The sequence below is a fragment of the Prosthecobacter sp. genome, from assembly GCF_020439865.1.
In the GTDB taxonomy this organism is placed as follows: Bacteria; Verrucomicrobiota; Verrucomicrobiia; order Verrucomicrobiales; family Verrucomicrobiaceae; genus Prosthecobacter.
In genome coordinates this window covers 1-48,603 of sequence record NZ_JAGRPF010000123.1, presented here as the reverse complement: position 1 = coordinate 48,603, position 48,603 = coordinate 1, and the positions used below count along the sequence as shown (strand labels likewise).

The window sequence follows — 48,603 nt, the reverse complement described above, 5'->3', positions numbered from 1 at the left end:
CCACCACGACCACCGCCAGCGGCTTGTTCAGCGCCTTGGACAGGCGCTCCACCGTGTCCAGCGTCGGGTAGCGCTGCTGGGTCTCGATGAAGTGCAGGCCCATGGGCGAGATGCCCGCCGCCCTCGCGGTCTCCTCCTGGGAACGGCCCTGCTCCTCACGGAGTTTGCGCAGCACTTTGCCAATCCGGCTGGTCACCGGCATTGGCCCGTTGTCAGGGAGATGATTGGATCCCATGCTTAGAATCATGCCACACCCGGCTAGGGTTTGGGAGCCAAACAATTGTATAATTTTGCTTACTCACATCCTCCCAACCGGCTCCGTGAGCGGAAATAATTCACCAAATAATCGGCTCGAAGCTGCCGCCTCCCTTCTCCCCGCCCACCGGCCTCCCGGAATCCAGAACCGGAGATCCTTCCGGAACCAGCCACTGGAGCGCCCTATTGGACCCATGGAATAGTCACACATGAAATTTACCCTCCTATGCCGTTGCAAAGCCACATTTTTGTTGCCCATCCACGGCATAGGAGGGAAAAACAACATCCATGAGCACCCTAGGCCGTACTTTTCCGACAAAATCGTTGGCGATAAAGCTGCTGACAAACCTCACGATCTGTTAACCATCCACACTGTTAGCCCAAGAAAATGAAGCTCGGTATCAGCATCGCATCGCGAGATCGCTTCTTCGGGAAGGCGATGCGACGAATCCGTCCAGCGTTCACTGAACTGGAGTGCGCGATTGAGGCACTCGATCTATCGGATCCCGGCTTCGAGAACTTCCTCATCGGGTTGACTGACGATCCCGCAGCAGATGGAGCTGAAGTTGTTTTCACTGACGCCGATACGCGGCAGGTCATGATCGGGCTGGGCGAGTATTCTCGAACCGAGACGGATGAGTCCCTCCTGGCGCGAAGCATTGCTGGTATGGTCGAAGGATTGCGCCTCACCGATGTTGAGGATGAGGGCGATTTTCGTATGCTCTTAGCAACCTTAGAAGCCAGCAACAAATCCAAGGGCTAACAAGGCGTCGATCCTAACGCCTGACCCGCCGCGAGTTCAATTTCTCATGACCATTCCACCATCAACCCCGCAGTCGGAGCGCGCCCTCGGTCAGGCGTAGGATGACTTCGACGTTAGGCGACTTTCGCACCTCATGTCCGAGTTCGCATCCATACAGCAGCTTTGGAAAGAGCATCTGAGTAGACCTTTTCCACCCGGATTGGCTGGCGAGGAGTTCGACGGCGGGTGTTTGGGTTTACTCGACTCATCGGCGGCAGGTTGCATTGACACGTTTCTTAGTGATTCGGCGCGCTCGCTTGATTCGCAGCGGCTAGAGGTTCTCAGTGATTGCGCACAGAGTCTTTCGCGCATCGTTCCGCAGTTGCCGGATGGAGGTAGAGTTTACTTTGACACGTTACGTGAGATTTCGGAGCGTGTTGTCAGGTTTTGTCGGAGAGGTTCAGATGAGACACACAACGTCGCCTAACCATGCGCTGCAGCGAACCCGGCTTGAGCGTCGCGGTTGCAATCATGGCGTCCCGCGGGCCGGGTCGCTGAGCTTTAGTCGTTCGGATCCAGCCGGTTGAAACGAAGGGGCAACGACCGAGCGCACGACTCGCCGGAACCTCCTCACTCAACCCGAACGCTGAAGCATCCGCCATTCTCGTCAGTGATGACGCCGTCCGGATGCACCGTCACAGGAACGACGAATTCCTCGGTGGTGATGGCGTCCTCAAAGTCTCGTTCGCCCTCAAGGAATTGCCTGAGTCGCGTCATCAGGTGATCAGCGATTTCTTTCTGCGCCTCCAATTCGGTTTCAAACACGGTGTAACGCTCGCCATCACTGACCGCAGGCACCGCGCCTTGGCAGAGCGTGTCGATGTAGATGCAAAATCCCGATCGAAGATGGGTCGTGTCCATACCGGAGGCGTTGACGCCGGCTCGGGGTTCACGTTCATCGAATTCAGGAGTCATGACTTTCCCACAACGACCGGCCGCTTTAGTTTCCTGGCATGGCCGCACGAAAAAACTGGACCCGTCACGAGCTGCTCATCGTGTTGAATGTTTATCACAAGCTGCGGTTCGGACTGATGCACAAAGCCAATCCGACCATCATCAAGCTGGCCGAGAAACTGGAGCGAACGGCGAGCAGCGTGGCGATGAAGCTTTGCAATCTGGCCTCGCTTGATCCGGCTTTGAAGCTCCGTGGCATCAAAGGTCTGTCGGGAGCCAGCAGGCTCGATGAAGACATGTGGAAGGAGTTTCATGCCAATCTTGTAGAAGCGGTTCCTTCAAGCGAGGAAGCCCTGCGCAAGCTGATGAAAGCGGGGCCGGAGTCTGAAATCGAAGTGCTTCCCAAGCAGGGCATCCGCATCACCAAACCTCCGCCCTCCGGCCCCACCACGACCACGGGTTCGGTCAACATCCGGCTGGGTCAGGATTATTTTCGCAACGCGGTTCTGAACAACTTTGGCGGATGCTGCAGTGTGACTTCGTTGAGCGTCCGCGAACTTCTCATCGCATCCCACATCCTGCCTTGGAGCACCCATGCGAATGAACGACTGAATGTGCGCAACGGCCTCTGCCTCTCCCGCCTTCATGATGCGGCGTTTGACCGTTATCTGATCTCCTTCGATGACAACCTGTGCCTGCTACTTTCCAAACGGCTTCGCGATGAGATGTCACAGCGTGCCGTGAAGGAAAACTTCGCAGCCTATGAAGGCCAAGCCTTGGAACTGCCAGACGACTCCGTGCTTCCCGATCCCGCATTCCTCGCAGCACATCGGGCGAAGTTCCTGAAGCAGTGAGCGGCCTGTCACACACCAGTGTGGTCTGCTCGTCGCCCGCCCCCTGCTACTCCCGCAGCACCCGAAAATAGCTCCGGCTCGGACGGCCGAAGGTGAAGCGGTAGCAGAGGTAGATGAACAGCAGCACCAGAAGGCTTTCCATGCACTTCCCAAAAGGATCGACACGGAAAAGACCGGGCCAGCCGCGCAGGAGCTGTCCACGGTGGTCGACGCTTCCAGTTCCGGACCGGCTAAAGCCGGTACTACAGAACTCGGAAACAGCGGCCTGCGGAACGTACGGAATACACGGAAGGATTCCCAACCAACCCCGAACGAAGAACCAAGAACAAGGAACTGATTACCGCGACGGAGTCGCGGACTCTACGCTGAACTACAGCCGGCGCTCCTTCACCTCATCGGTGATCTCCGCGATGAAGTCGGCGATCGGCTTGACGCCAAGGTCGCCTTTCTTGCTGTGGCGGACGGCGACGCTTTGCACGGCGGCTTCCTTCTCGCCGACGACGAGCATGTAGGGGACCTTGTCGAGCTGGGCGTTGCGGATCTTGGCGCCGATCTTGTCGGCGGCGTTGTCGAAGGTGGCGCGCAGGCCGGCGGCCTTGAGCTGGGCGAAGACGTCGCTGGCGAAGGCGTCCGCCTTCTCGCTGATGGTGAGCACGCGCACCTGCTCCGGCGCGAGCCAGGCCGGGAAGTGACCGGCGAAATGCTCGATGAGCACGCCGCAGAAACGCTCCATGCTGCCGAAGGGCGCGCGATGGATCATGACGGGACGGTGCGGCTTGTTGTCCGGACCAATGTAGCTCAGATCAAAGCGCACGGGCAGGACGTAGTCGACCTGCACGGTGCCGAGCTGCCATTCGCGGCCGATGACGTCCTTGATGACGAAGTCGATCTTCGGACCGTAGAACGCGGCCTCGCCGGGCTCTTCGGTGAAGGGCACGCCGAGCGTCGCGGCGGCTTTGCGGCAGGCCTCTTCGGCGGCATCCCACTTGGCGGGATCGCCGGTGAACTTGCTGCTGTCAGGATCACGCAGACCGACGCGCACGCGGTAGTCGTGCATGCCGAGCGTGTTGAGCACAATCTTCACGAGCGAGAGGCAGCCGAGCACTTCGTCGGCGACCTGTTCTTCGGTGCAGAAGAGATGCGCGTCATCCTGCGTGAAGCCGCGGACACGGGTCATGCCATTGAGCTCGCCGCTTTGTTCCCAGCGATACACCGTGCCGAATTCGGCGAGGCGCACGGGCAGGTCGCGATAGCTGCGCGGCTGGCTGTCGAAGATCTTGATGTGATGCGGGCAGTTCATCGGCTTCAGCAGGAAGCCGTCGAGCAATTTGTCGTCCGGCAGCACGCGGTCTTCGGTCACGACTTCGGTGCCGACGCGCTCGTTGAGCTGGCTGCGCAGCTTCGCGGACACAGCGCCGAGGCGCTCCATCATCTCGCAGCAGCCGCAGCCTTCCTTGATGATCTTGGTGAGATCGTCGTTCTCGATCACGGGCGAGAACTGGCTGTCCTTGTAGTAGGGAAAGTGGCCGCTGGTCTTGTAGAGCACCGTCTTGCCGATGTGCGGCGTGAAGACCTGCGAGTAGCCCTGCTTGCGCAGTTCCTCGCTGATGAAGTTTTGCAGTTCCTGGCGCAGCGTTGCGCCATTCGGAGTCCACAGGATCAAACCCTGGCCCACGTCCTCGTCGATGTGAAAGAGCTTTAGTTCCTTGCCGAGCTTGCGATGGTCACGCTTCTTCGCCTCCTCGAGCTGCACGAGATGCTGGTCGAGTTCCTCCTTCGTCGGGAAAGCCGTGCCGTAGAGGCGCTGGAGCTGTGGCTTAGTCTCGTCGCCCATGTAGAAGGCGCTGGCGACGGACATGATCTTGACGTTTTTGCACTTCGACGTGTAGCCGACGTGCGGACCGGCGCAGAGGTCGATGAAATCGCCGTTCTGGAAGGTGCTGATCTGCTCGCCCTCGGGAATCTTTTCCAGCAGGTCGAGTTTAAAAGTGCTCGGATTCCCCGGGCGTTCGGTGAGTCCACCGAGGCGGCCGGATTTCGCGAGGGCGATCGCCTCGTCGCGGCTCACGCCTTTCCATTCGAACTTCTGGTTCTCCTTGGCGATCTTCTTCATCTCCGCCTCGATCTTCTCGAAGTCGTCCGGCGTGATGCGGTGATCCGGCAGATCGAAGTCGTAGTAGAAGCCATTCTCCACAGGCGGGCCGTAGGCGAACTGGGCGTTCGGCCACAGGCGCAAGATGGCGGTGGCCATCACATGGGCACAGGAGTGACGCAGACGGTCAATGTCTGACATCTGGGCGCGTTCTTCGAGGGTCTTGCGTTCGGCGGACATGGTGGGTAAGAGGGGCGGGTTTAGTGCCGCAGGACGCGCTGGGTTTCAAGGTGAATACAGAGGAGCTTGATCTTCTCCCAACTCATCTGCAGAACATCGGCTCGCCCTCCGTGGATCTCAGCGACCAGATTGTCGGAACTGGAGTTCTAAAGCGGCTGCTTTCTCTGGTTTACCCATGGCCCGGTAGGTTTCAGCCAGAGCCTTCATGGCGTCGATTGTGGTGCTGTGCTTGTCCCCGCTCACCTCGCGGCGCAGGGGGAGCAGTTCCTCGTGCAGTTTGAGCGCATCCTCGAATCTGCCAAGCTTCCGGTAGGTGTTTCCCAACAGGATCATTGCGAGAAGCGTGTCGTGGTGCTTGGGGCCAAGTGCTTTGAGCCGCAGTTGCAGCAGATCCTCCTGCATCTTCAGGCCCTGGGGGCCTCCGCGGTGGTGCGAGAGATAAAACATGGTCATCAGCGTGTCAGGATGCTCGGGGCCCAACACCTTTTTCCGCAGTTCAAACACCTCCTGGAGTTTTATCGGGGAAAGCTCCCAGTGGCTGGGGCCCATCGTTGCGTCCCAAAACATTCGATAGGTGAGTGCCAGGTAATGCATGGTCATGAGTGTGTCGGGGTGCTCGGGACCGAGCACCTTCTGACGCAGTTCCAATGTCTTCTCGAACAACTCGAAGCCTTCCTTCCGGCGGCCATACCTCTGATAAATGTCCCCGAGCGTGTGCATGGTGGCGAGCGTGTCCGGATGTTCTCCGCCCAGCACCTTGCGGCGGAGAGTGAGCACCTGTTCGAGCAGTTCGATGGCTTTCTTCCCGTTACCAGCCTTGTGGTATGAAAAGGCGAGTTCGTGCATCGTGGCAAGTGTGTCAGGATGCTCCGGCCCCAGCACTTTTTGCTGCATCTCCAAAACCTCCTCACGCATCTTGAGCGCTTCAGGCCAGTGTCCGGCATGGAAGGTCGCGCGTGCGAGGAGATACATGGCCGCGAGTGTGTCCACGTGCTCCGGACCAAGTGCGGTCCGCCGATGATCGCGGATTTGCTCCAGCAGTGGAATGGCCTCCCTGTAAAGTCCCAGGGCCAGGTAAGTTCCTGCAAGAGTGGATTGCAGAGCGACACGCCGCTCCGGTTGATCGACCAGTTCGGTCTCCAACTTCCCCACCGCCCTGTCGAGCGTCTCGGCTACGGTGATGGTGCGGCCATCGCGTGTCGGGTCCGGGCTTTGAAACACTCCGGTCAGGAAATCGGAAATGGCCTCGGCCTCCTTGCGTGCCTGCTCCTTTGCATCGCGCTGAGCGGCCACTTCGGCCAGGGTGTCGACGGCACGTCTCTCAGCCTCGACTGCACGTTGCTCCTTGGCGCGGAGATTGAGAACAAACAAGACCGCGAGCCCGGTAACGAGCAGCCATGCTGCGGCTGCCGTGGTGAAGATGCCCTTGTTGCGTTTGATGAGAAGCGCGAGCTGCTTCATCACGCCGGCATTCTCCGCATTCGTGGCAAAGCCTCCCTGATAGGCCTCGATGTCCGCGCTGAAGGCGGCGATGTGCTGATAGCGCTTGGCCTTGTCCAGGGCCAGAGCCTTCATCGCCACAGATGAAAGAGCGGAGGGCACACGGCCGCCCGGCATGTGAGGTAAAGGTGGGAGGTTTTGCGATTCGAGCACCGTGCCGTTCGTGGCTGGCCTTGCTCTGCTGCTGATGGTGGTTCCGAAAGCCGTCGGTGCGGTGATGCTGGCCGTCTGCACCCTCTCCAGCACCTCCCACACATCTTTTCCCTCCACCGGCGGCCGTAGCGTGAGGATGGCGTACAGGATGCCACCAAGGGAGAAGATGTCGCTGCGCTCATCCAGTTCGTTCACCTTGCCCATCGCCTGCTCAGGACTCATGTAGTTCGGCGTTCCCATGACCGCGCCGTCTAGCGTGGCGGTGAGGGAGGCCGTAGAGGAGAGCGGACGCTCTTGCCCGCTGCTCGGATCCGGAACAGAGCGGACATGAGTGTCCGCGCTCCCGTCGAGAATCTTCGCGATACCCCAGTCCATCACCAGCACCTCACCAAACTCGCCGACCATCACGTTTTCCGGCTTCAAATCGCGATGAATGATGTTGTTGGCATGCGCGAAGGCCAGCGCGTCGCAGACCTTGCGGAAAATCGTCAGCAACCGGTCGAGCGTGTAATGCTCCAGCGCCTCTTGCTCATTCTTGCGCAAATCGTCGATGATCGCCTGCAAGGTGCGGCCCTTCACCAGCTTCATGGTGTAGTAGAGCGAACCCTCGCTGTCACGACCAAGGTCGTGGATCGGCACGATGTTGGGATGCTCAAGCCTGCCAAGCACCGCCGCTTCCTGAATGAAGCGCTGCGTCTGCTCGGCGCTGGCATTGGGGTCGAGCATGACCTTCACCGCGATCTTGCGCCCTAGCTTGCAGTCGTCACCTTCCAGAATCGCGCCCATGCCGCCTTTGGCGATGCGTTTGCCAAAGACGAAGGGCACCGAGGAATCCGGATTCGCGCCCATCACCGCCGCTTCAGGCGGAGGAGCCGCCGCCGGCTTCGTCACGGCGATGGTTTGCATGTCGTCGGGCATGGATGGATCGGAGTCGGCAATCATGCGGGTGTTGCGTTAAGCGCCAAGCTGGCAAGTCGGGACGCGTTTGGCAATGGCCGTTCGCCGAGTTGGACGTTGGATTTTGCCTCGATGATCTGCCGACGTGCTGACCGTGCGGAGGTCCATGAAGTTGCCGTTTGAGAGGGCTCTGATCCGCCTCCCTTCGGGAAGCATTTCTCAATGATCCGGCAGCTCGAAGTCGCATTAGAAGCCGTTCTCGACGGGCGGGCCGTAGGCGAACTGGGTGTTCGGCCACAGGCGCAGGATGGCGGTGGCCATCACATGGGCACAGGAGTGACGCAGACGGTCAATGTCTGACATCTGGGCGCGTTCTTCGAGGGGCTTGCGTCGGCGGACATCGTGGGTGAGAGGGGCCGTTGTCCATGCCGCAGAACGCGGCGGGATTCATGGTGATTGAGACCGCTCTCGACGCGAGAGCGGGATGAAGGTGCTCCTGCGGTTTCGGCAAGGCCGGGGCATTCTGCATTTTCTCGCCTGGGACGCGCGCTCCGGGATGCCCGGCGCCCGTTCCACCAGACGAATCAGGAAGCTCGAACGGTGCCCTGCTGCAAATCCCCAAAGAGACGGGTTCCGTCTCTCAATCACCGTGTCAGGAATTCCCGTCTCGAACCGTTGCCGAATTGTTCCATGCCCCTCGACCACGAAACCATTCTCCGACACCTCTTTGCGGCGCGTCAGCGTCTCAGCGCAGCGGCTTGGCTGATCGTTCGCGATGCGCAGGCGGCGGAGGACATTTTTCAAAATGTCGCGCTGAAGTCGGTCACGCGTGGTGCCAGTTTCGAGCACGAGGGCGCGCTGCTGTCCTGGGCCACCGTCTCCGCAAGGCGCGAGGCCATCGACTGGCTGCGGAAGCGCAAGAACGAGACGCTGGGTCTCGAACCGGATGTGCTGGAACTGCTCGATCACGAATGGCAGACGAAAGCCTCGCAACCGGAAGGCGCACGCATGGAGGCGCTACGCGAGTGCCTGGCCGACGTGCCGAACAAGTCGCGAGAGCTTCTCGAACTGCGATACTTTGAAGGCCACTCCTGTCACGAAGTCGCCGAGAAGGTCGGTGCTGGCGTTGAAGCGGTTTATCAGCGCCTCTCGCGCCTGCACCGCCAGTTGAAAAAGTGTGTCGATCAACGCCTCTCCCCCGCATGAACGACGATCTTCTCATCCAACGCCTCCTCGACGGCACGCTCACGCCTGCGGAGCATGCGGCTGTGAATCATCGCCTGCGCGATGACGCGGAACTTCGCGATCATCTGCGCGAAATCGCCGAGCAGGCAGTGGCGATGGGCGACATGGCTCGCCAGCGTGGAACTGACGCGCCTGCCGGCTCGCTTCGCGTCGCAGACAAGCGCGCCACCTTCACACACTGGCTCGCTCTCGCAGCCTCCGTCGCGCTTCTCGCTTCGAGCGCTTGGCTGTGGATGGGCCGACGGGACGCGCCGGTGCTCACCTTGGTCGATTCGTCCGGCACCGTCGTGTGGAATCATGGCGGCGAGATGCGCGTGAATGTCAGCGAGGGCGAAAAACTCGCGGCAGGCACACTGGAAACGTTGGGGGAAGCCGCGAGTGCGCAGCTTCAATTCGCCGATGGCACGATCATCTCGCTCACGGGCGAATCCGAACTCTCATTCTCCGAAGAGACCCAAAAACTGCTCGTGCTGCGCAAGGGATCGCTCTCCGCGCAAGTGAAGCCGCAGCCGCTAGGGCATCCGATGATCGTGCGCACACCGAGTGCGGAGGCGGAGATTGTCGGCACCACCTTCAACCTGTCTGCGCGTCCCGATGACACGCTGCTGAAGGTCGATGAAGGCCTCGTGAAGCTGAAGCGACTGGCGGATGGCAGTTCGATCGATGTTCCCGCTCAATCGAGCGCCGTGGCATCGCTCAACAGCAGCCTCAAGCTCGATCCTGCCGTCACGCCGGAGCCGCTCACACGCTGGCGTTTTGATTTCACCACCGTCGTCCCGCCGCAGATCTGGCGCGGAATCTGGCATGACACGCCGGAGGGCGGTCGCATGGTCGCCAGTCCTTATGTCGCGCAAAAGACGAAGGAAGGTGCGGTCGTCACCCACTTCGGCGTTTCCGTGCGCACCGGGTATCTCAATCCCCCGCTCGCGCTGGTCGTCACGGAGACAAGCGTGATCCGCTACCGCCTCAAACAAACGGAAAGCGCACCGCTTCAGCTCATGCTGCTCACCAACCAGCCTGCGGGTGGATTCGGCGGCAACTTCGAGTGCAAGATCGGACGCGATGAACTCCACCCGGATCCGCAGGGCTGGTGCGAACTCGAGATTCCCATCGACCGCTTCAAACCGGTGGACCGTCGGCCTCATGTGCGGGCGCGTCATCCCACGCCGGTCGGTAACATCGTCGCTTCCTTCCTGCTGTCCTCGTTCAAGCAGGACACCGGCCTCACGGTCGCGCAATTCGAGCTTTCCACCCTTCCATGAGGCACCTGCTTGCGGCCGCACTTTTAATCCCTGTCTCAAGCAGCGCTGCTGACTTCCGCACGTTTCTCGACACGCACTGCCTCGACTGCCACGACAGCGATGCGAAGAAGGGCGATCTCGATTTGTCTGGCTTTACGGATGAAGCCGCCGTGATGCGTGATCGCGGCATCTGGCGCTCGGTCTATGAAAAGATCGAGTCGCATCAGATGCCGCCGCCGAAGCAAAAATCCCAGCCGACCGAAGCGCAGCGGCAGGAACTCATGGCGTGGATCATGGACATCGCTGCGCGGCCGGATCCGGTGCTGGATGCGCTCGATCCGGGGAATCCAGTCCTGCGACGTCTCACCCGCCTCGAATACAACAACAGCGTGCGCGATCTCTTTGGCCTGGAGATGGACGTGTTCATGTTTCCTGAGCGCTTGCCGCTTTCCAACAAGAGCTACTTTCAACCTGCGAGCGGAAGGATGGGCGATAGCGTCGAGGTCTCCATGCGCGAGTATGGATTGAAGTATCCCGTGTTGCTGCCCGACCTCGGTTTGCCCGGTGAAAACCGCGCGGAACACGGCTTTCGCAATCGTGGCGAGGCCATGAACCTCTCGCCGATGCTGCTGGAGCAATACCTCGCCGCCGCACGCGAAATCGTTGCCAGCCCAAAACTGCCGCAACTCAGCAGCATCTTCCGCACACTCATTCATGACCCCGCGCAGCCGCTGAAAGCCCAGCCTGTGATCGAGGAAGGCGAGGTGAATACCTGGACCGCGTCGAAGGAGTTCGCGCCCAACCTGAACCTGCCGTTTCAGGCCAAAAACGGTGCGGTAAGCACGCTCGATTACCAGTTCCGCTTCGCGATGCAGACCGCAGTCGCGGACGGCACGGGCGGCGTGTGGGATGCGACCGGACGCAGTATCGTCATCAAGGCGGGACAGCCCATCCGCGTGCGCTTTGCCTCGAAGTCGCTCGTCACCACGGCACACGAGGATTTGTGGGTCGCGGGATTCTCGACTGCTGGCGAGACCTCTGGTGAGTCGCTCTTCACGAATCACGAGAAGCAGGAGAAAGTGCTCACGCTCGACTTCACGATCGAAGGCGGCGTCGGCGGTGAAGGTATCACCGAACTGGCCTTGTGTGCGTTGAGTCGCGACAAGGAGTCGGGCACAATCGAAATGACGGCGTTGTTCAGCGGCGGTGGCACTTCCCAGCTTTCACATGATTTCATCACCGGAGGTGGGCGCGGCAACACCTTCTTTGCCTTCCGCGCTCCGAAGAATGAACACATCGTCGGCCTGCGACTCGATGGCTCGAAGTTCAGCGGCAACTACGCACTGTTCGATGACCTCGCTTTCCTCACCGATGGGGCGACCGCTGTTGCCGTTGCGCCAACAACGGAGCCGGGGCAGAAAATGTCCGAGAGGGAAAGACGCAACGTGGCGCGTGAGCGTCTCACCCCTTTCCTCGCTCGCGCCTTCCGTCGTCCCGTCGATGACAAAACCGTCTCACGCTACATCGAAGTCTTCAACGATGCCCGTGATCGTGAGTTGTCGTTCGAGGACGCGATGACAGCCACTCTGGCCGCCGCGTTGACCTCGCCGGAGTTTCTCTACATCGCGGAGACGGGCACGGGCCACGGTAGTGTGAAATCGCTCACGAATCACGAACTCGCTACCCGGCTTGCTTTTTTCCTTTGGGCAGCGCCGCCGGATGACGAACTGCTCGGTGCTCGACTCACGGATCCCGCCGTGCTGGAAGCGCAAACCCGGCGCCTGCTGCGCGATCCGCGTTCTCGTGAGCTGAGCGAGTCCTTCGCCACGCAATGGCTGCGCTTGGATCAGCTCATGACAGCGAAGCCTGACCCCAAACTCTTCAAAGGGTTCTACAGCGGCCCGCAGGGCAAGGTCACGCTGCACAGTTCCATGCTGGTCGAGGCGCTGCTGCTCTTTGAAACCGTCCTCGTCGAAGATCGCAGCATTCTCGATCTGCTCGCCGCCGACTACACCTGGCTCAACGGACGACTCGCAAAGCTCTACGACATCGATGCGGCCACGCTTTCCAAGACCGCCAACAGCAACGTGCTCATCGACGCCAAGCAAAACTCCAAGTGGATCCGCGTCCCTTTGAAGGACCAGCGCCGCGGCGGTTACATCACCATGGCCGGCCCGCTCACCGTCACCTCGCTGCCAGTGCGCACCAGTCCGGTCAAGCGCGGAGCTTGGCTGCTCGAAACCATCTTCAACCGTCCGCCGCAGGAGCCCAAGGTCGCCTTTGCACTCAAAGACGAGCCGCAGTCGCAAAGCACGCCGCAGACCGTGCGCGAGCGCTTCGAGCAGCATCGCGACAAGTCCGCGTGCTTTTCCTGCCACGTCCGTCTCGATCCGCCCGGCTTCGCGTTGGAGCGCTTTGACGCCATCGGCTCCTGGCGCGACAAGGACGGCAGCCAGTCTGTCGATGCCCGCGCCGAATGGAGCGGCACTCCCTTCAACGGCCCCGCCGAATTCAAAGCACTGCTCGCTCAAAACCCGCACGAGTTTACCCGCGGCTTCATCGAGCACCTGCTGAGCTACGCGCTCGGTCGCGAACTCGCCGTCTATGACATGCCCGTCGTCGCGCAGATCGAGGAGGCCGCGAAAGTCGACGGTTGGAAGTTCAGCCGCGTGATCGTGGAGATCGTGAAGTCCTATCCCTTTACCCACATCCGCAACACACAATGAAACACCTGCTTATCCTCGCCACGTTCCTGACGACAGTGGCCTTTTCCGCCGAGGAATCGCCCGCCGATGAGAAGATCCGCAATGACCTGCCGCTGGGAGGTGATTTGAACCCGAACCCAAAGGTTGGTGCGTTTGTGGTCGTCGGTCACGGAGCGCGCATCATTGTGTCGAAGGACGATGGCAAGACGTGGCAGCAGACCTTCTTCGCCGCGCCGGGTGCGGATCACGGCCCGTGGGCGACGAAGACGGTGGCTTATGGCGATGGCGTGTTTGTCATCGGCGTGGGCTGGGGTGGCGCGACGATTTATCTGGCGTCCGATGATGGCATGAAATGGAGCCACCTCACGCACGGCAAGGTGAAGCTGCCAGAGGGCAAGGGTGATCCGTTAATCATGCCCGGCACGTGGAAGATCGCCGCGGGCAAGGGTGCGTTTGTCGCCGCCGGTTACATGACGATGACTTCCACTCGCGACCTCGGCGCGAGCTTTGGCACCTTCAGCATGTGGGGCGCCTTCAAAGACGATCCGCGCGGCTACAAACTCAGCACACATCATGTCGGCCCCGTTTACTGCGGCGATGCGAGCGGACGCTTCCTCGCGCTGGGTGACAATCGCGGCAAAGAAGGTCCGAAGTTCGGTCATCTCTTCGCCAGTGATGATCTCGGCAAGAGCTGGAAATGGCTCGTGCCAAAGGGACTCGATGCCTCCACCGGACGCGGCACGTTGGAATCCAACGGCAAGCTGCTTGTGATGACCGACGCCGATGCCGCCAACGCATGGACCAGCAGCGACGGCGGCGAGACCTGGGATGGTCCGCACGCCACCGGCACGAAGCGCGCCACGCTTAGTGTGGTGGGGGCCGAGTTCTGGCTCACCGGCAAACCGGGCCGCGCCAGCGCCGACGGCAAAACATGGAGCGACCTGCCCGCCACCGTGCCTGCGGGCCAAGTCATTGCCAGCGACAAAGGCACGCTCATCAGCATCGACAAGCCGCGCTTCAATATCCTGCGCAGCACGGATGGCGGCAAGAGCTGGAACGAAGTTCACAGCTTCACCCCACCCGAAATCAAAGGTGGTGCGCAGGGCCTGCGCGACGGTGCGTTCGGCCTAGTGGCACCTTGAACGGTCTTTGTTCTGTCAGGAGAATCTCTTCCGCAGCGTTGCATCCACGATCATGATCGCCCGTCCCGTCACCCGCCGCCATTTCCTCCGCGCCGCCGGAGTTACGCTGGGACTTCCATGGCTTGAAAGCCTCGGGAAAGCCGCCCCGGTTGCACCGCAGCGCTTTGCCTTCATCTACACACCCAACGGCTACAACCAGGCCGCATTCCTGCCGAAGAAAACAGGAGTGGATTGGGAACTCACCCCCACGCTTTCACCGTTGGCGAAGATGAAGGACGACATCACGCTCATCACCGGCCTCGACCGACAGTTTGTCGGCGGCACCGGGGTGCATGCGCAATGCGGATCATGCTGGCTGACCTCCTCCGCTCCGCAGGAGACACTCGATGGCGGTTTCCCGACGAACACGACGCTCGATCAAGTCATTGCCCGACAGATCGGCGCGGACTCGCTGCTGCCGTCGCTGGAACTCAGCACCAATGACCACGCCGATAACAAGGAGACGCGCTACCACGAATGCATTTCCTGGTATGCGCCGGGTTACGCGGCCAACGTCGAGAAGAACCCGCGGACAGTCTTCCAACGCCTCTTTGGCAAACCCGATGGCAATGCGACCCGCAGCGTGCTCGATGCAGTGATGGGAGATGCGAAGGCGCTCAACGCCCGACTCGGCCGCGATGACCAGGAGAAGCTCGGCGAGTATCTGGAGAGTGTGCGCGCCACGGAGACGCGCATCCAACGCGCCGAGAAACTCGCCCGACAAATGCGCAAGCCACCGCTCCCCGAACCGGCGGGCATTCCCGAGACACGCGGCGACTACCTGCGGCTGCAGGCAGAGTTGTTCGTGCTCGCGTTTCAAAACGATCTCACCCGCGTGGCCACTCTCGTCATCGATCCGGAGCGCTGGGACTCGCCGCGCATGTTTCACGGCCTGTTCGACAAGCCGCAGAATCACCATGTGCTCACCCACACGAAGGGCGACGAAGCGAAGGCCGCCGTGGCGAAGATCGACCGTTTCCACGTCGAGTTCTACGCCCACGTCGTCGAGCGTCTCAAGGCCACCGGCCTGCTCGACAGCACCACGCTCGTCATGGGCAGCGGCATCAGCGATGGCGACCAGCACAATTACGCCGACCTCGAAGTCCTCATCGCCGGAGGTGGCTGGCAACGCGGCCACTTCCACTACGAAGGCAAGCGCCCCCTCGCCGATCTCTGGCTCACCATGGCGCAGCGGGCAGGCGTGAAGCAGGAGCGCTTCGCCGACAGCACGGGAACCTTGAACGAGCTGACATGAGAGCCGCCGCCATTCTGCTACTCGCATCATGCGCGCACGCATTCGCTGCCGCGCCACCGCGTGCGGTGCTGGAGCGCTATTGCATCGATTGTCACGATGCCAATGCGAACAAGGGCGATGTCGATCTGGACTCCATTCTCGGCGACGACATCGTCAAACACGCGGACACCTGGGAGACGGTGGTGAAACAGCTCAACGCCCGCCAGATGCCGCCCATCGGCAAGAAGCGGCCCGATGACGCAGGCTACGACGCAGTCATTCAGCAACTCACGAGCGAACTGGACAAGCAGCCACCCAGCCCGGGACGTGGCCCCACGTTGCGCCGGCTCACACGCGTGGAGTATCAAAACGCGGTGCGGGATCTGCTGGCGGTGGATTTCGATGCGAAGGCCGCCTTCCCCACGGATGAGATCAGCCATGGCTTCGACAACGTCACCGTTGGCGACCTGCCCCCTGCCCTGCTCGACCGCTACATCACCGCCGCGCAGAAGATCGCGCGGCAGGCTGTCGGCACCTTCGACAATCCGGAGATCACAACGGTGCGCGTGCGTCCTGACATCACGCAGGAGTATCACGTCTCGGGTCTGCCGCTCGGCACGCGTGGCGGTGTGCTCATCCCGCAGGTTGTTTCTCGCGAGGGCGATTACGACGTGCAAGTCCGCCTGCAACGCGATCGCAACGAGCAGGTGGAGGGCATGAACGGCGAGCATGAATTGCAGATTCTCGTGAACCGCGAGGTGAAGGCCGAGTTCACCGTCAAACCGGCGAAAGACAGAAATTACGAGAAGATCGACGCGCATCTGAAGACGCGGCTGCACCTCCCCGCCGGTCAGCACGACATCGGTGTCACCTTCCTGCCAAAAGGTTCCCCCGTGCTCGAACGATTGCGGCAGCCTTACAAGTCCAGTTTCAACCTCCATCGCCATCCACGACTCTCGCCGGCGGTTTATCAGGTCACCATCACGGGCCCTTACAACGCAAAAGACATGGGGGACACCCCAAGCCGCCGAGTACTCTTCGGCGCCGGCTCAACCGATGCTAAAGCCGTGCTCACGCCGATAATGCGCCGTGCGTGGCGGCGTCCGATCACGGACGAGGACCTCGCACGCGTGCTGCCCTTTGTGGAAGGAGCAAAGAACTTCGAGTCAGGCATCGAATCGGCGATCGCCGCCATCCTAGTCAGTCGTGAGTTCTTGTTCCGCACCGAGGCTGAGCAGCCACAGTCGCCCTATCTTCTCACGGATCTCGAACTCGCTTCCCGTCTCTCGTTTTTCCTCTGGAGCAGCCTTCCGGACGATGAACTGCTATCGCAAGGTCCTCTTGATGTCGAGGCACAGGCCCGCCGCATGCTGCGTGACCCACGGGCGAAAGCCTTGGTGACGAACTTCGCTGACCAGTGGCTCTACCTGCGCAATCTCGACTCCATCACGCCCGACGCGCGATTGTTTCCTGACTTCGATCACAACCTGCGCGAATCCCTGCGCACGGAGACGAACCTGCTCTTCGCCGATGTGATCGAAAACGACCGCAGCGTGCTCGAACTGCTGCGCACCGACCGCACCTGGCTCGACGAGCGCCTCGCTGCGCACTACGGCATCCCGCACATCCACGGCTCACGCTTCCGCGAGGTAAAACTCGCGCCCGACTGGCAGCGCGGCGGCCTGCTGCGTCATGGCAGCATCCTGACCGTGACGTCGTATGCCACGCGCACCTCGCCGGTGATTCGCGGGCACTGGATTTTGAAAAACCTGCTCGGCGCCTCGCCTCCACCGCCTCCTCCCAATGTGCCCGCGCTTGATGGCGTGATCAGCGAATCTCTGCCGATCCGCGAACGCCTTGCCCAACATCGCGAAATGGCAGCCTGCGCCAGTTGCCACAACTTCATGGACCCCGTCGGCTTTGCGCTCGAAAACTACGACGCTATCGGTCGCTGGCATGCCGACGCCGACTCGCACGGCGGTTTCGCGGATGGCAGCGAGTTCGAAGGCGTGAGCGGCCTCGAAGACGTGCTGCTCAAGCGCCCCGAACTCTTTGTCACCGCTTTGACGGAAAAACTCATGACCTACGCCCTCGGCCGCGGCCTCGAACCCGAAGATGCCCCTGCCGTGCGCCAGATCGTCCGCCGCGCCAAGGCGAACGGCTGGAAGTTCAGTGAGATCATCGTCGGCATTGTGAAGAGTCCGGTGTTTGGCAATCCCTCATCGGTCGGAAGCGCACTCGATAGATGACAGAGCTTCCTGCGTTCACGCGCGGTATGCGTTTGCTTCGACTCGTCATTACTGCTTTCACTGCGTTTTGTTGCGGCTGGGCTTTCGGCTTTGCTCCGGGCGACGTTTTTCTCGAGACGCACTGCTGCGAGTGCCACGACGGGGATTCCAAGAAGGGCGGACTGGATCTCACATCACTTGCCTTTGATCCGCTTTCGCCGCGTTGGGTGAAGGTTCATGACAAGGTGCAAAATGGTGACATGCCGCCGAAGAAGGCGGATCAACCTTCGGCGGATGCGCGGAAGGCTTTCCTCGCTGAGTTGGCGAAGCCGCTGGTGGAGGCGGATCTCGCGAAACAGGCCGCGAATGGTCGCGGCGTGGTGCGAAGGTTGAACCGCATCGAGTTTGAGACCGCGCTCAGCGATTTGCTGCACGTGCCATTGCGCATTCGCGATCTCCTGCCGCCGGATGCGAAGGCGGCGGGATTCGACACGGTGGGGGCGGCGTTGAATGTGTCGGCGGTGCAGATGGAGTCGTATTTGCAGGCCATCGATGTGGCGATGGATGAGGCGACGAAGCTCATCGAGCAGCCGCCGGTGAAAAAATGGCGGCTCAGCTACCTCCAGACGCACGGGATGATGGAGGAGTATCGCCGGAGCGGGCCGCACACGCCGGAACCGGATGGCATCGCGATGTTCGCGCCGGACTTTTTCTCGCACATGAACTCGTTGCTCGACACCTGGGTCGTGCCGCATTCAGCGCGGTATCGTGTGAAGGTCGCGGCGCGGGCGTTGCGCTCGAAGGAGCCGGTCACGCTCACGGTTCGCATGGGCGGACCGGGGCACAAGGAGAGTGATGAGGTGCCGCGCCAGGTGCTCGGGCATGTGAGCGTGGACGAAGCTCCCGAGGGAAAAGGACAGGTGTTTGAATTCGATGCGCATCTCGAGCGCGGTCAGATGTTCCGCATCTATCCGTCATCGCTCCGGAAAATGCGCTTCGAGGGGCCGCAGTGGTATTTGAAGCAGAAGGATTACCAAGGCCCTGCCGTGGTCGTGCAATGGGTGGAGGTGGAGGGGCCGATTTACGACGCTTGGCCACCAGCCTCACATCAGCGGCTCTGGGCGGGCGTGCCCGTTGAGCCGATTCCCGATGTGGAGCCGAACAAAGACGTGAACGCCCACCTCGACTCGCCGCCCAGCGACACCGCTCGGCCGCGCCTCACACAGCTCCCGAAGTCGAAGCGCAACAAGGAAAGCGGCAACCGCAACATCTACGACCCGAAGCAAGGCATCGGCGGCGAGATGCTCTACAAGCGCACACGGGTGAATGAGCCACTTCATGCGACGTTGCGGCTCGCGTCTGCAAAACCTAAGGACGATGCCACGCGTCTGCTCACCTCCTTTGCTGCCGCGGCTTTTCGTGGCGCGGAGAATCGTCCGCAGCCCTTCATCGCGCTCGTGCATCGCTGGCTGGATGAGGGCGTGCCGTTCGAGCAGGCCATGCGCAGCGGCTACAAGGCGGTTTTGACCTCGCCGGGCTTTCTTTATCATCAAGGCGGCTCCTCCGAGCCCCAGCTCGCGAATCACGAGATCGCTGAGCGGCTGGCCTTTTTCCTCTGGAACTCATCCCCCGATGAAAAACTGCTCCAGACCGATCTCAGCGATGCCAAGGCGCTTCAGGCGCAAACCGAGCGCATGCTGAGCGATGCGCGTTCGGCACGTTTTCTCGATCATTTCCTCGGCGAATGGCTGGATCAGCGCCTGCTCGATTTCACCGCGCCTGATTCCGATCTCTATCCGGAGCACAGTGAGCTCATGCAGTGGTCCATCGGCGAGGAGACACGTGCCTTCTTCCGCGAGCTGCTCCAAAACAACCTCAGCGTTCAAAACATTGTTCATTCCGACTTCGCGATGCTCAATGATCTGCTCGCGAGGCATTACGGCATCGGTGGGGTGAGCGGCACCCAGTTCCAAAAAATCTCGCTACCTGCCGATAGCGTGCGCGGCGGTGTTTTGACTCAGGCGAGCGTGCTCAAGGTCACCGCGAACGGCACCAGCACCTCACCGGTCATCCGTGGCAAATGGGTGCTGGAGCGCATCATGGGCATCCCGCCAGATCCACCACCGCCCGGCGTGCCCGCCATCGAGCCCGACATCCGCGGCGCGGTCACCGTGCAGCAGCAGCTCGAAAAACATCGCAGCAGCGCGAGCTGCTCCACCTGCCATGTGAAGATCGATCCACCCGGCGTCGCGCTGGAGAGCTTTGATGTCATTGGCGGCTGGCGCACCACCTACCGAGCCCTGAAACAAGACCGCGACTCCAATCGCATCCGCTATCTGCCGGACGCGCCGCCTCCCATTCTCTACAGCGAAGGCCTTCCCGTGAACTCCTCCGACAAGCTGCACGACGGCCGCGCTTTTCAAAACATCCGCGACTTTAAACAACTCCTCCTCGCCGATCCCGACCAGATCGCCCGCACCGTCGCGTCCAACCTTGTCGTGTATGCCACCGGTGCCCCCATCAGCATCGCGGATCGCCAGGAGATCGAGCGCATCATCGCCAAGACTCGCGAATCCGGTCACGGCTTCCGCTCAATCATCCACGCGGTTGTGCAGAGCACCCTTTTCAAAACCCGCTGAGAAATCGTCATGATCACCACCCGTCGTCAATTCCTGCGCGCCTCCGGCATCACGCTTGGGTTGCCTTTGCTCGAATCGCTTGCGCCACGCGGTCTCCGTGCGGCGGAAGGTGGCATGCCCGGCTTCAAATCGGATGGCGTTCCGCGCCGCATGGTTTGCATCTGCAACAACCTCGGTCTGCATTTGCCGAACTTCATCCCGCAGGCCAGCGGACGTGACTACAAGGCCTCGCGCTACTTGAAGATCGTCGAGGATCTGCGGGAGCAACTCACCGTCTTTAGCGGCGTGTCCCATCCCGAGGTGGATGGCGGTCACGCGGCGGAAAAGAGCTTCCTCACCGCCTCGCCGCATCCCAGCGGCTCCAGTTTCAAAAACACCATCTCGCTCGATCAACTCGCCGCCGATTACATCGGGCGCGAGACACGTTTCCCCTCGCTCGTGCTCACCGCAAACGGCCAGCAGTCGCTCTCGTGGACCCGCGCCGGTGTGCCGATCCCGGGCGCGACCTCACCCGCGCAAGTCTTTGCGAAGCTCTTCCTCAACGGCTCCTCCAGTGAGATCGACGAACAGGTGCTGCGTCTGCGCATGGGCCAGAGCATCATGGACACTGTGCATGATCAGGCGAGGGCGCTCACGCGCAGCCTGAGCCATGAGGACAAGGTGAAGTTCGACGAATACCTCACCTCCGTGCGCGAGGTGGAGCAGCAGATGCTCCGCCAGCAGGAGTGGGAGAAGAAGCCGAAGCCCAAAGTGAAGGCGAAAGCCCCCAAAGACATCCGTGACCAGGGCGATGTGATCGGCCGGGCCAAATTGATGTTCGATCTCACGCACCTGGCGCTGCAAACCGACAGCACGCGCCTCGTGACGGTCATGATGGAAGGCTTCTTCATCACACCGCCCATCGAAGGCGTCGAGGAAGGCTACCACACGCTCTCCCACCACGGCCAGAACGCCAAGAAGCTCGAACAACTCGCCTTGATCGAAGACGAGCACATGCGCGCCTTTGGCGACCTGCTGCGCAAGCTCAAACAAACCCAGGAAGACGGCCAGAGCGTGCTCGACCGCACGATGGTGCTCTACGGCAGCAACATGGGCAACGCCAGCAGCCACGACAATCGCAACCTCCCCGTCATCCTCGCCGGCGGCGGCTTCAAACACGGCCAGCACCTCGCCTTCGACCAAGGCAACAACCACCCACTCGCCACCCTCTACGTCAGCATGCTCCAACGCCTCGGCATCGAGACCGACCGCTTCGGCAGCGGCACCACCACCATGCGCGGGCTAGAGATGGCGTAGGTTTTGGCTGGTGTGGGGATCGCTCAGGTGGGAAGATTTGTCAGTTTCCCACGCTCAACGCCGTTTCACCCGCCATGAGCACCTTCACCACGCGCAAAGCTTTGTCCCGCCGCCATCTGCTGCGCGGCATGGGGGCGACGTTGTCGTTGCCGTTTCTGGAGGCGATGATCCCGGCGGCCACAGCCGCGAATCGGGTGGTGCAGCCGGCAAAACGGCTGAGCTACATCTACATCCCGATGGGCACCGATCACTCGCGGTGGAATCTCGGCGCGACGAGCACGCTGGAGCAGCTTTCGCCCATTTTGAAGTCGCTGGAGCCGGTGCGGCAGCATTGCACGGTGATCTCGAACCTCGAACTCGAGCCTGCGTATCCCGGCACGCACGCCACGTCGAATGCGAGCTTCCTCAGCGCCGCACGCGTGAAGCACACGGAGAGCAGCGACTACTACAACGGCACCACCGCCGACCAGATCGCCGCGAAGGCCATCGGGCAGCAGACGCAGCTCCCGTCGCTCGAACTCGCGATGGACTTGATGCAGGTCGTCGGCCAATGCGACAACGGCTACGCCTGCGTGTATCAAAACAATCTCTCGTGGTCCTCGCCCACCACGCCGTTGCCTGCCGAGGCGCATCCGCGGCTGGTGTTTGAGCAGCTCTTTGGCGATGGCGGCAGCAAAACGGATCGTCAGGCCGCTTTGCAGCGCCGGGCGAGCTTGCTCGACTTCATCAAGGACGACATGCAGCGCCTCGCGAAGCAGCTCGGCCCGCAGGATCGGGATCGTGTGAATCAATACCTCGACAGCATCCGCGAGGTCGAGCGCCGCATCGAAAAAGCGCAGGCCGCCGTCGCGGAGAACGAGCTGCCGGACCTCTCCCGGCCCAGCGGCGTGCCCGCGAGCTATGCGGAGCATGCACGGCTCATGTTTGACCTCCAGGTCCTCGCCATGCAGGGCGATGTCACGCGCGTCATCACCTTCCAGCTCGCCCGCGAGACCTCAAACCGCACCTACCCCGAGATCGGCGTCAGCGATCCGCATCATCCGCTGAGCCACCACGGCAATGATCCCGCGAAGATCGAGCGCATGTCGAAGATCAATGCCTTCCACGTCAGCCTCTTCGCCGAATACCTCGCCAAACTCGCCGCCGTGAAGGAAGGCGACGGCAAGCTCCTCGACCACACTTTGCTCCTCTACGGCAGCGGCATGGGCAACCCCAACGTCCACGACCACACCAACCTCCCCATCATCGTCGCCGGTGGTGCCAATTCGGGTGTGAAGGGCAATCGCCACCTCAAATACGAAAAGACCGTCCCGCTTGCCAACTTGCACCTCACGTTGCTCGACAAGGCAGGAGTGAAGATCGACAGGTTCGGCGATAGCAGCGGAATCATCGAAGTGCTGTGAAACGATTGCTGACCATTGTAGCTCTCAGCACGATCCGCGTCTTCGCGGTCGATTTGCCCGACTTGGCCGAAAAGCAGGACTGGAACGCGGTTTCCGCTCAAATCGCCTCGAAGGCCGATGTGAATTCCGCGCAGGCCGATGGAGCGACGGCGTTGCACTGGGCGGCCTACCATGACAAGGCCGAGATCGTCGAAAAACTGCTCGCCGCGGGCGCGAAGGCCGAATTGGCGAATCGATATGGCATCACGCCGTTGCTGCTCGCATGTGAAAACGGAAGCGAAGACATCGCGCGAACGCTGTTGAAGGCGGGAGCCAATGCGCAGGTGAAACGACGCGGCGGTGAGACGGCGCTCATGGTTGCAAGCCGCACAGGTCGCGTCGGTGTGGTGCAGGGCCTGCTCGAAAAAGGTGCGAAAGTGGACGCTCAAGATCGTGAGGATCAAACTGCGCTCATGTGGGCCGCGGCGGAGGGGCATGCGGAGGTCATCGAGTTGCTCGTCAAGCATGACGCGAAACTCGATCATCGGCTCGAATCGGGTTTCACGGCTCTCTTGTTTGCCGCGCGAGAAGGACGGACCGCCGCTGTCAAAAAGCTGATTCAGCTTGGCGCGAGTGTGCATGACGCCATCGATACCCAGGAGTCCACTGGAGGCCGCGATGCGCCGAAGGGCACCAGCGCGGTGCTTTTGGCTGCCGAGAACGGTCACTTCGAGCTTGCGATGGATCTCATCCGTGCCGGAGCCGACCCAAATGACATGCGCAACGGCTTCACTGCGCTGCACACGATCACCTGGGTGCGCAAGCCGCCGCATGGCGACGACGAAGCCGGTCAGCCGCCGCCGGACACGCATGGCAAACTGAGCAGCCTCGATTTCATCCGCGAGATCGTGAAAGCCGGTGCCAAAGTCGATGCCACGCTCGCGAAAGGAGCCAAGGCGAAGGCCTTTGGCGCGATCAACTTCCACGGTGCCACGCCTTTCCTGCTCGCGTGCCGCAACGCCGACCTGGAGATGATGAAGCTGCTCGTTCAACTCGGCGCGGACCCACACAAACCGAACGCCGATGGCTCCACGCCGCTGATGGCCGCTGCAGGCCTCGGCTGCTATGCGCCCGATGAAGAAGCCGGCACTGAAGATGAATGCGTGGCCGCTTGCGAGTATCTCATCAGTCTCGGCGCGGACGTGAATGCCGTAGACAAGAAAAAACAGACCGCCATGCACGGCGCGGCCTACAAAAGCCTGCCAAAGGTCGCCAAACTCCTCGCCGCGAAAAGCGCAAAGATCGCCGTGTGGAATCAGAAGAACGACCGCGGCTGGACACCGCTGCTCATCGCGCAAGGCTTCCGCCCCGGAAACTTCAAGCCTAGCGTGCCAACGATCGACGCGATCAGCTCCATCATGCGAGCGAACGGCGTCGAACCGCCACCGCCGCCAGATCGGGATGCTCTGCCGAAGAAGAAAGGCTACAACCAGCAATGAAACTCATACTGCTCGTCCTGGCATCGCTGTGTTTTCCACTCTCTGCCGCAGAACCGCTGAAGCTTCTTTTTGTCGGCAGCAGCAGCATGTATTGGAACGATCTGCCGCGTGAGGTCGCGAAAGTTGTGGATGGCAAGATCGCCGGTCACGTCGGTCGCGCAGTCATCCCAGAGGCAGTCGGTCGCAGCGGCAGCGACATCCGAGTCTATCTCGAACCGAGTTTTAACCGCTACGAGTATGGCGTGAAGCCAGAGCAGACCTTTCTCGATAAGATCGCGGAGGAGAAGCCGAACATCGTCGCCATGATGGTCGTGTGCCGGTTCATCATGGGGGATGAATCGCCGAAAGATGGCAGCCCAGATCATGCCGCCGCCGTCACCCGATACTGTGAAGCCATCCGTGCCGCCGGTGGCGAACCGATGTTCTACGAGATGGGCTGGGGCAAGACCGAACGCGAGGCCGAGGGTCGAAAACGCATCTTTGATCTGGCGGTGAAGAACAAAATCAAGCTCTTCGCGCCCTGCTCCACCGCGTGGGCGCGAGTTTATGACGAGCGCCCTGATCTGGCCCTTCAACATCCGCAGGACAGCTCCCATCCTGGTGATGAAGGTCATTTTCTAAACCTCGCCTGCTTCTACGCTGCGCTCACCGGCGAGTCGCCCGTCGGTAGACTGCCGCGTACCTTCCACGTCTGGCCGCATGGCAAATACGAGCCGGACAAAGCCATCCTCGCAACGTTCAAACCGGATGCCTATCAGGCGAAGATGGCCAAGTGGATGTTCAAACACATGGCGATGAACCAAACTGCGTCGCTCGACGAGAAAACAGCCCTATATCTCGAAAGCGTTGCCTGGGAGAAATGGCTAAGTCTCCGCTCCCAATTGCATCAGTAACGTCGAGCCTCCTTTTCAAACAGCATTCCGCCTCATAAAGAGCCACTCGTTTTCACGTGAAATACGTATCATCCTATTTTGCCATTTTGCTACTTCACCCTCAAGGCCTCCAGAACGGCGGTCAGGTTGCGCAAGCTCGTTCAGAAGGGGTTCAAAATCAGGCCGGTAACCTTGGGGCAGCACCTGCGGTCTCGAAGGCTGGTCTTGAAATTGACCCAGGTTCAGGCCGCTGAACGTCTGAACACTTTGCGCGAACACTATGAACGTTGGGAACGTGACGAGGTGGCTCCGACGGCCTCCTTTTGGCCACGCCTCATCGGTTTCCTCGGCTCGTATCCGGTGGCTGTCCAAACCCCGGCTGACCAAGTCTTGATGGCTCGAAGGATCATGGGGTTGAGCCAGTTTGCCTTTGGTCGGAGGATTCAGGTCATCGCGAAAAATGTCCGCGAATGGGAGCACGGCGTGGCGAAACCCTCCCCGGCCATGCTCGCAAAAGTGCAGCAACTGGTGACTGACACTCCGGTTGTCGGACTGGCAGCCGTGTGATAGTCATCGGCCCGTGAAGGATTCAGGCACCTCTCTTATCACGGACAAAGCCTCTCTGATGGCACTCATCACGGGAGCAGTCACTGGGCTTTCGGTGGCGCTCTTTAGAAGTTCCATTGTGACCATACCTGGCTTTATCGCCGGCACGCAGCTTCAACTCGTTTTGATTTTGGCGCTGTCGGTGATCTCAGCGCTGGTGACCGTAATTCTTGCCCGGAAGGAGTTCACGTCACGGTTCCATGCGCCGGGCGAGGCGGGCCGCCTTGGTATTCAAGCGGGTGTCTTCTGCGCTCTATGGGCGGGAGCAGTCCTTACCGCGTTGGCAACATGGGACGCCAGCGGGGCGGACAGCGCCTCTCTGGATCGGGCACTGCGCTCGCGAATGTGGCTTGTCTTTTCGGTCAGCCTCGCAGCCCTGCTTCCTAGCGTGCTGTGTGGTTTTGTTGGAGGGTTGATCGGGGGGCAGGTAGCTCTCAGGAACTGGACGGCCGCTTCGGCGGACACGTTGCCAGCGATTTTTCCCTGGCTGCGATGGGTCAAAATGGGGGTCTCCGTGATGGCGGCACTCCTTCTGGCGTCTCCCATCTCATTCCTCGGTCGAGCTCCGGTGATTGACCCACCTCCTGTGGTCGCGGCTCCTTCCATTGCTCCAGTTCCACCGGCCCCCCCGCCGTTTCGCTATGATCCGCCCAAAGACATCAAGTCGGCCAAGATCGGCGAAATCCAACCGGACTTCACCAAAGTCATCCCTCAAGTGCAGAGGGATTGCCCCGTTGCCCTGTCGCCAGACGACGTGATGGTCGCTTTTGGAGATGCGGCCGGATCGCAGCCCGCGATTGGCATTTTCGATCTTCATCGGTTCACCAAAACCGCGTCCATTCAGGTTCCTGCATTTCCTCATGGGAATCTGTCCTGGTCTCCTGATCAGAAATCCATCGCCTGCACGATTGGCGAAGGAAAGTCGCGCCGTGTGTGGATTTTGCGAATTGCCGAAAGCAGGGCCATCGAGTTACCGCGTCCGCCTGGAAGAGACGTGCCGGGAGGTGATCTCCACTGGTGGCAGGCTGGAGAACTTGCCTTTTTTCCTGATGATGAAGCCCCTCTGGCTTTCGATCTCGACAAGCTCGTGCTATTGCCGTTGGAAGATTCCCCGGCATACAAGAAGCTCGACGACATCAGCAAAAGGCTTTGGAAGGAAGGCTCAAGGGAGACTTGGCCGGGCCAGACGCATTGGAAGCTCGGAGTGCGCACCCTGATCACATCGGCTGTTCCGCCGTCGCGCCGTGAACCAGACGGCCCCTGGCAGTTGTCCGGCCAGAGTGTCTGTGCCTTCACACACCCCAGCGTGCCCATCTCCTTTGGTCTCAAGTCTTTTGGCGTGGACGAAGGCGACAAGATTCTTTGCTCAGATGATGGCTCGAAGCTGATGCGCCTCATGAATGGAAAGATCGAGGTGACTTTCATGAAGCAGACGACCTGCCCCGACCTCGTCTTTGAAGTGGAGATGCCGTTCCCGGTCGATGAGATTGAAAACACGGGTTGGAGCACTCAGGTCAAAGACAAGCAGCTTTGCCTGATGATCTACGCCCCTCTAAAGAATCCGCTAAATGATCGAGTGGTTGGGCCGGACTACAATCAAGTGCGTGCGCTCGCCCGCTTGCTGGAGTGGAAGGGCCGCCAGGGTGTTTTTATCGTTCAGACCCATGATGGCAGTGTCCAGGCAGGCGATGTGGCCTCAAGCCTTCACTATTGGGAACCTGGAAACATGTCCGAGTGGAAACCTGAGACCACCCGCAATTGGTGGACCACCATCAAAACGGCTAGCTCGCCACTTCCTGCCAAGCTTCCCGAACTTCCCACGCCTCAACTCTTGGACTTAACCCAGGGCACGTCCGTGATGATTGTGACGAAGGCCATCGAGAAGCCCCACGAGCCGCCTCCTCAGAAAGTGACAGAGGTCGCACCGCCACCTCAGCCTCCTGCGCCCCCTCCTCCGCCAGCCATCTCGGCAAGTGATGTGAAAGCGTTTGTCTCTGAGCATCATGCCAAAGCCTCAAAAGGCGACCTTCAAGGCATGATCGCAGACTATGAAGCGATGGTGGACTTCCTCGACAAGGGCTTGCTGACGAGAGATGCGATTGGTGCTGACGAACAAGCGCATCGAGCCAAGTGGCCAGTGGGCAGCGAAAAGATCATTGGTGAGATCCGCATTGTCCAGGAAGGCGGACTTTGGCAGGCAGAATACACGATCGAGTTCTACAACGAAAACGAAGCCGGTGAATGGCACAAGGGGCGTGCAGACCTCACGCTGCGACTGAAAGAGGCTGGGAAGACGCTCTCCATCACGTCGCAGCGGGCCAAGGTCTATGATGTGACCAACAGTAAGCAGTCACCGAAGGCTCCGGCTGCTGGAGCCGCACAACAACCACAGGGCGTGCCGATTAGCGTTCCCAAGCCTTGCTTTGTCGCAGTCACTCGTGCCAAGGATTTGGGGCAAATCGAGTTCACCGATGAGATCAGTTTCGCGGGAACCCTCACCTGGCATCGAACGTATCGCGAACTCTCACCAGATGGGAAGGTCGTGAATGTTTGCCGCGCCATCTATGAAGGCAATGGAGGAGTGCTTCCCAACCGGCAGGGTGCCCGCATCTACGTCGGCTCTCAAGGCTGGCACAGAACCATGGGGACACCGGCATTTGTTCGTCTGTGCGAGCGAAGCGCGGCTGCTTTGGTCGGCAGGGAGTTCATCTTTCAGTTCACCCAAAATGGGATGATCGAGTCGAACACCGGCACCACTTTCAAGCTGGTGAAGTAGATGGGGAAAGCCTTCCCCTCGCGGCGACTTCGTGGGCCGCTCCCCCTTCGAGCGGGGAGGTTTCCCCGCAACGCCCCTCACTTTCGACACGCCTCGGCACGCTCGATCTTCGGTCCAGCTCACGCCACCGCTGTTCTTGGTGCATCAGTGATCGCAGGCGCCGCCTTCCATAACGCTCTGGCAGCGTTCACCCATGCACGTGTGCCCTCCCCCACCGCCAACGGCCCGTCTGGCATCGGCTCCTTCTTCGTCCGAATGGCAGACCAGCCGTTGCCCCGGCCTCCCTTGGCCGTGCCACCGATGCCGGATGCAGGGCCAGTTCCTCCCCTCCTTTCCACGAGGACTGGCCCATGCTCCGTCACCGGCCACGCGGGAGCACGAGTTCCGAGAAGAACCTGTGCTCCAACCGTTTGATCCAGAAAGTGCTTCATGAATGGCGCGAGCCCCGTCATGATGCCTTTGAGGGTCGTAACGTCTGGAGCCTGTTCAACGCGTTCACCGAGTCCCTGAAAGACGGAAACCTCGCCGAACTGCCCAAACGCACCGAAGCCCTCCATGGCCTTCTGGACACTCACGTCGGCCTATCCGCGTGAAAAGCGAAGCTCTTCTTCTTTGAAGGGGAGCTTTTCTTTAGCTGTGGCGACAGTCATTCGAGCCACTTTGATAAGAAAACATGTTTAAACCGAAATCGCCATAGCGTCATTTAGAACGCCGCAACAAGTGACTCCGGGCACTTATTGCGGCGTTCAATCAGCAATAGAGAGATGGACGGCTCTCAGTTTGCCTTCTTGGGATGGCCCAAAACATCATCCTTGGTGGAAACCGCAATGGCGACGACCTGGTCGATGAGTTCCTGCTTCACTTTGAAGTCCTTTAGGGTGCCCACGAGGTTCTCAGCGATGGCGTTAAAATGCTCTTCGGTGAGGCCCATGCCTTCGTGCGCCTTGCGCATATCCTTGCCGGTCCACGGCAACGGGCCGCCAAAGGCGAACGACAAGAACTCCTTCTGCTTCCGGCGCTGCTTGTCCATGCTCACGTCGGCAAAGAAGTCATTCACCCGCTTGTCGGCCAGCACTTTGACGTAAAACGCGTCCACCACGGCGTCGATGGCCGCCTTGCCGCCGAGTTTTTGATACAGGCTGTCCTCGCGGGCCTTCAGCCATTTCGTTTTGCATGCTTCTTTCGCAAAGGACCACTTGCGGCCCTCATACTCGGCGGTGATCGCCGGATCGGCGGGTTTGCCGGTGACAGGGCAGACGGTATTCGTGGCGGACTCGGAGGCAACGGCGGCCGGATCGGCGGCGAGCGCGGCATGTACGAGCAGGGTCATCACGACGGTGATGGTTGCGAGGGAGGTCAGGATCAGCTTCATGGTTGGAGGTTGATTAAACATGCACAGTGGATGCTACTTATGCGCGAAAGATATGCTTCGTTGCCCACATTTTGCGCCGCCATCGAGCAACAAAGGCACACTGGAGGCCAACATATGCCCATGGGTCTGCCCGTTGTTAAAGTTGCATCAAGGATGCTTCTTTGAGCTCCAAGGCGGCTTTCCGATGCGAGTTTAACAACATTCAACATTCGCCTGGAGGTGCCCGCCATGTCTTCCCCTGCTTCTCTCGCCAAGGAAACGCCGATTTGCTACCACCTGGCCCCGGACAAACGGCTGCTCGACGCGGGTTGTGCGGCGCATGGATGCTCGCACGCGGTGCCGGGCAGGTTTTCCGGACCGGACATGCCTCCCTGTCTCATGGGCGTGCAGCATCATACGGTGATTGACCTCGGCAAGGTGCGACGCGTGGCGATGATGGTGACACCCCAATGCGGCGGGGACTTTAAAGACGAGGCATGGGAGGCGCTCTCCACCATCCGTGCCATCCTGCGCCAGCAAGGTGAGCCGATGGAGGTGACGATGCAGACCGTGTTTCTGCGCTCCCGGGAGGATGTGCCGACGGCGGAGCTGCTTTTCGAGGCCTGTTATGGTGAAAAGATGCCGTTGACGCTGTTTGTGGTGCAGCCGCCTTGCGAGGGGCGTGGCATCGCGATCGAGGCCTGGGCGGTGGGCACCACTCATGCGAAGGTGGAGCACCATGACGAACATCTGGTGACGGTGGAATATGACGGCCTGCGATGGATTTATGCCTCCGGCGGTTCGTTGCATCGCGAGGGCCGGACGGCCTACGATCAGTCATTCGAGGCCTTTGAAAATCTCCAGGCGGCGCTGCGGCGCGGTGGCGCGGCTTTTGAGGACGTGGTGCGAACCTGGCTCTACCAGGGCTGCATCACGGAGGAGGTGGATGGTGTGGAGCGCTACCGCGAGCTGAACCGCGCCCGCACGGACTTCTTCGCCGGTATTCCTTTCGACAACCGCCCGGTGCCCACGCTGCATCGCGGGCAGGCGGTTTATCCGGCCAGCACGGGCATCGGCACGCTCTGCCATGGGCTCATCACGGCCTGCATGGCGCTGCACACAAAGCGCGATGACGTTTTCCTTCTGCCGTTGGAGAATCCGCTGCAAACCTCCGCCTTCGATTATCCGAAAGAGTATTCGGTGAAGAGTCCGAAGTTTGCTCGTGCCATGGCGGTGCGCACAGGGGAGGACGTGACGATCTGGATTTCCGGCACGGCGAGCATTGTGAACTCGGAGACGGTGTACAAAGGCGATGCCGTCGGCCAGACCGAGCAGACGCTCACGAACATCGAGAAGCTCATCGCACCGGAAAACTTCGCACGGCTGGGCTGGGCTGACGCCGGAGCCACGCTGGCAGATCTGGCGAAAGTCCATGTCTATGTGAAACACGCCACGGACTATGAAAAGGTGCGTGCCGTGTGCGAGCGGCGTCTGGGCCGCCTGCCCGCGATCTACGCGGTGGCGGATGTGTGCCGCCCGGACCTACTCGTGGAGATCGAGGGCGTGGCCTTCTCCCGTGTGCGCAAGCCAAACTCTGAAGCCTGATGCCCCGCCATGAAAATCATCGCCCTCTTTCTGGTCTTCGCGGCAGCAGCACTCGCGACTGAAGCCATCGTCTATGAAGCTGGACCACTTGTGATGCGGTCCGGCGAAAGTCTGAAGCCGCATGAACAGGTGGACGCACTCGTCCTAGGCCGACTGACGGAACTGGGAATCAAACCGTCGAATCTATGCTCGGACACGGCATTTCTGCGCCGCGCTTTCCTTGCAGTGATCGGCACTTTGCCCACAGAGGCGGAGGCGCGCGGCTTCATCGCCGCGAAGCAGCCGGACAAGCGGGCGCAGCTCATCGAGGTGCTGCTGCAGCGGCCTGAGTTCACGGATTTCTGGGCGATGAAGCTCGGCGAGCTGCTGCGCGTGAAGGCGGAGTTTCCCATCAAGCTGTGGCCAAACGCGGTGCAGGCCTACCACCGCTTCATCCACACCAGCGTGCGGGAAAACAAGCCGCTGCACATCTTCGCGCGGCAATTATTGCTCGCGAACGGCAGCAACTTCCGCGAGGGCGAGGTGAACTTTTACCGTGCGATGCAGGATCGCAGCCCGCGTGGCATCGCTGCCACTGTGGCGCTCACCTTCATGGGCGAGCGGGCGGACAAGTGGCCGGAAAAGAAGCTCGATGCGCTGGCGGGCTTCTTTACGCAGGTGGCGTTCAAATCGACCGCCGAGTGGAAGGAGGAGATTGTGTATTTCGATCCCACAGCGGACAAAGATGGCCTCACCAAGAAGGCGATTTTCCCGGACGGAAGCCCTGCGGCGATCCAATCGGGCCTGGAGGACCCGCGCATCGTTTTCACCGACTGGCTGCTGCGGCCAGAGAATCCCTCGTTTTGCCGAAGCTGGTCCAATCGCATCTGGAGCTGGCTCATGGGCCGCGGCATCGTGCATGAGCCGGATGACTTCCGCGTGGACAATTTGCCGTCGAATCCTGCGTTGCTGGCCTATCTCGAAAAAGAGTTCGCCTCATCGAAGTGTGACATGCGGCATCTCTTCCGCGTCATTCTGAACTCACAGGTCTTCCAGCTCTCCAGCATCCCAGCGCAGGACACGCCGGAGGCAGCGGCAAACTTCGCGCACTACCCACTGCGCCGACTGGAGGCAGAAGTGCTCATTGATGCGCTAAACCAGATCACCGGCACGCGCGAGGATTACAGCAGCCCCATTCCTGAGCCCTTCACCTTTATCCCGGAGAATGTGCGCGGCATCGCCCTGGCAGATGGCAGCATCACCAGCTCGTTTTTGGAGCTTTTTGGCCGTCCGCCGCGTGACAGCGGCCATGAGACGGAGCGCAGCCGTGACACCAGCCCTTCCCAGCGTCTGCACATGCTGAACTCCAGCCATGTGATGAAAAAAATCCAGCAATGTCCTCTCGTCACCGCTGCCACGAACAGCGACGGCACTGAAGCGCTGGCGGACAGAATCTACCACACCGTGCTCTCTCGTCCGCCCTCCGCGAAGGAGCTGGAGACGCTGAAAGCCCATGTCACCGCCACCTACGGCGGCGGCAGTTCGCTCGCTGCGGACATGGTGTGGGCGCTGGTGAATCAGCCAGAGTTTTTGTTCAACCATTAACCCCATCCTGCCATGAACACGACTTCTCTCCCCTCACGCAGCACCGCACGCGATGTCGCCCGCGTCGCTCATACACTCGGCGGTGCGCCGTTTTCACGCCGCGAGGCCCTGCGCCGCGCGGTCTATGGCTCCGCCGGGCTTTTGCTCATGGAGCCCTTTGGCATTCACGCCGCTCCACGTGCCGCCGCCATCGCCAAGGAAGGCAAGGCGAAGTCCGTCATTCAAATCTGGCTCTGGGGCGGCCCCTGCCACATCGACACCTTTGATCCGAAGCCCGAGGCGGGCCGCGAGTACTCCGGTGCTCTCGATGCGCCTATTGAGACAAACATCAGCGGCATCCGTATCGGCCAGCTTTTGCCCGAACTGGCGAAAAACGCGGATAAATACTCGCTCATCCGCAGCATGACGCATGGCAACAACGGCCACGAGACCGCCTCCTACCTCGTGCAGACCGGCCGTTCCTCCGAGCGCGATGTGTTTCCCGGTCTCGGTGCGGTGGTGTCGTATTTCAAAGGCTACGACGCTGGCTACAAGGGCCTCATTCCGCCCTACGTCGTGCTCACAGAGCCTCAGGGCCGTTTCAGTGAGGCCGGCTTTCTCGGGCCACGCTACAAACCCTTCGCCACTGGCGGTGATCCTTCACGCACGCCCTTCGCAGTCGAAGGCATCGTCACGCCGGACATCACGGAGGAGCATCAAAAAGAGCGCAGGAAGCTCATGAGAAGCCTCAACACGCTCGGTGGTTCGCTGCCGGGGAATGCCACGCTGAAAACGATGGTCGAGTCCGAGCAGCAAGCCTACGAGCTCATTCTCGGCGACTCCGGCAAGCTCTTCGACCTCGCGCAGGAGAAGGATGAAATGCGTGACCGCTATGGTCGCAACACTTTCGGCCAGAGCTGCCTCATGGCACGCCGCCTCGTCGAAAAAGGCGTGCCTTACATCACCATCAACTACAAGGGCTGGGACACGCACAAGCAGCACTTTCAGATCATGAACCGCAAGCTGCCGGAGCTCGACCAGGGAATGGCCGCACTGCTCACCGATCTTTACGACAAAGGGCTACTGGAGAGCACCATCGTGTTCTGCACCGGAGAATTCGGCCGCACGCCAAAAGTGGCGAGCGAATCACCCTGGAACGGCGGCCGCCATCACTTCGGCGCGTGCTTCTCCAGTCTGCTCGCGGGCGGTGGCTTCAAAGGTGGCCAGGTGCTCGGCAAATCGAACGCCACCGGCGAGGAGGTGGCCGAACGTCCTGTGTATCCCGCCGATCTCATCGGCAGCATCTACGGCCAGCTCGGTATTCCCGCCGATGCCCCCCTGCCGCATCCGCAAGGCACGCCAACGACAGTCGTGCCCGGTCAGGAAGAGCAGGTGAAAATGGCCGGGCTGCTCAAAGAACTCGTGTGATTCATTTTATGAAAACCCGCTTCATTCTTCACGGCCTTGGCGGGATTGCTCTCGCCACCAGCGGATTGCACGCCCAGCCCGCACCCCGCATCGGCTTTGTCTATCCCGCCGGCGGGCAGATCAGCACCACTGTCGAGGTCATCGTCGGTGGGCAGTATCTCGATGAAAACACCGAGGTCATCTTCTCCGGCGAGGGTGTGACGGGAAAATGCCTCGTTCATGACAAAATCCCCTCCGCCCAGGTCGTGGACGACTACCGCGACCGCCTGCGCGAGGTGCAGCAAAAGCTGCGCGATGGCCGCCGCGCCGGCGAGGTGCCTGCGGACCAAAAACTCGCATACATCCGCAAGCTTTTGAGCGAATCCGACCTCTCCGAGCAAAAGCTGCGCGTCATGGTCGAGTACGACCGCCGCCGCAATGACCCGAAGCAGCAGCTCAACAACCAGATCGGCGAAACCGCACGACTGCGCATCACCATCGCCGAGACTGCGGAGCCCGGCACACGCCATTTGCGCCTGCGCACACCTTCAGGCCTCAGCAATCCCATGCGCTTCGTCATCGGCCAGCTTCCCGAGGTACTTGAGGCCGAGCCTCAACGTGAGTTTGACCTCGAAAAATATCGTGGCGGCATGGACTCGATGAAGCAGGAAAAAGTGCCCACGCCCACCGCCCGGCTGCCCGTCACACTCAATGGCCGTATCATGCCCGGCGAGGTGGATGAGTTCACCTTCGAGGCAAGAAAAGACGAGCGTGTCGTCATCGCCATGCACGCACGCAGTTTGATCCCCTACCTTGCCGATGCTGTTCCGGGCTGGTTTCAGAGCGTGGTGAGCCTGCACAATGCCGATGGCTACGAGGTCGGGTATGCCGATGGCTACCGCTTTGACCCTGACCCCGTGCTTTTCTACAAAATCCCCGCCGACGGCCTCTACCGCATCCGCGTGCATGACTCGATCTACCGCGGTCGTGACGATTTTGTGTACCGCATCCATGTGGGTCAGATTCCCTTCCTCACGGGCATTTCGCCGCTCGGAGCAACGGCGGGCGAAAAAGTCGAGATCACCTTCCAGGGCGGAAATCTCGGCTCCGACTTTAAACAGAGCTACGAAGCCCCGAAAGAGCCAGGAATCGTGCTTTTGCATGCCAAAGCCGGCGGACAGCGCTCCAACGCGATTCCCTTCCAGATCGACAACGTGCCGCAGGAGCGCGAACGCGAGCCGAACAACACGCTCGGCACCGCGCAGATGCTGGAACCACCAATGATCGTCAATGGTGTCATCGAAAGCACCGGCGAGGCCGATTTCTACCGCGTGAAGGCCAATGGTGGGCGCGAGATGATCTTTGAGATCTTCGCGCGGCGGCTTGGCTCGCCCGTGGATGCCTCCCTCACTGTCTTTGACCAGAATGGGAAACAGGTGGCCTTCAATGACGACCATGAGGACCTCGGTAGCGGCCTCACCACGCATCATGCCGACTCCCGCATCAGCATGAAGATGCCTCCCGGCGGCAGCGCCTTCATCCGAGTCACCGACACGCAGGGTCAGAGCGGCCCGACCAATGCCTACCGGCTCAAAGTGCGTGCCGCAGACCCCGCGTTCGCGCTGCGTGTGACGCCCTCCTCCCTGAACGCCAAGCCCGGCGGTGCCGCCCGCCTCACCGTGCATGCACTGCGGGATGGCGGCTTCACCGGACCGATCATACTCACACTCAAAGATGCGCCATCAGGCTTTGCCATGCATAATGCCACCATCCCCGAAGGCCAGGACAAGGCGGATGTCTCCATTGCCGTGCCATCCGGCACCGATCTCGAAAGACCCATCGCTCTCACTGTCGTCGGAAGCGGTGGCGAGTCACCCAACATCTTTGTAGCCACCGCCGTGCCCGCCGAGGACATGATGCAGGCCTTCATCTACCGCCATCTCGTGCCGGTGGACGCGCTGCTCGTCGATGTCCGCACCCCACCGCCACCACCGGAGAAGCCCACACCTTGATTTGAATCCCATCAACAACCCCGACACGATCATGAAGCGCTGCATCACCCTCCTGAAGTTCACCGAGAAAGGTTCCGCCCACATCAAAGAATCCACCTCACGCGCCCACGCCTTTGACGCGCTCGCCGAAAAGTCCGGCGTGAAGGTCGAAGGCCAGTTCTGGACCATCGGCCACTACGACGGTGCGCTCGTCCTCGCCGCTGACAGCGAAGCCAAAATCCTCCACCTCCTGGCCTCCCTCGCCGCCCTCGGCAACGTGCGGACAGAAACGCTGCAAGCCTTCACCGACAAGGAGTTCGACGCCATCCTGAAGGCGTGATGCTTCATCAAGGCTGCCAACGCAGCTTCAGACGCCTCCATCGCCCATCGCCAGGGAGTCCTCTGGTGTGATGGTTCTCGCACCGCTGGCGTCCTTGAGCTTGCGGCTGTGGATGTTGATCGTGATTTTGAGGAGCAGGGTGTAGATCATGAAGCCCAGCGCCCAGATGCCGGCGGTGATTTTCCATTCGGTGAGGCTGGGGCGGTATTCGACGATCTCGTGCAGGGTGCTGGGGATGAAGGCGGGAATGATCATGCCCATGCCTTTTTCGATCCACAGACCCACGAAGGCGAGCAGGCAGGCTGTGTTCAGGAGCAAGGGACGGCGATTGATCCTTGGCTGCATGAAGAGGATCACTGCGACGACGGTGAACACGATCGAGGTCCAGATCCACGGCACCAGCTCATGATAGCCGTGCAGGCCAAAGTAGAGATACTTCGCGGCGCCGGTGTGGCTGCCGCCGGTGTAGAACTCGACGAAGATCTCGGAAACGACCATGAGCAGGCTGATGAGGATGGTGATGCGGACGATGCTCACGAGCGTGCGGATGGCTCCCTCACCAAACATGCGCCCGGTTTGCCAGCGGATGATCTGGATGGCGACGATGATGAAGGCGGGGCCGCTGACGAAGGCGCTGGCTAGGAAGCGCGGGGCGAGCAGCGCGGTGTTCCAGAAGGGCCGACCACCCAGTCCGCAGTAGAGGAAGGCGGTGACGGTGTGGATGCTGATGGCCCAAACGATGCTGAGGAACACAGCGGGCAAATACATCTTTGCCACGGGCGGCTGAGCGCGGAAGCGCTTATAGAGCAGGTAGCCGCAGATATAGACGTTGATGGCGAAATAGCCGTTCAGCACGATGACATCCCAGGTGAGCATGGAGACGGGAAAGTTGAACTTCCCGAGGCCGGGCATCATGTGCCAGAAGCGGTCGGGCCGACCGAGATCGCACACGACGAACATGATGCTCATGATGATGGCGGCGATGGCGAGCAACTCGCCGATGATGACGATGTCGTGCATCTTTTCGTCATGATAAAGGTAGGCCGGGATGACCATCATGACGCCACCAGCGGCCAGGCCGACGAGGAAGGTGAAGTTTGCGATGTAGAGGCCCCAGGAGACGTGGTCGCTCATGGCAGTGAGGGCCATGCCATCGCGCACCTGGACGGCCCAGGCGTTCGCGCCGACGAGGAAGACGGCGGTGAGCAGCGTCATCCACACATAAAACTTCCAGCCACCCTCGACGGACTGGCTGAAGGCGTTCCAGGCAAAGCGGAGATACTGCCGCCATTCGGGCACGGGCGTGGCGGGCACAGGGATGACGGCGGGATCACTCATCGAAGAAGTAGAAGAATTGAGGTTTGAGGCCGAGTTCCTCCTTGAGGACGAAGACGCGCTTGTTTTCGAGCACGTAGCGGACCTCGGAGGCGGGATCATTGAGATCACCAAAAACGCGGGCACCGGTGGGACATGCCTCCAAACAGGCTGGCAGGCGGCCATTCCGCGTGCGGTGCAGGCAGAAGGTGCATTTCTCCATCACGCCCTGCGGACGGATGCGGTTGCTGAGGTAGCTTTGATCCGGATTGATCTCAGGGGCGGGGATTTGCGGCTTCTGCCAGTTGAAGCGGCGGGCGTGATACGGACACGCGGCCTCGCAGTAGCGGCAGCCGATGCACCAGTTGTAATCGACGACAACGATGCCGTCTTTTTCCTTCCAAGTAGCCTCGACCGGGCAGACATCGACGCAGGGCGGATGCTCGCACTGCTGGCACTGCACGGGCATGTAGTATTTGTCCGGCTGCGGCACGGGATGGTCGTAGTGGACGTTGCCTTTTTCGAAGTCCATCGAGCCTTTCGTCATCTCAAAGACGCGGATGTAGCTCTGGTGGGAGGGGCGGTCATGATTGTTCTCCAAATGGCATGCCTCGGCGCATTTGCGGCAGCCGTTGCAGATGGAAAGATTGAGCGCGTAACCAAATTTCACGCCTTCCTGCGGCTTAGGGTCGCTGATGGTCACATCGGCTCCGTATTGCTCTTTGGCCTCTTGGGTGAGGCGGGTGATGACGGTGGCGATTTCGTCTTTGCTGAGCTCCTTATAGTGCTTTTGCAGGAACTCATCCATCGAGGTTTCTTTGGTCAGCTCGGTGAGCGGCGCGAGCGCTTTGGCATACGCGGCGACGCCGAGTGTGGCTCCGAGACCCTTCAGCACGGCGCGGCGGGTGGAGCCGTCATCGCCGGGAGGCGGCGATGCGTTGGTAGAACCTCCGGAGCAGGAGCAATTGCCGCCGCAGGGTGTTTTGGGTGATGCAGGTGCGGGATCGTTCATGGCTCAATGCTCTGCGGGGACGTTGGGAACGGAAATGCGGTCGCGTGGCGGCAGCACGGGTCTCACAAGGGGAAATTCAGGATGATGCGGGTCGTGGCAGTTGACGCAGTTGTTGCGCACGCGTGGACCTTTGCTGAGATCCCAGTGGCCGTTCATGCCGCCGTGGCTGCCGTGGAGGTAATCACGCATCGCCGTGCCGTGGCACTGGGCGCAGAGCGTCATCACATCGGGGAAGGCTACGCTGCGTCCATCGGCGAGATGGAGCGCGTCGTAGTCTTTCGCGTTGTGGCAGCTCAGGCAGGTTAGATTGCCGTGGGCGTAGCTGAGGCCGCGATGGGCCTGGAAAAGATCGTGCGCGGTGTTGCGCATGGTGTTCGGTGTGGTGGTGCTGTGGCAGGTGCTGCATGCGGCGGTGATGGCGCGGCCTTGCGCATCCTTCAGGCCGGTGTCGAGCCTCGGCGTGGGCGGGCCGGGTTTGATGGCCACGAGATGCTTCTCCGCTTTTGGCCGGCTCTTCATTACCGGAGCGGATTCAGCGGCGCCGAGATTTTTTTGCGCCCACACGACCGCGAGGCTGCAAAGCGTGGCGAAGCCCACGAGGGCAATCCACGCGAGGCTGGGGTGTTGTTTCAAAAGTCGGCTCATGAGGCGGAATCGAAGTGGTGCTGGATGCGCACGAGGCGGAACTGGCCGCCGGGCAGCGCCATGACGGTGTCCCACCAGTCGGCGTCCTGAAAACGATAGCGAAACTGCACGGCGCGTGCTCCGCCATCGAGCAGGAGACGGCGTCCGTCATCGAGCGTGACGGCTGCGTTTTCCGGCACATGGCCGGTGGCGGCATATTTCGGGATGATCTCAGTGATCTGGGCGCAGGCACCGATGTCGCGCAGCAGCCTCTCCAGCTCGGCGGCGTCGAATTGAGCCTGCTGCAGCTCGGGCAGCGGCGTTGTGGCGGTGGTGTCGCTCATGCGGGCTGCGGGGTGAGGGTTGTTGGACGGCGCGGGAGCATGAGCACGGCATTGCGCGGCGCTGGACAGACGTCGTGACAGACACCGCAGCCGGTGCAGACATCCGCCACGACCATCGGCATACCGCGATCTTTTGTCATCGCACCCGACACGGGGCAGCGCTCCACGCACACGGAGCAAAACGAGGTAAGTGCGATGCAAAACCGCCCCTGGATGATGGCAGTGCGCGGCGTCGCAGGTGTGGCCGATGCGGTGACTTCCACAGCACGCACCGGAACCGCCTTCTTTTGAAAAGGCCGGCTGAGGGCGGTGAAGAAGCCCCGTCTGGACACAGATGCGCTCATGGTTTCGGCGGCGGGTTTGCGGGTGGTGTCGGCACTGCGGCTGGTGCGGCGGCGGTGTCTGTTTTCTTCACCGCATCCAGCGGCGGTGCAGGCAAAAACTGGCGCTGGTCATTCGTGGCGGCGGGCACATGGCACTGCGTGCAGCTCTGCCGCTCAGGATGCGGTGTGCGCAGGGCAAAGAGGCCCTTCGGACCATGACAGCTCATGCAATCACTGCGCATCAGTGTGCGATGCGGCACGGTGGGCGGCGCTCCGGGCCAGGCACGCGGGCCATTCGGCGGCGCTTCGGCTCCCTGGAAGGAGTTCTCCGTGAGCGCGACGGCAAAAGCAGCGGCATCCGCTGAGCTGAAAGCTCCACGCGAGGACACATGGCACTGCGTGCAACTGCCGCCGAAGGTCGGATGGCTGATCTTCGAGGCGAAACGGTCCTTCACCTGCAAACCCTGCGCATGACAGGCCAGGCAGGCCGCCGAGGAGTCCTGCATGATGGGATGCGGCACGGTGGGCGGTGCTCCATCATAGGCGCGGCGGCTGGCGCGTGCCTGGAGCGCGGCCAGCTTCACCTCCATCGGCACGGGGGCGGCACCAGCAGGCGCTGCTGCCGCGGGCTGCTGGAAATCCACGAGTGAGTTCCGCCACTGCGCGTTCGGGCCGTCCCTCGACCAGTCCTGATCAATGTAGCGCACGGCCACGGGCACGTTCGTGGCCCCGGTGAGATCGCGATGCGTGTCATGCTTCACCACGGCGACGGCGCGGGTCATGGCGATGGCGCTGTTCGTCTGCCGCAGGCCGACGAAGTAGCCGCTCACGGCGACAAGCGCGATGATGCCGCCGACGATGAGGCCGGACTCGATGCGCTTCGATTTCGGTTCGTCAGGCATGATCAAAGAGCGGCGGTGGCGCGGGCCACGGTGGCGGCGCACTTTTTATAATCGGGCTCTTTGGAGATGGGATCGACATCGCCCAGCGTGATGTCATTGCACATCAGCCGCTCGTCGAAGAACGGAATGAAGAGCGAGCCACGCGGCGGATGACCACGCCCGTCAATCCACACGGGCAGCTTGAGTTCGCCACGGCGCGTCTTCACCACGATGCTTTCGCCATTGGCAAAACCATGCTCGCGGGCGTCCTCGGGGTGCATCTCGACATAAGAATGCGGCATGGCGGCATGGAGCTGCGGAATACGCCGCGTCATGCTGCCGGTGTGCCAGTGCTCCAGCACGCGGCCCGTGCAGAGCCAGAAAGGAAACTCCGCATCCGGCTCCTCGGCGGCTTTTTCAGCAGGCGCGAACCAGATGAGCGCTTTGTCATCCTTCGTGACGGAGTGGTAAAACTGAATCTCCGCGCCCTTCTTCACATAAGGATCGTCGAACTCGCTGAAGCGGAACTTCGTCTCCCGCCAGGTGCCATCCTGCTGCTGCACCACCGGCCAGCGCAGACCGCGGGCCTTCACATACTCTTCGTAGGGAGCGAGGTCCTTGTGCTTGTAGCGGCTGAACAGGCGGTATTCCTCGAACAGCACCTTGTCCACATTCAGGTCGTAGTAGCGCGGCCATTCCCACACGGGCACTTCTTCACCTTGGTCGTTCTTGAAGGTGAAAAGGAAGCGCCCGTTCTTGTCCTTCATACCGGGGTGTCCCAGATCGTGCAAACGACGCGCCACCGCAATCATCTGCCACGCGTCATCGCGTGCCTCGCCTGGCGGCTTCACCATGCGAAACCACTGCTGCGTGCGGCGTTCGCTGTTGCCATACATGCCGTTTTTCTCCACCCACATCGCCGAGGGCAGCACGAGATCCGCCAGCTCCGTGGTGGCGGTGCGATACACGTCGGAGACGATGAGGAACTTGTCCGGCTGGCCCGCCTTAGCTTTGAAAAGCTTGTGCAGATTCGGCAGCGACTGGCCGGGATTCGTCACCTGCACCCACAGCGTCTGGATATCGCCGCCTTTGTCCGCAGGCGTGCAGAACTTCTCCCACATCAGCACCGTGTGGTGGCCGATTTTCGGACTGATTCGGCCTTCGGGCACATTCCACAGCTTCTCGGTTTCCTTGCGATGCTCTGGATTGAGAATGAGACGGCCTCCAGGCAGGAAATGGCACATCGTGCCGACTTCACGCGCAGTGCCGCAGGCGCTCGGCTGGCCGGTGAGGGAGGTCGGCGCATCGCCCGGCCTCCCAAAGTGGCCGCTGAGAAGGTGGATGCCGTGGCAGAGGCGGTTCGCGTTGGTGCCGCGTGAGTGCTGGTTGAAGCCCATGCACCAGGTCGAGGTGATGCGGAGGTCTTTGTTCGCAAACAAGTCCGCCAGCACGCGAATCTTCTCCGCAGGCACGCCGCTGAGTTTTTCCACATGCTCCGGCGTGTAGGGCTCCAGCGCGGCTTTGTAGTCGTCAAAGCTCATCGCATCCCCCAGCAGCGGCGCGGTGGGCGTGGCGTTCGGGTCCTTGGGCGCCTGCCGGAAGTTGCAGAACTTCTCCACGAACTTCGGATCGAAGGCGTTCTTCTTGATCAGCAGGTGCGCGATGCCGTTCATGATAGCCAGATCGCTGTGCGGGCGGAACTCCAGGTAGTGATCACTGAAATCCGTGGTGCGTGTGCGGCGCGTACCGATGTCAATGAGCGTCACCTTTTCCCCGCGTGTGCGGCGGTCAATCACGCGGCTGAAGAGCACCGGATGCATCTCCGCCATGTTGTTGCCCCACATGATGAGCACATCGCACTTGTCGAGGTCGTCGTAGCAGCCTGCGGGCTCGTCCACGCCATACACGCTGAGAAAGCCCGTGACCGCGCTGGCCATGCAAAGGCGGGCGTTGGGGTCGATGTGATTGCTCCCGAGGCCGCCTTTGATGAATTTGTTCGCCGCGTAGCCCTCGGGGATCGTCCACTGGCCGCTGCCATAAATCGCAAACTGATCCGGCGTGGCCAGGATCTTCTGCGAGATCGTTTCGATCGCCTCTTCCCACGAAATCGGCTCCAGCACGCCATTCCGCCGCAGCAGCGGCTGCGTGAGGCGATCTTTGCCATACAGCGCCAGGCCGACATGATAGCCCTTCACGCAAAGAAGCCCTTTATTGACCTCCGCGAGTTGATCTCCCTCAATGGCGACCACACGGCCATTTTTCACACCCACACGCACATGACAACCCGTGCCGCAAAATCGACACGGAGCCTTATCCCAGGCGATTCCGTCATTGGAGGCCGCAGCAGCAGACGGCGCATTCTGAGCCCGCGCCTGTGCGGCGGCGGAAGCAGCCGCCAGAGCGGCCATTCGGTTGAAATCACGGCGTTGGATCATGGAGAGTATGTTGGAGAGGCTGTCGTCGGATCATCAAAGTTCACATGCACCACATCAACAAAAGCGACACCCGGCAGCGCCGCGATCCAGTCGTGCAGCTCGCGTAATCGAGCATCATCCTCGGCCTCGATGGCGGCTGGCAGCCAGCGCCCTTCTGGGAGACCTGCGGTCACCCCCTCTTTTTCGTCGAGTGCCTGACGCAATCCAAAGGCTCGCTCATCATGGGCGAGGCTGATGAGAAGTCCGGACGTGAGAGGCATGATTGAGGAGGAATTTTGCTATGAAATTTTAATGGGCCGCGCAGTTCGCGGCAAGACACGAATTCTGCCATTCTTGTCCCCGTTTCTTGTTTTGACCCGCATCTGCGCAACCGGGTTCACAAGGAGAACAATAACGGCATGAACGTCCCCGGCCTCCGCGCGTTTTTATCTCCAACAACCCTATGCGCCATGTCCGCCACGCCCACCTCCACCGACTGGCTCTCCCATCGTCCTGAAATCCGCGTGCTCGACTGCACGATCCGCGATGGCGGGTTGATGAACAACCACCACTTCGACGACCACGTCGTCAAAGCCGTGTATGAAGCCTGCATCGCCTCAGGCATTGATTACATGGAAATCGGCTACCGCGCATCGAGCAAGGACATCAAACTCGGCGAGCATGGCTGCTGGAAATACTGCCGCGAGGAGGACATCCGCCGCATCGTCGGCGACAACGCCACGAGTGTGAAACTCTCCATCATGGCTGACGCGGGCAAATGCGACTACCAAGAGGACATCCCCGCGAAAAAGAACAGCCTCATCGACCTCGTGCGCGTCGCCTGCTACGTTCATCAAGTGCCGCTGGCGCTCGACATGCTCAAAGACGCCCGCGATAAGGGCTACGAGACCACCGTAAACCTCATGGCCGTCACCACCGTGGGAGATAGCGAGCTGGAGGCCGCGCTGGCACTTCTCGCGCCCTCCGAGGCGCAGGCGATTTATGTCGTGGACAGCTTTGGCGCACTTTACCCGCTGCAAACTCGCCGCCTCGTCGAAAAATACCTTCATCACGCCAAAAGCGGCGGCAAAGAGGTTGGCATCCACGCGCATAACAACCTCCAGCTCGCTTACGCGAACACGATTGAGGCCATTTCCCTCGGCGCGAACTACATTGATGCCACCATGGCCGGCCTGGGCCGCGGCGCGGGCAATTGCCCCATGGAGCTGCTCTTTGGCCTGCTGCGTGACCCCGCCCACCGGCTGCGTCCCATCCTGAAATGCGTCGCCGACACCATCGAGCCGCTGCGCAAAGACCTCGGCTGGGGCTTTGACCTCCCCTACATGCTCACCGGCCTCCACAACCAGCATCCCCGCTCCGCCATCGCCTACAACGCCGCAACAGAGCCGCAGGACATCGGCACGTTTTACGACACGTTTTGATCCCGGCAAGCCCTGCTGGATTCGCCTTGGACGATGCCTCATCACTGCCATGAAATGCCTCGCCATCCAGCTTCTGGTGCTTCTTCTCGCGCCGGTGGTCTCCGCGCAGAAGCCGCCTGCCGTGCTTGCGCGTGATGATGGCTACCGGGGCATCTGGTATGCGAATCAACCCTCGAAGGATGAATACCGCTACAAATACAGCGGCGGCTTCGCGACTTATCCGCAACAGCAACTCCCACAGGCCATTTATGCGAAGGAGGTGAACAAGACCTTCTTCTGCTACGGCGGTCGCACGCGGGAGAAAAACGAGCTGCTTCACATGGTCAGCTATCTCGATCACACCACCGGCACCGTGCCGCGCCCGGCGATCTTGCTGAACAAGAAGACCGATGATGCGCACGACAACCCCACCCTCATGCTCGACGATGCCGGGCATGTGTGGGTTTTTTCCGCTGCCCACGGTACGGCGCGGCCTTCCTGGATTCACAGGAGCACGAAGCCGTGGTCGGTGGACGAGTTTGAGGAGATTCTGGAGACCAACTTCTCCTACACGCACCCGTGGTGGATGCCGGGAAAGGGGTTTCTCTTTCTGCACACACGCTACAGTGCCGGGCGAGGCTTGTTTTCGATGACGAGCGCGGATGGACGCGCTTGGAGCCAGCCGCGCAGTCTGGCCCACATCGGAATGGGCGACTACCAGCTCACCTGGCGGCTTGGGCAGCGCCTCGCGAGTGTGTTTGACTACCACCCGAAGCCGGTCGGCCTCAATGAACGGTCCAACATCTATTACATGGAGACGGACGACTTTGGCGGCACCTGGCGCACAGTCGGCGGCGCGGTGCTTGAGATTCCGCTCACCGAGTCGGCGAATCCGGCACTTGTGCTCGATTCGCGTGCTGAAAAGCAGCTCGTTTACCTGAAAGACCTGAACTTTGACAATACAGGCAAGCCCGTGGTTCTGTTTCTGACCGCCACGGGCTACGAGTCGGGTCCGAAACACGGTCCGCGCACCTGGTTCACCATGCGCTGGACCGGCACGGAGTGGGTGCGCCGGCCCTTCACGACCTCGGATCACAACTACGACCACGGCTCCCTCCACATTGAGCCGGACGGTCTCTGGCGGATCGTCGCGCCGACCGATCCCGGCCCGCAGCCGTGGACCGCCGGTGGCGAGATGGTGATGTGGACCAGCCGCGATGAGGGTGCGACATGGAGCAAGGCGAAAATGCTCACCCACGACAGCCTCCGCAACCACACCTACGCACGTCGTCCCGTGAACGCCCACCCCGGCTTTTACACCTTCTGGGCGGACGGTCACACGCTCGAACCCGCCGAGTCGCGCCTCTATTTCACCGACCGCGAAGGCAGCCAAGTGTGGCGATTGCCTGAATCGATGAGCGGAAACTCCGCACCACCGGAACCAGCCTGGTGAGACCCCAAAACTCGAAACCACCCGCCACCACGACGCCCTATGAAACCACAGCCCACGATGAGGACGAGACACTTTTTTCTGGGATGGGCCTTGCTGCTCTTGCTCGTCATGCATGTCTCTTTTTCTCGTGCGGAAGGCACGCTGCCTGCGGACATCCTCGCGCGATTAAAGCCTGCGCATCCACGCCTGCTGGCCTCGGCGGCAGATTTCGAGCAGCTCAAAAAACAGACTTCGGAAGGAAAGGCGGCCCAGTGGTTGGGTCATCTCAAAAAAGAAGCCGGTGAGCTGCTAAAAGCCGAGCCATCACGTTACGAGATTCCAGATGGCAAGCGGCTCCTGGCCACCAGCCGTCGCGTGCTCGATCGTGTGCTCACCCTGGGGCTTGTCTTTCGCCTCGCGGGCGACACTCGCCACTCGGAGCGGCTCTGGCTTGAGCTGGAGGCCGCTGCACGGTTCAAAGACTGGAACCCGAGCCATTTCCTCGACACGGCGGAAATGACCGCCGCTTTTGCCATCGGCTACGACTGGCTCTTTGACACGTGGACACCGGAGCGTCGCGCGGTGCTGCGCACGGCCATCGTGGAGCTGGGGCTGAAGCAGGCGCTGCCTTTGTATCGCAAACAAAAAGGGTGGACGGCGGCTGATCACAATTGGAGCCAGGTCTGCAACGGCGGCATGACTCTCGGTGCGCTGGCTCTCGCTGATGAGGAGCAGGCGCTCGCCGCCGAGATCCTTCCTGCCGCCATCGCCAGCGTGCGGCGGCCGATGCACGAGTTCGCGCCGGACGGTGCCTGGGGAGAGGGACCCAGTTACTGGGATTACGCGGTGATGTACAATGTGCTCATGATCGCTGCTCTCGATTCCGCTCTGGGCACGGATTTCGGTCTGTCGGAGATGGAGGGCTTCTCGAAAGCGGCGGATTTCCCCATCTACGTCACCGGCCCTACCGGACGAACCTTCAACTATGCCGATGCCGGAGACGGCGGCTGCGGCGGGCAGCACATGCTCTGGCTCGCCTCCCGCTTCGAGCGCCCTGACTTCGCCGCCTTTCGCATCGCCCGCGCTGGGGAGCGACCGACCGCGCTGGACCTGCTTTATGGCCGCCGCTGGCTGATGCAGCCGCCGGGGAACCGGCAGCAACCGCCCGCCAAACATTTCCGCAGCTCCGAGGTGGTCACGCTGCGCAGCGCCTGGGATGATCCGCAGGCCACTTTTGTGGCCTTCAAGGGTGGAAACAACGCGGTGAACCACAGCAACCTCGATCTCGGCACCTTTGTGCTCGAAGCCGCAGGCGAACGATGGGCTTTCGACCTCGGCGCGGATGATTACAACCTGCCCGGCTACTTCGGATCGAAAAGGTGGGACTACTACCGCATGCGTGCTGAAGGTCACAACACGCTGGTGATCGCGCCCGATGCGCGCCCCGATCAAGCCACCAAGGCCAAAGCCTCCATCGAGCGCTTTCATGAATCACCGGGCCGGGCGTTTGCCATCGTGAATCTAAGCGCCGCCTACGCCTGCCGTGCCTCCGCCGTCAGGCGCGGCATCATGCTCTCCGGTCACGATGTGATCGTGCAAGACGAGATCGAAACAGACGCGCCCGTCGAGGCCTGGTGGTTCATGCACACCGGAGCCGAGGTGAAATGCGACGGCGCCATTGCCGTGATGACGCAAAACGGCCGCCAGTTGACCGCGACGCTGCTTTCGCCTGCGGGCGCTGTCTTCGAGGTGATGCCCGCCGAACCGCTCGCCACGTCGCCACATCCCGAGCGCCAGCAGGTGAAGCACACGTCGATGCGCCATCCGCGCAAGCTGGCCGTGCATGTCGGTGCATTGGCATCACCACGGTTCACCGTGCTGCTTTCACCGGGCGGGAGCAGCGCGAATCCCCGCCCCCCCCCCCCCCCCCGCGGAATGGGGGTGAAATGCGGGGGGGCGCGCCGCCGCGGGGGGAAGAAGGGGGGTTTTG

37 protein-coding genes are annotated in these 48,603 nt (G+C 61.1%); 23 read left to right on the top strand and 14 right to left on the bottom strand.

All coding sequences use genetic code 11. The features are described from left to right. Positions 1–235 (bottom strand): helix-turn-helix transcriptional regulator (locus KDL09_RS14665; RefSeq protein WP_294386489.1); only part of this gene is annotated, 235 nt, incomplete at its 3' end. A 408-nt stretch (positions 236–643) separates the two neighbouring features. Between KDL09_RS14665 and KDL09_RS14660 the strand changes: the two genes are divergently transcribed. Then, positions 644–1,018, top strand: a complete 375-nt coding sequence (locus tag KDL09_RS14660) for a hypothetical protein (protein WP_294386487.1) — start codon at positions 644–646, stop codon at positions 1,016–1,018. 609 nt (positions 1,019–1,627) lie between these two features. Here KDL09_RS14660 and KDL09_RS14655 read toward each other — a convergent pair. Continuing rightward, a complete protein-coding gene (locus tag KDL09_RS14655) occupies positions 1,628–1,972 on the bottom strand; it encodes a hypothetical protein (RefSeq protein WP_294386483.1) in 345 nt (114 codons plus the stop codon). A 38-nt stretch (positions 1,973–2,010) separates the two neighbouring features. Between KDL09_RS14655 and KDL09_RS14650 the strand changes: the two genes are divergently transcribed. Further along, positions 2,011–2,805, top strand: coding sequence for an HNH endonuclease (locus KDL09_RS14650; protein WP_294386480.1), 795 nt, complete (start codon positions 2,011–2,013; stop codon positions 2,803–2,805). 370 nt (positions 2,806–3,175) lie between these two features. On the opposite strand, the gene thrS is transcribed toward KDL09_RS14650, so the two are convergent. Both thrS and KDL09_RS14640 read right to left on the bottom strand, forming a co-directional pair. After that, complete coding sequence (gene thrS, locus KDL09_RS14645) at positions 3,176–5,137, bottom strand: threonine--tRNA ligase (protein WP_294386477.1); 1,962 nt, start codon at positions 5,135–5,137, stop codon at positions 3,176–3,178. Positions 5,138–5,254: 117 nt separating this feature from the next. Beyond that, positions 5,255–7,732, bottom strand: a complete 2,478-nt coding sequence (locus KDL09_RS14640) for a tetratricopeptide repeat protein (RefSeq protein ID WP_294386474.1) — start codon at positions 7,730–7,732, stop codon at positions 5,255–5,257. A 645-nt stretch (positions 7,733–8,377) separates the two neighbouring features. Between KDL09_RS14640 and KDL09_RS14635 the strand changes: the two genes are divergently transcribed. The 13 genes from KDL09_RS14635 (at position 8,378) to KDL09_RS14575 (ending at position 28,591) form a co-directional block, all read left to right on the top strand. Then, on the top strand, positions 8,378–8,893 hold the full coding sequence (locus KDL09_RS14635) for a sigma-70 family RNA polymerase sigma factor (protein ID WP_294386472.1): 516 nt from the start codon (positions 8,378–8,380) through the stop codon (positions 8,891–8,893). Continuing rightward, positions 8,890–10,194, top strand: a complete 1,305-nt coding sequence (locus KDL09_RS14630; RefSeq protein WP_294386471.1) for a FecR family protein — start codon at positions 8,890–8,892, stop codon at positions 10,192–10,194. Before KDL09_RS14635 ends, KDL09_RS14630 begins: the two co-directional genes overlap by 4 nt. Further along, positions 10,191–12,899 carry a DUF1592 domain-containing protein gene (locus tag KDL09_RS14625; RefSeq protein WP_294386469.1) on the top strand — a complete coding sequence of 903 codons (2,709 nt, stop codon included), beginning with the start codon at positions 10,191–10,193 and terminating at the stop codon, positions 12,897–12,899. The genes KDL09_RS14630 and KDL09_RS14625 overlap by 4 nt, the downstream gene beginning before the upstream one ends. Next, entirely contained in the window at positions 12,896–14,020 is a 1,125-nt protein-coding gene (locus tag KDL09_RS14620) for a sialidase family protein (protein WP_294386467.1), read from the top strand. Before KDL09_RS14625 ends, KDL09_RS14620 begins: the two co-directional genes overlap by 4 nt. A 52-nt stretch (positions 14,021–14,072) precedes the next feature. Beyond that, complete coding sequence (locus KDL09_RS14615) at positions 14,073–15,314, top strand: DUF1552 domain-containing protein (RefSeq protein WP_294386464.1); 1,242 nt, start codon at positions 14,073–14,075, stop codon at positions 15,312–15,314. Continuing rightward, on the top strand, positions 15,311–17,542 hold the full coding sequence (locus KDL09_RS14610; protein WP_294386459.1) for a DUF1592 domain-containing protein: 2,232 nt from the start codon (positions 15,311–15,313) through the stop codon (positions 17,540–17,542). The genes KDL09_RS14615 and KDL09_RS14610 overlap by 4 nt, the downstream gene beginning before the upstream one ends. Before the next feature lie 26 nt (positions 17,543–17,568). Then, the gene (locus KDL09_RS14605) at positions 17,569–20,160 is read left to right on the top strand and encodes a DUF1592 domain-containing protein (RefSeq protein WP_294386456.1); all 2,592 of its coding nucleotides are present in this window, start codon (positions 17,569–17,571) and stop codon (positions 20,158–20,160) included. A 9-nt stretch (positions 20,161–20,169) separates the two neighbouring features. Further along, on the top strand, positions 20,170–21,456 hold the full coding sequence (locus KDL09_RS14600; RefSeq protein WP_294386452.1) for a DUF1552 domain-containing protein: 1,287 nt from the start codon (positions 20,170–20,172) through the stop codon (positions 21,454–21,456). A 74-nt stretch (positions 21,457–21,530) separates the two neighbouring features. Further along, positions 21,531–22,859 (top strand): DUF1552 domain-containing protein, encoded by a 1,329-nt coding sequence (locus tag KDL09_RS14595; RefSeq protein WP_294386449.1) that lies wholly within the window; start codon positions 21,531–21,533, stop codon positions 22,857–22,859. After that, a complete protein-coding gene (locus KDL09_RS14590; RefSeq protein ID WP_294386446.1) occupies positions 22,856–24,337 on the top strand; it encodes an ankyrin repeat domain-containing protein in 1,482 nt (493 codons plus the stop codon). The genes KDL09_RS14595 and KDL09_RS14590 overlap by 4 nt, the downstream gene beginning before the upstream one ends. Then, complete coding sequence (locus KDL09_RS14585; protein WP_294386444.1) at positions 24,334–25,230, top strand: hypothetical protein; 897 nt, start codon at positions 24,334–24,336, stop codon at positions 25,228–25,230. The genes KDL09_RS14590 and KDL09_RS14585 overlap by 4 nt, the downstream gene beginning before the upstream one ends. A 78-nt stretch (positions 25,231–25,308) precedes the next feature. Beyond that, a complete protein-coding gene (locus KDL09_RS14580) occupies positions 25,309–25,776 on the top strand; it encodes a helix-turn-helix domain-containing protein (RefSeq protein WP_345781092.1) in 468 nt (155 codons plus the stop codon). Positions 25,777–26,332: 556 nt separating this feature from the next. After that, positions 26,333–28,591 carry a hypothetical protein gene (locus KDL09_RS14575; RefSeq protein ID WP_294386439.1) on the top strand — a complete coding sequence of 753 codons (2,259 nt, stop codon included), beginning with the start codon at positions 26,333–26,335 and terminating at the stop codon, positions 28,589–28,591. Between the two features lie 119 nt (positions 28,592–28,710). Here the strand turns inward: KDL09_RS14575 and KDL09_RS14570 are convergent, their stop codons facing one another. Next, positions 28,711–29,166 carry a hypothetical protein gene (locus tag KDL09_RS14570; RefSeq protein WP_294386437.1) on the bottom strand — a complete coding sequence of 152 codons (456 nt, stop codon included), beginning with the start codon at positions 29,164–29,166 and terminating at the stop codon, positions 28,711–28,713. A gap of 200 nt (positions 29,167–29,366) precedes the next feature. Continuing rightward, positions 29,367–29,963 (bottom strand): group 1 truncated hemoglobin, encoded by a 597-nt coding sequence (locus KDL09_RS14565; RefSeq protein ID WP_294222132.1) that lies wholly within the window; start codon positions 29,961–29,963, stop codon positions 29,367–29,369. A gap of 228 nt (positions 29,964–30,191) precedes the next feature. On the opposite strand from KDL09_RS14565, the gene KDL09_RS14560 reads away from it, so the two are divergent. Genes KDL09_RS14560 through KDL09_RS14540 form a run of 5 tightly spaced genes read left to right on the top strand, consistent with a single transcriptional unit; the run spans position 30,192 to position 36,848 of the window. Continuing rightward, positions 30,192–31,547, top strand: coding sequence for a Rid family hydrolase (locus tag KDL09_RS14560; RefSeq protein WP_294386433.1), 1,356 nt, complete (start codon positions 30,192–30,194; stop codon positions 31,545–31,547). A 9-nt stretch (positions 31,548–31,556) separates the two neighbouring features. Then, positions 31,557–33,131 carry a DUF1553 domain-containing protein gene (locus tag KDL09_RS14555; RefSeq protein ID WP_294222666.1) on the top strand — a complete coding sequence of 525 codons (1,575 nt, stop codon included), beginning with the start codon at positions 31,557–31,559 and terminating at the stop codon, positions 33,129–33,131. A 12-nt stretch (positions 33,132–33,143) separates the two neighbouring features. Continuing rightward, positions 33,144–34,538: a DUF1501 domain-containing protein gene (locus tag KDL09_RS14550; RefSeq protein ID WP_294222669.1), complete on the top strand. Its 1,395-nt coding sequence runs from the start codon at positions 33,144–33,146 to the stop codon at positions 34,536–34,538. Positions 34,539–34,546: 8 nt separating this feature from the next. Beyond that, on the top strand, positions 34,547–36,529 hold the full coding sequence (locus tag KDL09_RS14545) for a hypothetical protein (protein ID WP_294386430.1): 1,983 nt from the start codon (positions 34,547–34,549) through the stop codon (positions 36,527–36,529). A 31-nt stretch (positions 36,530–36,560) separates the two neighbouring features. Beyond that, the gene (locus KDL09_RS14540; RefSeq protein ID WP_294386427.1) at positions 36,561–36,848 is read left to right on the top strand and encodes a GYD domain-containing protein; all 288 of its coding nucleotides are present in this window, start codon (positions 36,561–36,563) and stop codon (positions 36,846–36,848) included. A 27-nt stretch (positions 36,849–36,875) separates the two neighbouring features. Here KDL09_RS14540 and dsrP read toward each other — a convergent pair whose 3' ends face one another. The 8 genes from dsrP to KDL09_RS14500 are packed head-to-tail and all read right to left on the bottom strand — an operon-like array spanning position 36,876 to position 44,041. Then, on the bottom strand, positions 36,876–38,186 hold the full coding sequence (gene dsrP / locus KDL09_RS14535) for a sulfate reduction electron transfer complex DsrMKJOP subunit DsrP (protein ID WP_294386425.1): 1,311 nt from the start codon (positions 38,184–38,186) through the stop codon (positions 36,876–36,878). Next, positions 38,179–39,174, bottom strand: a complete 996-nt coding sequence (locus tag KDL09_RS14530; RefSeq protein WP_294222679.1) for a 4Fe-4S dicluster domain-containing protein — start codon at positions 39,172–39,174, stop codon at positions 38,179–38,181. The genes dsrP and KDL09_RS14530 overlap by 8 nt, the downstream gene beginning before the upstream one ends. Positions 39,175–39,177: 3 nt before the next feature. Beyond that, entirely contained in the window at positions 39,178–39,819 is a 642-nt protein-coding gene (locus KDL09_RS14525; RefSeq protein ID WP_294222681.1) for a hypothetical protein, read from the bottom strand. Further along, the gene (locus KDL09_RS14520) at positions 39,816–40,142 is read right to left on the bottom strand and encodes a hypothetical protein (protein ID WP_294386423.1); all 327 of its coding nucleotides are present in this window, start codon (positions 40,140–40,142) and stop codon (positions 39,816–39,818) included. The genes KDL09_RS14525 and KDL09_RS14520 overlap by 4 nt, the downstream gene beginning before the upstream one ends. Then, on the bottom strand, positions 40,139–40,486 hold the full coding sequence (locus KDL09_RS14515) for a hypothetical protein (protein WP_294222687.1): 348 nt from the start codon (positions 40,484–40,486) through the stop codon (positions 40,139–40,141). Before KDL09_RS14515 ends, KDL09_RS14520 begins: the two co-directional genes overlap by 4 nt. Further along, on the bottom strand, positions 40,483–41,367 hold the full coding sequence (locus KDL09_RS14510) for a hypothetical protein (protein ID WP_294222690.1): 885 nt from the start codon (positions 41,365–41,367) through the stop codon (positions 40,483–40,485). The genes KDL09_RS14515 and KDL09_RS14510 overlap by 4 nt, the downstream gene beginning before the upstream one ends. Before the next feature lie 2 nt (positions 41,368–41,369). Further along, positions 41,370–43,781, bottom strand: coding sequence for a nitrate reductase catalytic subunit NapA (napA, locus tag KDL09_RS14505; RefSeq protein ID WP_294222694.1), 2,412 nt, complete (start codon positions 43,779–43,781; stop codon positions 41,370–41,372). Then, positions 43,778–44,041: a hypothetical protein gene (locus KDL09_RS14500; RefSeq protein WP_294222696.1), complete on the bottom strand. Its 264-nt coding sequence runs from the start codon at positions 44,039–44,041 to the stop codon at positions 43,778–43,780. Before KDL09_RS14500 ends, napA begins: the two co-directional genes overlap by 4 nt. A gap of 189 nt (positions 44,042–44,230) precedes the next feature. Here KDL09_RS14500 and KDL09_RS14495 point away from each other — a divergent pair, with 189 nt between their 5' ends. From KDL09_RS14495 to KDL09_RS14485, 3 genes are all read left to right on the top strand, one after another. After that, on the top strand, positions 44,231–45,202 hold the full coding sequence (locus tag KDL09_RS14495) for an aldolase catalytic domain-containing protein (RefSeq protein ID WP_294222698.1): 972 nt from the start codon (positions 44,231–44,233) through the stop codon (positions 45,200–45,202). Positions 45,203–45,251: 49 nt separating this feature from the next. Then, positions 45,252–46,634 carry a BNR-4 repeat-containing protein gene (locus KDL09_RS14490; RefSeq protein ID WP_294222700.1) on the top strand — a complete coding sequence of 461 codons (1,383 nt, stop codon included), beginning with the start codon at positions 45,252–45,254 and terminating at the stop codon, positions 46,632–46,634. A gap of 108 nt (positions 46,635–46,742) precedes the next feature. Next, on the top strand, positions 46,743–48,603 hold a 1,861-nt coding region (locus KDL09_RS14485), incomplete at its 3' end, for a heparinase II/III family protein (RefSeq protein ID WP_294386421.1).

What these genes read in the sequence shown, in the direction of transcription:
- KDL09_RS14640 (WP_294386474.1), bottom strand. Translation starts at nt 7,732, where the DNA reads ATGATTGCCGACTCCGATCCATCCATGCCCGACGACATGCAAACCATC.
- KDL09_RS14525 (WP_294222681.1), bottom strand. Translation starts at nt 39,819, where the DNA reads ATGAGCCGACTTTTGAAACAACACCCCAGCCTCGCGTGGATTGCCCTC.
- KDL09_RS14620 (WP_294386467.1), top strand. Translation starts at nt 12,896, where the DNA reads ATGAAACACCTGCTTATCCTCGCCACGTTCCTGACGACAGTGGCCTTT.
- KDL09_RS14555 (WP_294222666.1), top strand. Translation starts at nt 31,557, where the DNA reads ATGAAAATCATCGCCCTCTTTCTGGTCTTCGCGGCAGCAGCACTCGCG.
- KDL09_RS14605 (WP_294386456.1), top strand. Translation starts at nt 17,569, where the DNA reads ATGCGTTTGCTTCGACTCGTCATTACTGCTTTCACTGCGTTTTGTTGC.
- KDL09_RS14635 (WP_294386472.1), top strand. Translation starts at nt 8,378, where the DNA reads ATGCCCCTCGACCACGAAACCATTCTCCGACACCTCTTTGCGGCGCGT.
- KDL09_RS14540 (WP_294386427.1), top strand. Translation starts at nt 36,561, where the DNA reads ATGAAGCGCTGCATCACCCTCCTGAAGTTCACCGAGAAAGGTTCCGCC.
- KDL09_RS14660 (WP_294386487.1), top strand. Translation starts at nt 644, where the DNA reads ATGAAGCTCGGTATCAGCATCGCATCGCGAGATCGCTTCTTCGGGAAG.
- KDL09_RS14655 (WP_294386483.1), bottom strand. Translation starts at nt 1,972, where the DNA reads ATGACTCCTGAATTCGATGAACGTGAACCCCGAGCCGGCGTCAACGCC.
- KDL09_RS14545 (WP_294386430.1), top strand. Translation starts at nt 34,547, where the DNA reads ATGAAAACCCGCTTCATTCTTCACGGCCTTGGCGGGATTGCTCTCGCC.
- KDL09_RS14585 (WP_294386444.1), top strand. Translation starts at nt 24,334, where the DNA reads ATGAAACTCATACTGCTCGTCCTGGCATCGCTGTGTTTTCCACTCTCT.
- KDL09_RS14510 (WP_294222690.1), bottom strand. Translation starts at nt 41,367, where the DNA reads ATGCCTGACGAACCGAAATCGAAGCGCATCGAGTCCGGCCTCATCGTC.
- thrS (WP_294386477.1), bottom strand. Translation starts at nt 5,137, where the DNA reads ATGTCCGCCGAACGCAAGACCCTCGAAGAACGCGCCCAGATGTCAGAC.
- KDL09_RS14575 (WP_294386439.1), top strand. Translation starts at nt 26,333, where the DNA reads ATGGCGGCACTCCTTCTGGCGTCTCCCATCTCATTCCTCGGTCGAGCT.
- KDL09_RS14560 (WP_294386433.1), top strand. Translation starts at nt 30,192, where the DNA reads ATGTCTTCCCCTGCTTCTCTCGCCAAGGAAACGCCGATTTGCTACCAC.
- KDL09_RS14500 (WP_294222696.1), bottom strand. Translation starts at nt 44,041, where the DNA reads ATGCCTCTCACGTCCGGACTTCTCATCAGCCTCGCCCATGATGAGCGA.
- KDL09_RS14520 (WP_294386423.1), bottom strand. Translation starts at nt 40,142, where the DNA reads ATGAGCGACACCACCGCCACAACGCCGCTGCCCGAGCTGCAGCAGGCT.
- KDL09_RS14530 (WP_294222679.1), bottom strand. Translation starts at nt 39,174, where the DNA reads ATGAACGATCCCGCACCTGCATCACCCAAAACACCCTGCGGCGGCAAT.
- KDL09_RS14610 (WP_294386459.1), top strand. Translation starts at nt 15,311, where the DNA reads ATGAGAGCCGCCGCCATTCTGCTACTCGCATCATGCGCGCACGCATTC.
- napA (WP_294222694.1), bottom strand. Translation starts at nt 43,781, where the DNA reads ATGATCCAACGCCGTGATTTCAACCGAATGGCCGCTCTGGCGGCTGCT.
- KDL09_RS14600 (WP_294386452.1), top strand. Translation starts at nt 20,170, where the DNA reads ATGATCACCACCCGTCGTCAATTCCTGCGCGCCTCCGGCATCACGCTT.
- KDL09_RS14630 (WP_294386471.1), top strand. Translation starts at nt 8,890, where the DNA reads ATGAACGACGATCTTCTCATCCAACGCCTCCTCGACGGCACGCTCACG.
- KDL09_RS14515 (WP_294222687.1), bottom strand. Translation starts at nt 40,486, where the DNA reads ATGAGCGCATCTGTGTCCAGACGGGGCTTCTTCACCGCCCTCAGCCGG.
- KDL09_RS14565 (WP_294222132.1), bottom strand. Translation starts at nt 29,963, where the DNA reads ATGAAGCTGATCCTGACCTCCCTCGCAACCATCACCGTCGTGATGACC.
- KDL09_RS14550 (WP_294222669.1), top strand. Translation starts at nt 33,144, where the DNA reads ATGAACACGACTTCTCTCCCCTCACGCAGCACCGCACGCGATGTCGCC.
- KDL09_RS14490 (WP_294222700.1), top strand. Translation starts at nt 45,252, where the DNA reads ATGAAATGCCTCGCCATCCAGCTTCTGGTGCTTCTTCTCGCGCCGGTG.
- KDL09_RS14625 (WP_294386469.1), top strand. Translation starts at nt 10,191, where the DNA reads ATGAGGCACCTGCTTGCGGCCGCACTTTTAATCCCTGTCTCAAGCAGC.
- KDL09_RS14615 (WP_294386464.1), top strand. Translation starts at nt 14,073, where the DNA reads ATGATCGCCCGTCCCGTCACCCGCCGCCATTTCCTCCGCGCCGCCGGA.
- KDL09_RS14495 (WP_294222698.1), top strand. Translation starts at nt 44,231, where the DNA reads ATGTCCGCCACGCCCACCTCCACCGACTGGCTCTCCCATCGTCCTGAA.
- KDL09_RS14650 (WP_294386480.1), top strand. Translation starts at nt 2,011, where the DNA reads ATGGCCGCACGAAAAAACTGGACCCGTCACGAGCTGCTCATCGTGTTG.
- KDL09_RS14595 (WP_294386449.1), top strand. Translation starts at nt 21,531, where the DNA reads ATGAGCACCTTCACCACGCGCAAAGCTTTGTCCCGCCGCCATCTGCTG.
- dsrP (WP_294386425.1), bottom strand. Translation starts at nt 38,186, where the DNA reads ATGAGTGATCCCGCCGTCATCCCTGTGCCCGCCACGCCCGTGCCCGAA.